Source organism: Aquimarina algicola, assembly GCF_006443095.1.
Lineage (GTDB): Bacteria > Bacteroidota > Bacteroidia > Flavobacteriales > Flavobacteriaceae > Aquimarina > Aquimarina algicola.
Map to the genome: position 1 here is coordinate 519043 of NZ_VFWZ01000001.1, position 57671 is coordinate 576713.

The 57671-nt window shown below is 30.8% G+C and carries 50 protein-coding genes (1 of these 50 running past the window's edge); 17 read left to right on the forward strand and 33 right to left on the reverse strand.

Annotated elements, in window-relative coordinates:
• Nucleotides 1-69: 69 nt before the first annotated feature.
• A complete protein-coding gene (gene recQ, locus FHK87_RS02395) occupies nucleotides 70-2193 on the forward strand; it encodes a DNA helicase RecQ (protein ID WP_140589329.1) in 2124 nt (707 codons plus the stop codon).
• Here the strand turns inward: recQ and FHK87_RS02400 are convergent.
• On the reverse strand, nucleotides 2190-2831 hold the full coding sequence (locus FHK87_RS02400) for an MOSC domain-containing protein (RefSeq protein WP_226294018.1): 642 nt from the start codon (nucleotides 2829-2831) through the stop codon (nucleotides 2190-2192). The two genes, recQ and FHK87_RS02400, sit on opposite strands and share 4 nt — an antisense overlap.
• A gap of 17 nt (nucleotides 2832-2848) precedes the next feature.
• Nucleotides 2849-3634, reverse strand: coding sequence for a tRNA pseudouridine synthase A (locus tag FHK87_RS02405; protein WP_140589331.1), 786 nt, complete (start codon nucleotides 3632-3634; stop codon nucleotides 2849-2851).
• 149 nt (nucleotides 3635-3783) lie between these two features.
• On the opposite strand from FHK87_RS02405, the gene FHK87_RS02410 reads away from it, so the two are divergent.
• Nucleotides 3784-4161 (forward strand): LysM peptidoglycan-binding domain-containing protein, encoded by a 378-nt coding sequence (locus FHK87_RS02410; protein WP_140589334.1) that lies wholly within the window; start codon nucleotides 3784-3786, stop codon nucleotides 4159-4161.
• A gap of 286 nt (nucleotides 4162-4447) precedes the next feature.
• Nucleotides 4448-4807, forward strand: a complete 360-nt coding sequence (locus FHK87_RS02415) for a hypothetical protein (RefSeq protein WP_140589336.1) — start codon at nucleotides 4448-4450, stop codon at nucleotides 4805-4807.
• On the opposite strand, the gene cmk is transcribed toward FHK87_RS02415, so the two are convergent.
• Entirely contained in the window at nucleotides 4797-5501 is a 705-nt protein-coding gene (cmk, locus tag FHK87_RS02420; protein ID WP_140589338.1) for a (d)CMP kinase, read from the reverse strand. The two genes, FHK87_RS02415 and cmk, sit on opposite strands and share 11 nt — an antisense overlap.
• A 285-nt stretch (nucleotides 5502-5786) precedes the next feature.
• Here cmk and mreB point away from each other — a divergent pair, with 285 nt between their 5' ends.
• Nucleotides 5787-6824: a rod shape-determining protein gene (gene mreB / locus FHK87_RS02425; RefSeq protein WP_140589341.1), complete on the forward strand. Its 1038-nt coding sequence runs from the start codon at nucleotides 5787-5789 to the stop codon at nucleotides 6822-6824.
• A gap of 93 nt (nucleotides 6825-6917) precedes the next feature.
• Here the strand turns inward: mreB and lon are convergent, their stop codons facing one another.
• Nucleotides 6918-9368: an endopeptidase La gene (lon, locus tag FHK87_RS02430; RefSeq protein ID WP_140589343.1), complete on the reverse strand. Its 2451-nt coding sequence runs from the start codon at nucleotides 9366-9368 to the stop codon at nucleotides 6918-6920.
• Between the two features lie 219 nt (nucleotides 9369-9587).
• Between lon and FHK87_RS02435 the strand changes: the two genes are divergently transcribed.
• The 5 genes from FHK87_RS02435 to FHK87_RS02455 all read left to right on the forward strand — a co-directional run bounded on the left by FHK87_RS02435 (nucleotide 9588) and on the right by FHK87_RS02455 (nucleotide 13404).
• A complete protein-coding gene (locus FHK87_RS02435) occupies nucleotides 9588-10136 on the forward strand; it encodes an RNA polymerase sigma factor (RefSeq protein ID WP_140589345.1) in 549 nt (182 codons plus the stop codon).
• Entirely contained in the window at nucleotides 10133-10696 is a 564-nt protein-coding gene (locus tag FHK87_RS02440; RefSeq protein ID WP_140589348.1) for a hypothetical protein, read from the forward strand. The genes FHK87_RS02435 and FHK87_RS02440 overlap by 4 nt, the downstream gene beginning before the upstream one ends.
• Nucleotides 10677-11765, forward strand: a complete 1089-nt coding sequence (locus FHK87_RS02445) for a hypothetical protein (protein WP_140589350.1) — start codon at nucleotides 10677-10679, stop codon at nucleotides 11763-11765. The genes FHK87_RS02440 and FHK87_RS02445 overlap by 20 nt, the downstream gene beginning before the upstream one ends.
• A gap of 25 nt (nucleotides 11766-11790) precedes the next feature.
• Entirely contained in the window at nucleotides 11791-12516 is a 726-nt protein-coding gene (locus FHK87_RS02450) for a head GIN domain-containing protein (RefSeq protein WP_140589352.1), read from the forward strand.
• Nucleotides 12517-12666: 150 nt separating this feature from the next.
• On the forward strand, nucleotides 12667-13404 hold the full coding sequence (locus tag FHK87_RS02455; RefSeq protein ID WP_140589354.1) for a tyrosine-protein phosphatase: 738 nt from the start codon (nucleotides 12667-12669) through the stop codon (nucleotides 13402-13404).
• On the opposite strand, the gene FHK87_RS02460 is transcribed toward FHK87_RS02455, so the two are convergent.
• From FHK87_RS02460 to FHK87_RS02475, 4 genes are all read right to left on the reverse strand, one after another.
• On the reverse strand, nucleotides 13401-15755 hold the full coding sequence (locus FHK87_RS02460; RefSeq protein ID WP_140589356.1) for a GumC family protein: 2355 nt from the start codon (nucleotides 15753-15755) through the stop codon (nucleotides 13401-13403). The two genes, FHK87_RS02455 and FHK87_RS02460, sit on opposite strands and share 4 nt — an antisense overlap.
• Before the next feature lie 8 nt (nucleotides 15756-15763).
• The gene (locus FHK87_RS02465; protein ID WP_140589358.1) at nucleotides 15764-16552 is read right to left on the reverse strand and encodes a polysaccharide biosynthesis/export family protein; all 789 of its coding nucleotides are present in this window, start codon (nucleotides 16550-16552) and stop codon (nucleotides 15764-15766) included.
• Between the two features lie 95 nt (nucleotides 16553-16647).
• The gene (locus FHK87_RS02470; RefSeq protein WP_140589360.1) at nucleotides 16648-18576 is read right to left on the reverse strand and encodes a polysaccharide biosynthesis protein; all 1929 of its coding nucleotides are present in this window, start codon (nucleotides 18574-18576) and stop codon (nucleotides 16648-16650) included.
• Nucleotides 18573-19706: a DegT/DnrJ/EryC1/StrS family aminotransferase gene (locus FHK87_RS02475; RefSeq protein WP_140589362.1), complete on the reverse strand. Its 1134-nt coding sequence runs from the start codon at nucleotides 19704-19706 to the stop codon at nucleotides 18573-18575. Before FHK87_RS02475 ends, FHK87_RS02470 begins: the two co-directional genes overlap by 4 nt.
• An 874-nt stretch (nucleotides 19707-20580) precedes the next feature.
• On the opposite strand from FHK87_RS02475, the gene FHK87_RS02480 reads away from it, so the two are divergent.
• Both FHK87_RS02480 and FHK87_RS02485 read left to right on the forward strand, forming a co-directional pair.
• The gene (locus tag FHK87_RS02480) at nucleotides 20581-21858 is read left to right on the forward strand and encodes an MBOAT family O-acyltransferase (RefSeq protein WP_317133533.1); all 1278 of its coding nucleotides are present in this window, start codon (nucleotides 20581-20583) and stop codon (nucleotides 21856-21858) included.
• Nucleotides 21859-21897: 39 nt separating this feature from the next.
• Nucleotides 21898-22866: a hypothetical protein gene (locus FHK87_RS02485; RefSeq protein WP_140589367.1), complete on the forward strand. Its 969-nt coding sequence runs from the start codon at nucleotides 21898-21900 to the stop codon at nucleotides 22864-22866.
• Nucleotides 22867-22882: 16 nt separating this feature from the next.
• Here FHK87_RS02485 and FHK87_RS02490 read toward each other — a convergent pair whose 3' ends face one another.
• On the reverse strand, nucleotides 22883-23797 hold the full coding sequence (locus FHK87_RS02490) for a GNAT family N-acetyltransferase (protein WP_140589369.1): 915 nt from the start codon (nucleotides 23795-23797) through the stop codon (nucleotides 22883-22885).
• A gap of 141 nt (nucleotides 23798-23938) precedes the next feature.
• Here FHK87_RS02490 and FHK87_RS02495 point away from each other — a divergent pair, with 141 nt between their 5' ends.
• Together FHK87_RS02495 and FHK87_RS02500 are read left to right on the forward strand one after the other, a co-directional pair.
• Entirely contained in the window at nucleotides 23939-24484 is a 546-nt protein-coding gene (locus FHK87_RS02495; RefSeq protein ID WP_140589371.1) for a pyridoxamine 5'-phosphate oxidase family protein, read from the forward strand.
• A gap of 103 nt (nucleotides 24485-24587) precedes the next feature.
• Entirely contained in the window at nucleotides 24588-25904 is a 1317-nt protein-coding gene (locus FHK87_RS02500) for an ATP-dependent 6-phosphofructokinase (protein WP_140589373.1), read from the forward strand.
• Here FHK87_RS02500 and FHK87_RS02505 read toward each other — a convergent pair.
• From FHK87_RS02505 to FHK87_RS02545, 9 genes are all read right to left on the reverse strand, one after another.
• Nucleotides 25901-27082 carry a GNAT family N-acetyltransferase gene (locus FHK87_RS02505; protein ID WP_140589375.1) on the reverse strand — a complete coding sequence of 394 codons (1182 nt, stop codon included), beginning with the start codon at nucleotides 27080-27082 and terminating at the stop codon, nucleotides 25901-25903. The two genes, FHK87_RS02500 and FHK87_RS02505, sit on opposite strands and share 4 nt — an antisense overlap.
• Complete coding sequence (locus FHK87_RS02510; protein WP_140589377.1) at nucleotides 27079-28167, reverse strand: GNAT family N-acetyltransferase; 1089 nt, start codon at nucleotides 28165-28167, stop codon at nucleotides 27079-27081. Before FHK87_RS02510 ends, FHK87_RS02505 begins: the two co-directional genes overlap by 4 nt.
• A 34-nt stretch (nucleotides 28168-28201) precedes the next feature.
• The gene (locus FHK87_RS02515) at nucleotides 28202-30442 is read right to left on the reverse strand and encodes a NeuD/PglB/VioB family sugar acetyltransferase (RefSeq protein WP_140589379.1); all 2241 of its coding nucleotides are present in this window, start codon (nucleotides 30440-30442) and stop codon (nucleotides 28202-28204) included.
• 76 nt (nucleotides 30443-30518) lie between these two features.
• Nucleotides 30519-31124 carry a sugar transferase gene (locus FHK87_RS02520; RefSeq protein ID WP_140589381.1) on the reverse strand — a complete coding sequence of 202 codons (606 nt, stop codon included), beginning with the start codon at nucleotides 31122-31124 and terminating at the stop codon, nucleotides 30519-30521.
• 48 nt (nucleotides 31125-31172) lie between these two features.
• Nucleotides 31173-31412: an acyl carrier protein gene (locus FHK87_RS02525; RefSeq protein WP_140589383.1), complete on the reverse strand. Its 240-nt coding sequence runs from the start codon at nucleotides 31410-31412 to the stop codon at nucleotides 31173-31175.
• A complete protein-coding gene (locus FHK87_RS02530) occupies nucleotides 31409-32914 on the reverse strand; it encodes an AMP-binding protein (RefSeq protein ID WP_140589386.1) in 1506 nt (501 codons plus the stop codon). The genes FHK87_RS02525 and FHK87_RS02530 overlap by 4 nt, the downstream gene beginning before the upstream one ends.
• An 82-nt stretch (nucleotides 32915-32996) precedes the next feature.
• Complete coding sequence (locus tag FHK87_RS02535; RefSeq protein WP_140589388.1) at nucleotides 32997-34094, reverse strand: hypothetical protein; 1098 nt, start codon at nucleotides 34092-34094, stop codon at nucleotides 32997-32999.
• 14 nt (nucleotides 34095-34108) lie between these two features.
• On the reverse strand, nucleotides 34109-34714 hold the full coding sequence (locus tag FHK87_RS02540) for a sugar transferase (protein WP_140589390.1): 606 nt from the start codon (nucleotides 34712-34714) through the stop codon (nucleotides 34109-34111).
• Nucleotides 34715-35067: 353 nt separating this feature from the next.
• Entirely contained in the window at nucleotides 35068-36213 is a 1146-nt protein-coding gene (locus FHK87_RS02545; RefSeq protein WP_140589392.1) for a glycosyltransferase family 4 protein, read from the reverse strand.
• 488 nt (nucleotides 36214-36701) lie between these two features.
• Here FHK87_RS02545 and FHK87_RS02550 point away from each other — a divergent pair, with 488 nt between their 5' ends.
• The gene (locus FHK87_RS02550) at nucleotides 36702-38807 is read left to right on the forward strand and encodes a right-handed parallel beta-helix repeat-containing protein (protein WP_140589394.1); all 2106 of its coding nucleotides are present in this window, start codon (nucleotides 36702-36704) and stop codon (nucleotides 38805-38807) included.
• Between the two features lie 204 nt (nucleotides 38808-39011).
• Here the strand turns inward: FHK87_RS02550 and FHK87_RS02555 are convergent, their stop codons facing one another.
• Nucleotides 39012-39293: a hypothetical protein gene (locus tag FHK87_RS02555; protein WP_140589396.1), complete on the reverse strand. Its 282-nt coding sequence runs from the start codon at nucleotides 39291-39293 to the stop codon at nucleotides 39012-39014.
• Nucleotides 39294-39632: 339 nt separating this feature from the next.
• Between FHK87_RS02555 and FHK87_RS02560 the strand changes: the two genes are divergently transcribed.
• The 3 genes from FHK87_RS02560 to FHK87_RS02570 all read left to right on the forward strand — a co-directional run bounded on the left by FHK87_RS02560 (nucleotide 39633) and on the right by FHK87_RS02570 (nucleotide 42423).
• Complete coding sequence (locus tag FHK87_RS02560) at nucleotides 39633-40214, forward strand: hypothetical protein (RefSeq protein WP_140589398.1); 582 nt, start codon at nucleotides 39633-39635, stop codon at nucleotides 40212-40214.
• 35 nt (nucleotides 40215-40249) lie between these two features.
• Nucleotides 40250-41512, forward strand: coding sequence for a hypothetical protein (locus tag FHK87_RS02565; protein ID WP_140589400.1), 1263 nt, complete (start codon nucleotides 40250-40252; stop codon nucleotides 41510-41512).
• A 188-nt stretch (nucleotides 41513-41700) separates the two neighbouring features.
• The gene (locus FHK87_RS02570) at nucleotides 41701-42423 is read left to right on the forward strand and encodes an XAC2610-related protein (protein ID WP_140589402.1); all 723 of its coding nucleotides are present in this window, start codon (nucleotides 41701-41703) and stop codon (nucleotides 42421-42423) included.
• Between the two features lie 240 nt (nucleotides 42424-42663).
• On the opposite strand, the gene FHK87_RS02575 is transcribed toward FHK87_RS02570, so the two are convergent.
• The 14 genes from FHK87_RS02575 to FHK87_RS02640 form a co-directional block, all read right to left on the reverse strand.
• The gene (locus tag FHK87_RS02575) at nucleotides 42664-43698 is read right to left on the reverse strand and encodes a hypothetical protein (protein ID WP_140589404.1); all 1035 of its coding nucleotides are present in this window, start codon (nucleotides 43696-43698) and stop codon (nucleotides 42664-42666) included.
• A 135-nt stretch (nucleotides 43699-43833) separates the two neighbouring features.
• Nucleotides 43834-44769, reverse strand: a complete 936-nt coding sequence (locus FHK87_RS02580) for an SGNH/GDSL hydrolase family protein (RefSeq protein WP_140589406.1) — start codon at nucleotides 44767-44769, stop codon at nucleotides 43834-43836.
• Nucleotides 44770-44772: 3 nt separating this feature from the next.
• Nucleotides 44773-46185: an MBOAT family O-acyltransferase gene (locus FHK87_RS02585; RefSeq protein ID WP_140589408.1), complete on the reverse strand. Its 1413-nt coding sequence runs from the start codon at nucleotides 46183-46185 to the stop codon at nucleotides 44773-44775.
• A gap of 31 nt (nucleotides 46186-46216) precedes the next feature.
• A complete protein-coding gene (locus FHK87_RS02590) occupies nucleotides 46217-47620 on the reverse strand; it encodes a phenylacetate--CoA ligase family protein (protein WP_140589410.1) in 1404 nt (467 codons plus the stop codon).
• 4 nt (nucleotides 47621-47624) lie between these two features.
• Nucleotides 47625-48767 (reverse strand): glycosyltransferase family 1 protein, encoded by a 1143-nt coding sequence (locus FHK87_RS02595; RefSeq protein WP_140589412.1) that lies wholly within the window; start codon nucleotides 48765-48767, stop codon nucleotides 47625-47627.
• On the reverse strand, nucleotides 48767-49657 hold the full coding sequence (locus FHK87_RS02600) for a glycosyltransferase family 2 protein (RefSeq protein ID WP_140589414.1): 891 nt from the start codon (nucleotides 49655-49657) through the stop codon (nucleotides 48767-48769). Before FHK87_RS02600 ends, FHK87_RS02595 begins: the two co-directional genes overlap by 1 nt.
• A 20-nt stretch (nucleotides 49658-49677) precedes the next feature.
• The gene (locus FHK87_RS02605) at nucleotides 49678-50775 is read right to left on the reverse strand and encodes an EpsG family protein (protein WP_140589416.1); all 1098 of its coding nucleotides are present in this window, start codon (nucleotides 50773-50775) and stop codon (nucleotides 49678-49680) included.
• A gap of 37 nt (nucleotides 50776-50812) precedes the next feature.
• Nucleotides 50813-51736 (reverse strand): hypothetical protein, encoded by a 924-nt coding sequence (locus FHK87_RS02610; RefSeq protein WP_140589418.1) that lies wholly within the window; start codon nucleotides 51734-51736, stop codon nucleotides 50813-50815.
• 5 nt (nucleotides 51737-51741) lie between these two features.
• Nucleotides 51742-53187 (reverse strand): MBOAT family O-acyltransferase, encoded by a 1446-nt coding sequence (locus tag FHK87_RS02615; RefSeq protein WP_140589420.1) that lies wholly within the window; start codon nucleotides 53185-53187, stop codon nucleotides 51742-51744.
• Between the two features lie 10 nt (nucleotides 53188-53197).
• Nucleotides 53198-53437 (reverse strand): acyl carrier protein, encoded by a 240-nt coding sequence (locus tag FHK87_RS02620; protein WP_140589423.1) that lies wholly within the window; start codon nucleotides 53435-53437, stop codon nucleotides 53198-53200.
• 18 nt (nucleotides 53438-53455) lie between these two features.
• Entirely contained in the window at nucleotides 53456-54940 is a 1485-nt protein-coding gene (locus FHK87_RS02625; protein WP_140589425.1) for an amino acid adenylation domain-containing protein, read from the reverse strand.
• Nucleotides 54941-54979: 39 nt separating this feature from the next.
• Complete coding sequence (locus tag FHK87_RS02630) at nucleotides 54980-55552, reverse strand: serine O-acetyltransferase (protein ID WP_140589427.1); 573 nt, start codon at nucleotides 55550-55552, stop codon at nucleotides 54980-54982.
• Between the two features lie 19 nt (nucleotides 55553-55571).
• Complete coding sequence (locus FHK87_RS02635; protein ID WP_140589429.1) at nucleotides 55572-56690, reverse strand: glycosyltransferase family 4 protein; 1119 nt, start codon at nucleotides 56688-56690, stop codon at nucleotides 55572-55574.
• Nucleotides 56687-57671 carry the 3' portion of a glycosyltransferase family 4 protein gene (locus FHK87_RS02640; protein WP_140589432.1) on the reverse strand. The gene runs 134 nt beyond the window's last position, so the window shows 985 of its 1119 coding nt (coding positions 135-1119); its start codon lies off the right edge, out of view; it ends in the stop codon at nucleotides 56687-56689. The genes FHK87_RS02635 and FHK87_RS02640 overlap by 4 nt, the downstream gene beginning before the upstream one ends.

The following is a 57671-nucleotide window of genomic DNA, read 5'->3' on the forward strand; positions in this document are numbered from 1 at the left end:
TTATTAACAAATAGTAAAAAATCAAGGAGATTATTACGAATTTCGGGGTATTTTTGTTTTTTTGTACTCATGCCAGATCTACAGCAACTCACAACTACCTTAAAGGAATATTTTGGTTACGACAGTTTTCGACCATTACAATCAGAAATCATCGCCTCTATCTTTGATGGTAATGACAATCTTGTAATTATGCCTACAGGAGGAGGAAAATCAATTTGTTATCAACTTCCTGCTTTATTACTACCTGGCATAACTTTAGTAATATCTCCGCTAATAGCTTTGATGAAAGATCAAGTAGATGGCTTATTAGCAAATGGTATTTCTGCTGCTTTTGTAAATAGCAGCCAAACCACTGAAGAACAGCAATCTATTTATCAGAAGCTTCTTGACAAAGAAATTAAATTATTATATATAGCACCCGAGAGTTTATCTTTTTTAGACGCTATTTTTGCTCAAATTGAATTAAGTCTTATCGCAATCGATGAAGCTCACTGTATTTCTGCATGGGGACATGATTTTAGGCCAGCATATACACAATTAGGGTATTTAAAAAATAGATTCCCAAAAATACCATTAATAGCATTAACAGCAACAGCAGACAAAGCGACTAGACAAGATATATGTGATCAACTTAATATCCCTAATGCCACTCACCATATTGCTTCTTTTGATCGCAAAAATTTAAGTCTTGAAGTTCGACCAGGAAATAAGAGAATCGAGCAAATCTTTAGTTTTCTTTCAGATAAAACCAATGACAGTGGTATCATTTATTGCTTAAGTCGTAAAACTACAGAAACATTAGCAGAAAAATTAAGAGAACAAGGTTTTACTGCAGAAGCTTATCATGCCGGGATCAATCATGATCAAAGAGCAAAAGTACAAGAAGATTTTATTAATGATACAATACAAATTGTTTGTGCTACTATTGCTTTCGGTATGGGGATTGACAAATCCAACGTACGCTGGGTCATCCATTATAATCTTCCTAAAAATATTGAAGGATATTACCAAGAGATTGGGAGAGCAGGCAGAGATGGATTACCCTCTTCTACTCTACTCTTTCATAGTTATGCAGATATCGTACAGTTACAAAAATTTGCTGATATGTCCGGTAACAAAGAAGTACAGTTGGCAAAATTAGATCGAATGAAACAATACGCCGACTCATTGAGTTGCCGTCGTAAAATATTACTTAGTTACTTTGGTGAATTGATTGAGCAAGATTGTGGTAATTGTGACGTTTGTAAAAATCCTCCAGAATTTATAGACGGTACAATCATTGCTCAAAAAGCGCTCTCCTGTGTAACTCGAATTAAAGAAGAAGAACCTATAGGAACCGTTATAGATGTATTACGAGGAGCACAAAACACTACCGTATATGACAAAGGATACCAAAACCTCAAAACCTATGGAATTGCAAATGATATAGCTTGGAGAGATTGGCAACAATATATTATACAATTAACCAATCAAGGATATCTCGAAATTGCTTTTCATCAAAATAATAAATTAAAACTCACTCCTATTGCCAAAAAAGTATTGTTTGAAGGAGAAAAAGTAAGTCTAGCCCACCTCAAAGCATTCGAAAAAACAAAAGAATCTATTATAAAGCCTATTGATAAAGGCACAGCTCCGGATCTTTTTGAAAGACTAAGACAATTACGATTACAACTCGCAAAAGAAGAAGGCATACCGGCGTATCAGATTTTTAATGATGCTACACTAAAAGAAATGGAAAAATTCAGACCAATGAGTGATGATGAATTTATACAAATTAATGGTGTAGGACGACAGAAAATGCAAAACTATGGTTATCAATTTATCAAAGCTATCATAGAATTTTCTAACGAGAAATCAAAAACCGCTAAAAAGAAAAAAGCTAAGAAAGGTAATACTCATAAAGAGACACTATCCCTATATCAAAAAGGATTATCTATAGAAGAAATTGCGATACAACGAAAATTAGCATCATCTACGATATTTTCACATATCGTAAAACTATATAATGAAGGTGAATCTATAGATCTGACTCATTTCATAGATAAAAAAGATATACTTGCTATCAAAAATGCACAAAAAGAACTCAATCATCCCGAAGGATTAAAACCATACTTCGAACATTTTGAAGGAGCAATAGATTATAATACTATCAAATTAGGGTTACTCATGATAAAAGAAGATAAAAATATTTAAGCCCATTTTTTAAAATATTTTTTATCACTCTCAGAAACCAAAGCGTCTTCTAAAGCACGATCAAGAAGCTCTTGATGCTCTTCTCGGTTATAATGAAACATCAATGTGTTTAATTCAGCTATTGTTATCCCAGATTTATGTTCTTCTGTTACAACTAACATATCACCTGCTCGTACTTCTCCGGGCTTCAAAATCCTAACATAAACTCCAGAAAACAAAGAATCTATAAATGATTTAATAATACCTTGATCTTCAAATCGTACTCCCAACTTGTAACAAGGTTGGCGTGGACGAGAAATCTGAACTGTTGCAGTTCCTAGAGTATATATAGAACCTATTTTAATTTGATGCTCATCAAATTCAGATACAGTAAGATTTTCACCAAACATTCCGTAGTTCCAGTCCAAATCAGGGTATTTTTCTTTCCAATATTCATAGTGATCAAGAGCATAAAGATAACAAGCTTTATCTACACCCCCATGATATCGTCTATCGATAACATGATCATCTTTTACATCCTCTTTATCCAGAAAAATAGGTTGATTTACAGGATACTTATAAATTCCTGTTTGTACTTCTTTACCTTTGAATAATATTGTCTTGGGTTCTGCTATATTTGTTGATATTACTTTCATCATAAAAGATATTTAAAAAATCATGTAAATGTTACTGTATTCAAAATCAAACCGGATCCCGGAACGATATGTTCTAATACAATTTCTTCGGCATTAGGATCTAGTGTTTTCTCTATAAAATCAAAGTCAATTTTTCCTTTTCCCAGATCAATCAATGCTCCCATCATTAATCGAATTTGATTTCGTTTAAAACCTTCTCCTTTTACAGCCAAAAGATAACTTTCTTTTGGGAAAAAATTAGCGGTATAGACATCATTTTTTCTGATCTCACAATAAGTAATTTCTCCTTCTAATTTAGTATGTTCTGATGGACGGTGGCAATATGATCTAAAATTATGTTTTCCAACAAACAATTTGGCGGCTTTTTTCATCAATTCAATATCAAGAACATCTTTAATATTGTACATAAAAGGAGCGCAAAATGGATGAAATTTTTCACCATAAGAGAATAAATAAATATACTCTTTAATTTTTGGTGATTGAATAATATTAAAATTTTTATCGGTTTCTTTGATGGTCAATGCTCTAATATCTTGTGGTAAGTTTTCATTAAAAACAACAAAAAAATCATCTAGCTCCAATGAAGTATCATCTACAAAAAGCTCTATAAAAGTTTGATTAGCGGATACTTTTGCATCTGTCCTACCCGTTGCCAGTACTTTAAAATTTTTATGCTTTAAAACATATGCTACAGTACGCTCTACCATGCGTTGTAAAGTATTTACCGTAGGTTGCTTCTGCCATCCATGATATCGAAAACCCAGATACTGTAGTTCTATAATGTAATAATAACGTTTGTTAAACATTAATAATAGAGTTTAGATTGCCGAATATAGACAAATCATACATTTTATCGATAAATCATTATTTTTTTAATAATATCATAAAAGAGAAAGATACTATTATTTGGTATATTTGAGTAAATCAATTAATAATTTAAAAAATCAGCTTAGTTATGGTTAAATCAAAATATCAACCTGTTTTAGACTTAGGACAAGAATTAAACATTCAAAATGGTGATGTTTCTGAAGAAAACGGAACTCTTAAGATCAAAGGAACTGCCCAAACGCAATATGAAAAAAATGTTTTATGGGATAAAATAAAAGAAATAGGCGGTGAATCTCCTTCTGATATCGTTGCGGATATTGATGTTGCAGATACCTCTATATATCACAAGCATACTGTAAAAAGTGGTGAGTCATTAAGTAAAATAGCAAAACATTACTATGGTGATCCAATGAAATATAAAGCAATATTTGAGGCTAATACCAATATTCTTAAAAACCCTGATGTTATCCATCCTGATCAAGAACTTGTTATTCCTAATATATAATACGCTTTTTAAACACATATATAAATCAAATACTTTGAAGCAAATCTGAGAGTATTTGATTCTCGATTATCGAATAAAAACAACATAAAAATCTTATGTTGTTTTTATTTATTATTCATATTTTACTGTTTAGTAGAGTTTTAATATGAATGAATCAGTATAAAACGATTACATAATTGTATTTCGTCGAAAAAAAGAGTGAGATCAACTAAAACATAACAAATCCCATATTTTTATTATGCTTTTAACGTAATTTTGTAGAACAAACAATTCTAAAACGTTAACTATGAGAGCATATTTTTACTTTATTTTTCTTCTAGGTTATGTTTCTTTGAATGCGCAATCTGCATCAAGAACTCATGTTATTTATGAATCTAAAGATCAAATTGTTATAAATAACGGAGAATCATACCAAATCGTTGATCAAAAACCATTTTTTGAAGTTCACGACGCAACAATCAGACAGTATAAGAATTTTAAAAATTATACTTTAAGATTAAATCGTGTAGTGATCGTTAAAAATCAGAAAAATGATTTGCAAAAACAATTAGTTGAGTGGCAACAAGACAACTTCAAATATTATGAGTTGAGAGATATAGCTACAAGCGATTCTGAAAAAAAGAAATCAACAACTGCTAATTTTTAAGTTTTTTAATCGTATCAGTAGCTAATTCTAGAAGCTGATCAAATTGTTCTTGCAAAGTAAGATTAGAGTTATCAATCTTTATGGCATCCTCTGCTTGTCGCAGTGGAGAGTCTTTTCTTGTACTATCAATATGATCTCGATTGACCACATTTTTTAGTACGTCCTCATAAGAGACATCTTCCCCCTTCTCTTTGAGTTCCAAATATCTTCTTTCTGCCCTGTCCTTTGCGGTTGCAGTCATAAATACTTTGAGTTCGGCATCAGGAAATACAATTGTTCCGATATCTCTACCATCCATTACGATTCCTCTGTTTATCCCCATTTGCTTTTGCTGTTCTACTAATTTTTTACGAACACTAGAAAATGCTGCAACTTTACTTACATACCTTGATACAGTCAGAGATCTTATATCTCGCTCTACATTCTTATCATTTAAGAATGTTTCAGCAATTCCCGTTTCTGAGTTTAAAACAAACTTAATGTTAATTTCTGGTAACTTTTCTTCTAATGCCTCTTTGTCAAAGTGAGATTCATTAATTAAACCGTTTTGCATTGCAAACAAAGAAACAGCTCTATACATAGCTCCTGTATCTACATAAATATACTCTAATGCTTTTGCCAGTTGTTTTGCAACAGTACTTTTACCTGTAGAAGAATACCCATCTATAGCGATTATGATTTTCTTTTCTTTCAATCTAAATTATTTTTAGTGTTCAAAATTTTTCAAAAATAAAGTAATCTATCGGTAAATCGTTTTTTTACAGAAGAAATATATTGTATTAATCAAACTTTAATTGAGATGAGCAACATATAAGAATTATGTCACGAACCGTTACTTAATTATATTTTACTTGTATATAGCTTACAAAAACACAATAATTACTTGCTATTAAAGTTATTCATTATTTAAACGTTTCTGTATGAGATAAAATATCTTTTACTTTTTATCCTAAATCATACATGACCAAAATACATTAATATGGGCTTTTTTGATTTTTTAAATGAAAAAATTGCTGTAGACCTTGGTACATCAAATACTCTTATTACTTACAAAGGAAAAATAGCAATTAATAACCCATCTATAATTGCTTTGAATCAAATTACCGGAAAAGTTATTGCTGTAGGTAAAGAAGCTGGTATGATGAGAGGAAAAATTAATAGAAACATAAAAACTGTATCCCCTTTTAGTAACGGAGTTATTTCTAATTTTGATGCTGCAGAAAAGATGCTCAAAACATTTATAAAAAAACTATCTCCAATAAGTGCAAAGGCTTTTTCTTCATCATACAACATGATCATTTCTATTCCATGTGGAAGTACAGAAGTAGAAATTCGTGCTGTACGTGAATCTGCAAAACGACTTAATGCAAAAAATGTTTTTTTGATTTATGAACCTATTGCTGCCGCTATCGGTGGAGGGCTTGATATCATGCAACCAAAAGGCAATATGATCGTAGACATCGGTGGAGGTACAACAGAAATTGCTGTAATATCAATGGGTAGAATCATCAAAGGACAATCTGTAAAAATTGCAGGAAATATTTTTAATGATGATATCAGACAATATATAAGAATGTCTCATAATTTACATATTGGTGAGGCAATGGCAGAAAAAGTAAAAATACAAGTTGGTTCTGCAATAGATAATCTCGAGTCTCCTCCCGAAAACATAAATATTGAAGGTAGGGATTTATTAACAGGTAAACCGAAACAAACCTTTTTATCCTATAAAGAAATAGGAAGAAGTCTTGATAAATCAATATCACAGATAGAAAATGCCATTATGGATACACTCTCTGAAATTCCTCCTGAAATATCAGCAGACATATATAATACAGGGATTTATCTTACAGGTGGGGGCTCTATGCTAAGGGGTTTGGATATAAGGCTATCAAAGTTTACAGAATTACCCGTACATCTTGGCGATCAACCTTTGCAAACTGTGATCAAAGGCAGTGATATTGTGCTAAAAAAACTTGATATTTATAAAGATACCCTTGTAAAAGACAGAAACTAAAAAATTAATAAACAATAAAAAACAGCTATTGAAAAATTCAGTTTTCCAATAGCTGTAAAGTATTAAATATTTTTTTGAAATATATTTCCAGGCTTATAACTGCTTTGCATTTTTGACCTTGGTCTTTGTTACTGCAAGTTTAAGCACATCTTCCATATCTTTTACGTAATGAAATTTTAGTCCTTTCAAATATTCATCTTTAATTTCTTCGATATCTCTTCTATTATCTTCGCATAATAAAATTTCTTTTATATGCGCTCTTTTGGCAGCTAATATTTTTTCTTTTATTCCACCTACTGGTAATACTTTTCCTCTTAGGGTAATTTCACCTGTCATCGCGATACTTTTCTTAACTTTACGTTGTGTAAATAAAGAAACCAAAGAGGTTAACATCGTTATACCTGCACTAGGACCATCTTTGGGCGTTGCTCCTTCAGGTACATGAATATGTACATTATACTTATCAAAAATTTCAGGATTGATTCCTAAATCATCTGCATTTGCTTTTATATATTCCATAGCAATGGTAGCAGACTCTTTCATTACTTTTCCTAAATTACCGGTAATGGTTAAGTTCCCTTTTCCTTTAGAAAGAATAGACTCGATAAATAAAATATCTCCTCCAACACTTGTCCAGGCTAGCCCAGTTACTACCCCTGCAACATCGTTGTTTTCATATTTATCACGTTCCAATCTTGGTATCCCCAATATTTCTACAACATCTTCATTAGTAACTTTGATATTATACTCTTCTTCCATTGCAATATTTTTGGCAGCATATCGAACCATTTTTGCAATTTGCTTTTCAAGGCCTCTTACTCCTGACTCTCTGGTATATCCCTCAATAATTTTTTCGAACTGCGCTTTTCCTATTTTGATGTGAGACTTGTCTAAACCGTGCTCTTTTAATTGTTTTGGTAAAAGATGTTGCTTTGCAATCTCTACCTTCTCTTCTATTGTGTATCCGGTTACATTAATAATTTCCATACGATCTCTGAGAGCAGGCTGTATGGTTGCCAGACTATTAGAAGTTGCAATAAACATTACTTTTGACAAATCAAATCCTAACTCTAAGAAATTATCATAAAATTCTGAGTTTTGTTCCGGGTCTAAAACCTCTAATAAAGCAGAAGAAGGGTCTCCTTGATGCCCAGAAGATAGTTTATCAATTTCATCCAATACAAACACCGGATTGCTTGTACCTGCTTTTTTAAGGCTTTGTATGATTCTACCCGGCATTGCCCCTATGTATGTTTTTCTATGTCCTCGTATCTCTGCCTCATCTCTTAATCCTCCCAAAGATATTCTTACATATTCTCTACCTAAAGCTTCTGCGACAGATTTTCCTAAAGAAGTTTTACCAACTCCCGGAGGTCCATATAGACAAAGAATTGGGGATTTCATATCATTACGCAGTTTTAAAACTGCCAGATACTCAATAATACGACGCTTTACTTCATCAAGTCCATAATGATCTCGATCTAGTATTTTTTTGGCTCTTTTAAGATCGAATTTATCAGTACTAAACTCATTCCATGGTAAATCAAGAAATAAATCAAGATAATTTCGTTGTATAGAATATTCTGCCACTTGTGGATTCATACGTTGCATCTTGCCAAGTTCTTTTTCAAAATGCTTTTTGGTCTTATCATCCCATTTTTTCTTTTTACTACGCGATCGCATCTCTTCTATTTCATCCTCATGCGAAACACCACCTAATTCTTCCTGAATGGTTTTCATTTGTTGATGCAAAAAATATTCGCGTTGTTGCTGGCTCATATCATGTTGAACCTTACTTTGAATTACATTTTTAAGCTCCAGTTTTTGAAACTCAACATTCATATATTTCAAAGTAGCAAGTGCTCTCTTTTTTAAGTTATTAATCTCTAATAATTTCTGTTTTTCTTCTACTGGTAAATTTAAATTAGAAGACACAAAATTGATTAAGAAAGAATTACTCTCAATATTTTTGATAGCAAATGAAGCTTCAGAAGGAATATTAGGACTTTCTTTAATGATTTCTAAAGCAAGATCTTTTATAGAATCTATGATTGCACCAAACTCTTCATTATCTTTTTCTGGTCTCGCTTCTGGTACCTCTTTAACTTTAGCTTTAAAATAGGGGGTTTCTTCTACTATTTCATCTATCTTAAATCGTTTTTTTCCTTGTAAAATTACGGTAGTATTACCATCAGGCATTTTTAGAACTCTCAAAATACGAGCTACTACTCCTACCTTATTTATATCTTTTAGTTTAGGATTTTCTACTTCTTCTTCTTTTTGAGCAACAACACCAATAGTTTTGTTACCATTATTTGCTTCATTAAGAAGTTTTATAGATTTATCTCGTCCTGCTGTAATAGGAATTACAACACCAGGAAATAATACCGTATTACGCAAAGGTAATATGGGTAATAAGTCCGGTAAATTTTCTTTATCGATTTCTTCTTCATCTTCGGGAGTAAGTAAAGGTATTAACTCTGCATCTTCATCGATTCCTTGAAATGACAAACTGTCAAGTGTGGTAAATTTGGTTTTAGCCATATCTATGTATAAAAGTCATTTTGTCATTTTTGACAAAATGATATTTTTTTAAATAATTATTTTTATTATTCGAAAGCCTTATTTTATCTAGGGAAATAGAAGACTCTTATTAAAAATTCTATCTACTATTTCCAATTGTTATGCCATAAGCATTAAAAAAAAATAAAAAACTGTAACAAAAAGAAAATGTGTACATCTTTTATATAAAATCAATCATTTTTGTCACTAACACAACTAAATACTGATCAACTAATATCAAAATGTCGCGAGCATGATCAAAATGCGCAGCTCGAAGCTTATAATCGTTATAACAAAGCGATGTATAACACGGCATTACGAATAATTAAAGACACTGCAGAAGCTGAAGACATAATGCAAGAGTCTTTTTTAACAGCATTTACAAAATTATCAATGTTAGAAGATAATAATTTGTTTGGTGCTTGGCTAAAAAAAATTGTTATAAATGCAAGTTTGACTGCATCACGTAAGAAAAATATGCATCGGGAAGTTTCTCTGGAAACAATAGAATACTCAATAACTGATGATAATGGTATTGCAACTGAGGATTTTGGCGATACAAAAGTTCAGAATGTGTTAAATACAATAGCACAATTAAAAAACAGTTACAGTACTGCACTATCATTGCATTTTATTGAAGGGTATGATTATGAAGAAATTTGCCAAATCATGGATATATCTTATGCTAATTGTCGTACACTCATCTCCCGTGCTAAGGAGAGCTTGCGAAAAAAAATAAAAATGGTATGAAAAATGACGAAATAGAAAAAATGTTTGAACGGCTTGAGGGTACTTATGATATCTACGAACCTTCTGCTGATCACAAGAATAAGTTTTTGGATAAACTACAGCAACAGCATAAAGTTATTCCTTTACATCCTAAAAAGAAGAAAAATAAATTTAAATATTTGGCTATAGCAGCTTCTTTTACTTTGATTATTGGTATCAGTGCTTTTACATTTTTAATGACACCGGCAGAAACAATTGATTTGGCAAATGTATCGCCACAAATGGAAGAAACGCAGAGCTTCTTTACTTCAGCTATCGAGGCTCAGTTAGAAGAAATTAATACTATTTCTTCTCCCGAAACCAAAGAACTTGTATCTGATGCCATGAATCAATTACAAAAACTTGAAACAGATTATGAGGCTTTAAAAAAAGATTTGTATGAAAGTGGAAATGATAAACGCGTTATAAGTGCAATGATCAAAAATTTTCAGAAAAGAGCAAATTTACTTGAAGAAGTCCTCCAAAAAATCAACGAAATTAACAAACTTAAATTATTAGAAAATGAAAATATTATATTATAAAATACTATTACTTTTCTTTATTCCTGCCATCACATTGGCAAACGGAGAGATCAAAGGAAAATATACCAAAGAAAAAAGCTTAAAAAAAGAATTCTCTGTAAGTCCTGATGCGCTTCTCAAAATTAGGAATGACTATGGTAATCTAGACATTACTTCATGGAACGAGAATAAAATATCTATGGTAATTAGTATCAAAGTAAGCGGAAATAATGAAGAAAGAGTAATCAAAAAACTGAAATCTATCGATGTAGAATTCGATGCATCATCAAAATTAGTTAGTGCTAAAACTATTTTTAATAAAGATGGTGGTTCCTGGTGGGATAAAATTACCAGCGGGTGGAATAACAACCTGAACATGAAAATAAATTATACTGTTAAAGTTCCTGTGACAAATAGTGTAGAACTTGATAATGATTACGGCAGTATTACTTTAGACAAACTTGAAGGAAATTCAAAAATCAATTGTGACTATGGTCAAATTATACTCGGCGAATTATTAGGTAGCAATAATTATATTAATATTGATTACACAAATAATAGTACAATTTCTTACATCAAAAATGGTAAGATAGATGCGGATTATTCTGATTTTGAAGTTGGAAAAGCAGAAACAATTAATCTCTCTGCAGATTATACAGAATCAAAGTTTAAATCCGTAAAAAATCTTGAATTCAATTGTGATTATGGTGGTGTACGTATAGAAAACGGAGGCAGAATCATTGGTGAATCTGATTACTTAACAACCAAAATAGGTAGTATCGCTGAAGAACTAAAAATTAATTCTGATTATGGTTCTATAACTGTAGGTGCAATAAAACCTTCTTTCAAAAGTGCTGTTATAGATATAGATTATACTAGTGTATCTTTAAAATATGATGATGGGACAGCATTTGATTTTAGGATAAAAGCCTCATATGGTGGGATTAAACTTGATGACGATCTGACCGTTCGAAAAAAATATGTAAAAAACTCTCAAAAAGAATATGAAGGCCATAGCATAGAACCAAACAGTGGAAAAAACATAGTTATTGATGCTAGTTACGGAAGTGTCAAACTATTCAAAAACTAATTATTTCGCATAAAATCATATCAAAATGAAAAAAATAATATTTACAATCAGCTTAACAATTTTCAGTGTAGCATTTCTACAAGCACAATGGGGTACAAAAATAAGAGGAAATGGAGAAGTTGTTTCTAAAGAACGAACTACACAAGAGTATGATGAAATCAAAGTAAAAGGAAACCTTGATGTTTCTCTTGTTGCTGGTAAAGAAGGAAAGATCAAAATTGAAGGTGAAAGTAATCTTATCGATTATATCATTACAAAAGTTGAAGGAGATGAGCTTAAAATATATGTAAAAAGAGGATACTATTTAAAACCATCAAACAATACAAAATTTTTGATTATTGTACCTTTTACAGATATAACACAAGTAACTTTATCAGGATCAGGAGATATCACGGGCAATGCTCCTATCAATGCACAAGAGTTCAAAACAGGACTTTCTGGCTCGGGTGATATTAGATTAACCATTAACGCAGAAACAGTATATGCACAAATCTCTGGTAGTGGAGATTTAGATCTAAAAGGAGAATCAAATAAGTTTACATGTAGCTTATCCGGTTCTGGCGATATTGAAGCTTATGACTTAAAAGCTAAATATGCAAAAGCAACTATATCTGGATCAGGTGATATTCAGTTGACTGCTACATCAGAAATAAAAGCTTTTATCTCTGGATCGGGTGATATAAGCTATAAAGGAAACCCTGAAAAAGAAGACAAAAAAGTGTCTGGTTCAGGAGATATTTCAAAAGGATAGTATTAAAAAATGATATCTTATAGGCTGTTTAGTGGGATTAATCTCACTAAACAGCTTTTTTTATATACAATAAAAACTTATATTTTTGTAAATCGAACGATTATAATGTGATATTGAGCCCCCTTAAGGTCACCAAAAAACCTAGAAATATTGTTATTTTTTTCAAAAAGAAATGTTCCTTTTAAGGAAATTATACCTGATGGTTATATAGATATACATTCTCACCTTATTCCTGGTATTGATGATGGTGTAAAAACAGTCTATCAATCTGCATACATTTTAGAACAATTTGAAAAGCTTGGTATTAAGAAGGTAATTACAACACCTCATGTTATAAAAGATGTATGGCCTAATTCTTCTTTAACTATAACTAATGGTCTAAAAGAGTTAAAAAACGTACTCAAGCCTTTAGAAATCAACAAAATTAATATCCAGGCAAGTGCTGAATATATGTTGGATACTTTGTTTTTTGAAAGAGTTATAAACAAAGATATTTTACCCTTGCATAAAAACTTTATCCTTGTAGAAATGTCTACATTTAGCCCACCTATTAACCTTAATGAAATGCTTTTTGAAATCAAGTTAGCTGGCTATACACCTATATTAGCTCATCCGGAACGATATTCTTATTATCAAAATGATATTAAAAAATTTGAAGAGCTAAAAAACTCCGGATTTCGTTTTCAATTAAATCTATTGTCGTTATCCGGATATTATGGTGATAAAGTAAAGACTTTAGCTAAAAAGCTATTAGATTTAGGCTATATAGATTTTACAGGCTCTGACATCCATAATTATCATCAACTAGAAGTGCTTAAGAAGGGTATCGAACATAAAACTGCTAAAAAGGTAGCATTGATCATGCAAAACAATATAGCTTTTGCTTAGCTTTTTTTACCATATCCATAACCGTATCCGTATCCACTACCACTTTTTGTATCAGAAGCATTAAGTAATACTGCAATATTTGGTAAGCGCTTTTCTCGATAGAAATTTTCCGGTACTTGTAATATTGTTTTTTCTGTATAATTTTCTCGCACTATGTATATACACAAATCTGCATATTTGGATAATAAAAGAGTATCAGTTACAAGACTCACAGGAGCCGTATCAACAACAATATAGTCATACTTTGTCTTCAAAAATTCAAAAAGCTCTTCTACTCGTTCTTGCATCAGAAGCTCTGCGGGATTTGGAGGAATCGATCCTGAAGGAATAATATCAAACGGATCTTCTCCTTTATCGGTATAAATAATATCTTCTGGTTCGAGATCTCTATTCATAATAAAGTTGGTAAGTCCTTTGGTATCTATCCCGTTGGATAATTCAAAAAACTTATGGAATTTAGGATCTCTTAAATCTGTTCCAAGATATGCCACTTTTTTACCAGAGATAGATAATGTCTTGGCTAAATTTGAAGATATAAATGTTTTTCCTTCACCTGCAATAGTAGAAGTAACAAAAACAACTCTCGATTCATCTTTTTTCATTCCTGCCATTAGAAAATCCAGATTGGTTCTCAAAATTCTGAATGCTTCTGCAACACCAGATCTTTCAGTTTGGGATACAACAATCTTATTTTTCACTTTTACCTTAGGAATAACTCCTATAATTGGCATTGTAAGTGCTTTCTCAAGGTCTTCTCTAGAATTTATTTTTAGGTTTAATAAATCAGAAGTATAAATAATCATAAATGGGATTATAAAACCTAGAAAAAAGGCGCCTGCAAAAATCACTCTTCTATTAGGAGAAACAGGATATGAACCTAATGTCGATGCTTTATCTATAACTCTAGTATTTGAAAGTGTAATATGGCTTGTTATTTCTGCTTCTTCTCTTTTTTGCAATAAATAAAGATACAATTGTTCTTTTATCGTTTGCTCTCTTTCAATTTCTCTTAAATCTTTTTGTCGTATTGGAGCGCTATATAGTTTTCCGCTAAAATACTGATCCTGAGTTCTTAAACTCTTTAATCTAATTCTAATAGAACTTTTCAAACTATTAAGGCTACCTATAAGTACTTGCCTTAAACCATCAATTTGTTGATCGATATTTACAACTACCGGGTTTTGAGTACTCGATGTTTTCAGTAATCGTTGTCTTTGTAGAATTAAAGTATTATATCTTGTGACTGTAGTTGTTATATTTGAATCATCAAATCCTAAATTTGCAGGCACAAGATCATATTTACCATCTTGGCTCAATACGAACCTTCGCATTGATTCAATAAGGTTTATTTGAGTATTCAGTTGAGCTGTCTCTTGTACGTTTCTAGAATCTAAATCAGAAAATTGCTGTGCCTGAGTTGCTACATCACTAGCCAATCCAAACTTTGATTTATATCCGGCGGCTTCGTCATCTACATCAGATAAATCACTAGAAATCAAATTAAGCCTTTCATTAATAAAATCTGCTGTTCTCGCTGAAGTTTGCTTTTTACTTTCTATGGTAAATTTGTTGTATTCTTCAACCAAACTATTAATTATATCTTTTGCTTTTTCTTTTACCGGATCGTTAAGTGATATTCTAACAATAGAAGAACTCTTTGAAGCTGAGATACCTAATCGATTTCTATAATTTTCTGCTACAAATTTGACAGGAGTTACCGTAATTTTAATAATTTTCCCAATGTTGGCATCAATATCTTCAACATTTGGAGTGATGACAATATCACCTAAATTACTACTAACTGTTTTTCCAAAAGAATGTGTCTCTAATACTTCTTTTTTACTGTTTAAGAAAGAAAAAGACGTCTCTGAATCTATTTTGACATGAAAAGTATTTGATTTTGTATGTACAATCGAATCATCTGCAAGAAAATTGATCTCAATTAATGATTTTGGATAATTTTCTACCTCCAAAATTCTACCTTCACTAAAATATCTAACATTGAGCTTTAACTTATTGACTACATTAGTCAAAAGAGTTCTCGATTTAAGAATTTGAATTTCGTTTTCTATTTTGCTCTGTGTGTCATCTAATAATCCTAAATCTTTGAAAGCAGAAAGTTCTGATTCACTAATATTATCATCTTGAGAGATCATAATTGTAGATGAGACATTATACTGTGGTATTGTGTATCGAACCTTTAGGTAAGCTAACGACATAAATACTATAATGCTTAGAGCAAACCAGTACCATTTTTTAAGATATCTAACTAATAACTCTCTAAGATTAAAACTAAACTTAGATGAACTATCAAATACGTTTTCTGTTGTAGGTGTAGAATTTGTAACCATCTCAATATCTATCTTAGTAGTAGAGAGGTCACAGAAAACGCAACTCCTACCAGACTAAGTATAATTCCTAAAGCATTACTATTTGTTTTTGAAGTTCTCACCTGAGATTCATTTGGTTCTATATACAAAACATCATTTTGTGCAAGATAATAAACTGGAGAATCAAAAATAGATTTTGACGTTAAATCTAGACGATGATATGTATTTACTCCCTCATTTTCTCTAATAACCATTACATTTTTTCGTTTTCCTTTTATCGTCATGTCTCCTGCTAATCCAAGAGCTTCTATAATTGTAATTCTTTCATTGGGGATTGTATAAGCACCTGGGGATCTTACTTCTCCTAAAACTGTTATCTTAAAGTTTTTAAGTCTTACACTTACTATAGGATCATTAATATAGACTTTTAATTTTTCTTTAAGCATTTCTTTTACTTGAATCCTATTAAGTCCTTCTATTTTAAGTTGTCCCAATACCGGAAAATCAATATTACCTTCTTCATCTATTAAATAGGTCGGCTCTACGCCACCAGAATTAGTATTTCCTCCACCACCTTCTGCTCCAATAGCACTTAATGAACTTCCTTGCATTAAATTAAAAGGTCTTGCAGCATCCATATCACTTGCAGAAACTAATATACTAACAATATCATCTACCTTAAAAACGGGTGTAAAAGAATTTGATGATTCAATTTTCTCTAAGTTTTCAGAATTTTGAAAGTAAACTACATCTCCAGGTGCTTTACAGGAAAATACTAAAACATACATTAAGAGCAATAGCAAAAATTTACATCGCATAATTTTAAATTTTGAAAACAAAGTGTTGCAATAACCACAAAAATATAATTTTATTTAATCAAGCAACTAAATTTTATCAATAATACTTTAACTTTTTAAACTAGTACTTTTTCTATTTCTTTCTCATTTTTCATATTGATTTTATCAATACTTTCAAAAGTTGAATTATTTGAAATAAATTCTGGTACTATTTCTTTTAATTTCCCAACGATTTGATGATCTTGATTCAAAAGGTTCATGATACAAAGATCGTCTATTTTGTCTCTTACCAATGAACAATCACTATCATCAAATTTACTTATCATTATTTTTTTGTGATATGTAGGTAATGTATTTTCTGTATCAGCGAGGAGTTCTTCATATAATTTCTCTCCTGGTCTTAATCCTGTTATTTCTATATCTATATCATTTGGATAACTCAATCCAGAAAGACGTATCATTTTTTTGGCAAGATCAAAAATCTTAACTGATTCACCCATATCAAAAATGAAGATTTCTCCTCCATTCCCCATTGTTCCGGCCTCGATAACTAATTGAGAAGCTTCTGGAATAGTCATAAAAAAACGTGTTACATCTTTATGAGTGACAGTCAATGGTCCACCTTTTTGAATTTGCTTTTTGAAAAGAGGAATTACAGAACCATTAGAACCTAATACATTTCCGAAACGAGTAGTGATGTATTTTGTTTTACTAGTTCCTTGTAAACACTTGATATACATCTCAGCAACTCTTTTGGTTGCTCCCATTACGTTTGTAGGGTTAACAGCTTTATCTGTTGAAACAAATACAAATTTATCAACCCCGAACTCTGAAGATAAATCTGCTAATTTTCGAGTACCAAGAACATTAATTTTGATAGCCTCGCTAGGGTTTGCTTCCATTAGTGGCACATGCTTATATGCCGCAGCATGAAAAACCATATTAGGCCTGTACTTATCAAAAATAGTTTCGATACGCTGATGATCTCTTATATCTGCAACTATGGGTGTAAAATTAGTAATCCCTTTACTTAACAATTCTTGTTGTAAATCATATAGTGGGGATTCTGCCTGATCGATTAAAACCAAGTGTTTGTAACTATAATAAGAAGCTTGTCTTACAATCTCACTACCTATCGATCCGGCAGCACCTGTAATCATAATTATTTTATCATGGAGCTCTCTCTTTATATTTTGATTTTCCATATTAATTGGAGCTCTCTCCAGTAAATCTTCTATCTGTATCTCCTTTATTTGTGACACATTTAATTTACCATCGATCCAATCGTTTACAGCAGGGATGATTTTTACCTTTACAGGAAGCTTAAGTAAATTATCTGAAATCTCTGATAATCTTTTCTTATCAATATGTGGTATTGAAACTACAATTTCGTTCACATTATTTCTATCAATAAATTTTTGTGATATAGCATTAGAACTATACACTTTAATACCATTGATTGTTTTTCCTATTTTTTGTGGGTTATCATCAATAAAACCAACAACGGTCAAAGAACGAGTAGAATCATTTGTTATCGCTGCTTGTGTTATCAATCCAGAGTCTCCTGCTCCATAAATTAAAATTCTAGATACTTCACCGATTTTAGACTTAACATAGTAATAACAGTATTTGAATATCAAACGGCTTGTTGTTAACACTATGATATTAAGCATGTAATGAATACATATAATAGATACAGGAATATTCATTTGCTCATAAACCAGTAAAGACCTACTCAACATCATCAGAAAAGATGTTAACGCTATTAAGACTGTTACTGATATGAATAAATTATAAGCATCTCTAATCCCCGTATGGCGTACCACTCCTTTATAAGAACCAATAAGTAAAAAACTCAGTGTAGATAAAACAGCCATAATTGGTAGTTGATAGAACATATGGGTTGTATCAAAATCCAATGTTATCCCAAACCTTATGACATAAGCCAAAAAGAAGTTAAAAATTACAATAAACACATCGATGGCCAATACTAACCATTTTGACGCATGTTTATGTGAATTGTTTAAAAGGTAGTTTTTTATCATCCCAAGACATTTTTAATTACTGATACTGTTCTAAATAAATCATCTTTTTCAAGATTTGATCCACTAGGCAGGCAAAGCCCCCTATTAAATAAGTCGTCAGAAATTCCATTGAGGTAAGCAGTACAATCTGCAAACACAGGTTGTTGATGCATGGGTTTCCATAACGGTCTTGATTCTATATTATCATTTGCTAGTGCTGATCGTATTTCTTCTCTTAGTTCATAAGAACTTGTTTCTATACATGTTAACCATCTATTACTATGGTAGCCTGCTGGTTCTTCTAAAAACTTTATATCTGCATATTTGCTTAATTGGCTTTTATAGAAATCGTAATTACCACGTCTATTAGAAACATGTTGATCCAAAACTTCCATTTGGCCTCTACCAATACCAGCAGTAATGTTGCTCATCCTATAATTATAACCAATTTCAGAATGTTCATAATGTGCTGCATTATCTCGGGCTTGTGTTGCTAAAAAAATAGCTTTTTGTTTATCTTCTTTCTTTTTCGAAATTAATGCTCCACCACCTGATGTAGTTATAATTTTATTTCCGTTAAAAGATAAAATCGCTATATCTCCAAAAGTTCCACATTTAACCCCTTGAAAAGTGCTTCCAAGAGCTTCTGCGCTATCTTCTAATATGGGGATTCTATATTGTAATGCTATTGCATGGATTGCATCGACATCATATGGCATACCATACAAATGAACTGCAATTATAGCTTTTGGTTTTTTACCTTTAGAAATACGATCTTTAATTGCTATCTCTAATTGCTCCGGGCAGATATTCCAGGTTTTGGCTTCGCTATCAATAAAAACAGGTTTGGCGCCAAGATAAGTAATTGGATTTGCAGATGCTGCAAATGTCATACTTTGGCATAATACTTCATCTCCGTTGGTTACTCCTAATAATTTTAATCCTAAATGTAGTGCTGCAGTACCTGAACTTAAAGCAGCAACATGAACATTATTTTGAAGATAAGTTTGGATATCATTTTCAAAACCATCAACATTAGGACCAAGAGGTGCTACCCAATTAGTATCAAAAGCTTCTTGCACATAATATTGTTCCTTTCCACCCATATGCGGAGAAGAAAGCCATATTCGTTTTGCATCAATTATATTCATTTTCTATAATTAAATAGTGAACAATAACTCATACCACAACTAAAAGTGTAATAAAAACACTTCCAATCGAAGATATTAATGACAATCTAAAAAACGCAGGAAGAAGGGGGTTTAACTTCCAATTACTGAATTAAATTATTATAATTTTTCCAGTGCTAAAATAACTTAGTTAAATCAATTTTTGATTAAAAAATTCAGTTTTTAGACAGAATACCCAAAAAGACGTCAAAAAACTAAAATCAGTCTCAAAAAGCTATATTTAAAAATACTATTGTAAGATTTTTTTTATTTTATTAACCAATTAATACTAGTATTAATACACAAAATAACATTTTTAATCTTTAACAATAATTAAAATACTCTTAATTTAACATAATTAAATCATAAATTAAATTTGTTTTTAGAGGATATTCTTAAAAATTCAAAATAAATTCATTCCTAAAAATATCCTGTACAAGGATACTATATATAAATCGTTTTGAGCGAGGTCAATAACTATTTAACAAAGGGGTATTTTCCCCTTTTTTGCAAGGTGTTTGTCCTAAAAACAATTCCTTTTATCAAATAATTAAAAATAATGTCATAAATATTTGATTAATAAAATTAATTACATAAAATTTACGGTCATTTTATTAGGTTTCACATCACCTTACAAAAGTGTGATTTCCTCAACAATTTTTATAATCGATATTAATAAGAGATGTTATTTAACTCTTTAGATTTTTTTATTTTTCTTCCAGTTGTTTTTATACTATACTGGTATATTTTTCGTAAGAAAATACAATTACAGAATCTTTTTATACTTGTCGCCAGTTATTTATTTTATGGACTTTGGGATTGGCGATTTTTATTTCTAATTATAGCAAGTACTCTTGTGGATTTTTTTGTTGGACAAGCAATTCATAAAAGTACAAATCACAAAACCAGAAAAGGATGGCTATGGGTTAGCGTCTTATTTAATATAGGTCTTCTGGGATTTTTTAAATATTATAATTTTTTTATTAATTCCTGGATAGATTTCACTTCGCTTTTGGGATATGAGCAACAGAGTAGTTGGACTTTACAAATTATATTACCTGTTGGTATTTCATTCTATACTTTTCAAACTATGTCATACTCATTAGACATTTATTACAAAAGATTAGTGCCTACAAAAAATTTAATCTCTTTTGCTACATTTGTAAGCTTTTTTCCTCAGCTAGTAGCGGGGCCGATTGAAAGAGCTTCTAACTTATTATCACAAATAACCGCAAAGAGAAAATTTAATTACATTCAATGTAAAGAAGGATTAAAATTAATCCTTTGGGGATTATTCAAAAAAGTTGTGATCGCAGATGCTATAGCTCCTATTGTCGATGACATTTTTGCAAATTATAGCGAATATCCGGCTTCTACTCTTATTTTAGGGGTATCGTTATTCAGTTTTCAAGTTTATGGAGACTTTAGTGGATACTCTGATATAGCTATAGGAACTGCTAAACTATTTGGTATTGAGCTAATGTCAAATTTCAAATTTCCTAATTTTTCGAGAAATGTTGCAGAGTATTGGCAAAGATGGCATGTATCTCTCTCTACTTGGTTTAGACATTATGTTTACATTCCTTTGGGTGGAAGCAGAGTTAGCAAACTTAAATCAGTAAGAAATATTATCATCATATTTTTGGTTAGTGGTTTTTGGCATGGCGCTAATTGGACGTTTATTGTTTGGGGAGCCATCCATGCAATATTATACATCCCTGTATTTTTGATGGGTAGAAATAGAATATATATGAATACTGTTGTAGCAGAAAACAAATGGTTTCCTTCGGGGATAGAAATTTTGCAGATATTCAGTACTTTTCTTCTTGTGACTTTTTCAAGAGTTTTTTTTAGATCGCAGTCTATAACAGATGCTTTTGAGTTTTTGAAACAGATATTTACTAATTTTAGCTTTGAAAGTTACGAACATCCTTTAGGGTACCGAATGATCGATTACTTTATTTTACTTGGATTATTTGTGCTCTATGAATATCGTATTAGAAAAGATGAACGAGCACCTTTCAAATTTAAATCAAGAATTGTAAGGTTTATTGCATATACATTAGTGATTTTAGGAATGTTGTTATTTTATGACGATCATATAGATCGATCTTTTATTTATTTCCAATTTTAAAGGCGTAAAGTGACGAATACAATATAATTGTAATATAAAATGAAAAGACTCTTTTTAAAAAGCGGTTTATATATTTTTTTAATCCTTATTTCTTTAGAAATATTGGTACGTATTTTTCATTTAGGTAAGGACACTCCTACCCGATTTCTTGATGAACATGAAGTAGAAAAATGGTTACCAAATCAAAATGGTTTTTCTGTAACCGGAAATCGAAGACAAAATTTTTCAGAATATCATATCAATAGCTCAGGTTATAATTCTTATCGTGAATTTAAACCTACAAAAGACAAAATAGAAATAGCGCTTGTTGGGGATTCTTTTATAGAAGGTTTTCATCAGGATTACTACAATTCTATAGGTAAAAAGATTGAAAATGAGTTTTCTGATATTGAAGTCTATGAATATGGATATGCAGGATATGATTTTGCTGATCAATTACACTTGGTGCACTCATATAAAGATAAATTTGATTTGATTGACCATGTCGTATTAGGGATTAAATTTTCTAATGATCTCACTCGTTATCAATATCAAGTCGTTTCTGGTCGTTTGGCTCTGGAATCACCTTTAAACAGGCTCCTGAAGAAAAGTAAATTATTAGTTTACTCTAAAAGTATTGGTATCCTAGACCCTCCACAAAGGCTAGTCTATAGATTAAAAACTATGCTAAGACCTATTAAACCCACAAAAAAAATTAGTGAACAAGAGATATTGAGACTTAAAAAAGAAAAGGAAAAAAAATATCTTAATAATTTTGAAAAGCTAATTAACACCTACGGTTTTGATAAAAAACGCTTTTCTTTATTATTAGACTCTAGAATAACAAGTCCATTATTTTTATCTTATTTAGAAAAAAATCAATTCAATTATATTGATTTTGCTCCTCTTTTTGAAGCTTCGAAAAAGTCTACAACTTTAATCTATGATAGACATTGGAATAATAATGGCAGAGAGCTTATTGCAAAGACGATAAGTGAGCACCTTAAGCAGAAGATGTCAAAAAAATAGTACGAATTAATAAATATTATTCTATAATCTCATCACTCCATGCTACAGACAATATTTTCCATTCTTCATTTTCTTTTATGAACTGAATGGTTTTCATGCCTTTTGATTCAAAATGAGTGCCATTCAATTTCCCGGATTTTTGATAAAAACTAAATCTATGGGCTATCGTATTAAATACTTCAGTTTTGTGATAAATTTCTCCTTCACTAAAATCTAGTAATGCACCATCGCTAAGGATTTTTTTTCTTGATGAAATAAAATCTTTTAAGTCTAAAACTTCAGAAGTATCGTATGTATTATTTGTTAGCCTCCCATTTGAGACAAATAACTCTTGTAAAGCATCTACATTAGGCTTTTTTACTTTTATATTGGCAAAAACAGCATAAAAATTAGCTGTTATGTCATTGATTTTTTTTCTATCATTGGTATATAATGCTGGAGCAAAGACCAAAACGCTATCATCATCAGACAATTTTAATGTTTTTTCAAAGTGAAGGCCAAGCTTATTCAATAATTGTATAGAAGCTATATTATTTGGATCTGTTATTGCAATAACTTTATCAATATTCAGACTATTTTTGGCATAATTAAGCGTAGCACTTGCAATTTCAAATCCATAACCTTTTTTTGAATAATCAGGAAGCATTGCAAAGCCTATATCTATATGATCAAGAGTATTTCTGTTAACTAATCCGCACATTCCAATGGCAATGTTAGTATTTTTTAATTGTACTAACCACAATCCAAAACCATTATCTCGATAACTTGTGATAGGACCTTCTTTTAGATATTTTTCTGCATCATTTAGCGTTTTCACTCCTTTATCTCCTATATATTTTAACCATTGGGGAGTATTTACTAATTCTAAAATAAAGTCTGCATCATCAATGGTAAACTCACGAAGTAATAATCTTTCTGTTTCTAATATCATATAATTGTACGTACGATTTCAACATTAATTTAAAAAACATCTAGTTTTTAAAGGTACAATAAATCTAAAGTCAAAAATTATTCTTTTAATTTTTAAAATATTTATATTACTTATCTAAAAACAATATCGTTCAAAGTACGTATGGCAAAATTATTAAAAGAACTCACTTCTGAGCTACAGGAATTTATACAACAACAAAAAGTGTTTTTTGTCGGAACAGCAGCTAACGAAGGTAGAGTTAATATCTCTCCAAAAGGTATGGATACATTAAGAGTTACAGATTCTAATACTGTAATATGGCTTAATCTTACCGGAAGTGGAAATGAAACTGCCGCTCATCTGCTCAAAAACAATCGAATGACTATTATGTTTTGTTCTTTTGAAGGAAAACCTCTCATCCTGAGACTTTATGGTAATGCAAAAACCTTTCATCCCAGTGAGCAAAAATATCAGGAATACATTAGTTTATTCCCAGAGACACCCGGTTCACGCCAAATTATAGAAATGCATGTTGATCTCGTACAAACATCATGTGGTTATGCTGTGCCATTTATGGATTTTAAAGAAGAAAGAACACAATTGAATACATGGGCACAAAAACAGGGAGAAGAACGTCTAGATAAATATCGCAAAGAAAAAAATGTATCAAGTATTGATGGTTTCGAAACAGGACTACCCAATGAATAACAATTTAAAGACACAAATATTAAATTTTCTTTAAAGAATCTATTTTGCTTGTTTTGACAATTAGGTTTCTATAATTTGTGATTTCAACCTATTATAAAAAAATATGAACCACAAAAACTTCAAAATTCATTCCCTAGGTACTCCGACTGTACAATCTCCTTTACAACTAAGCAAAACCAAAGGTGATGGAGTTTTCAATTTTATTTCTGAAGATGACAGAGTTTTGCACGACATTTCAACTTCAAACCTAAAAGAGTATTCTAGTGATCATATAGAAGCAATGAGCATGGAAAAAGCTGGCCCTAGAGAAAAAGTTTTTTTTGAAGCTAAAGAAACTACTGCTGGTATCGTTACTTGTGGTGGTTTGTCTCCCGGGATAAATAATGTTATTCGCGGTATTGTAATGTCACTTCATTATTTTTATGGAGTGCAAAAAATATTAGGAGTTCCTTATGGATATGAAGGATTGATCCCTAAATATGGTCATGGTTTTATCAAACTCACCCCAGAACATGTAAAAAACATTCATGAATTCGGAGGTACCATTTTAGGATCATCAAGAGGAGCACAAAGTGTTCCTGATATGGTTGATACTATAGAAAAAAATAAGATAAACATGCTATTTACTATCGGTGGAGATGGGACTTTAAAAGGTGCTGATGCTATCGGAGAAGAAATACGTAAACGAAATATCAATTGTGCAGTTATCGGTATTCCTAAAACAATAGATAATGACATCAACTTAATTGATAAGTCTTTTGGATTTGAAACCGCCTTTGATATTGCAAACCCAATTATCAAAGATGCACATAACGAAGCTACCGGTGCTTATAATGGTGTTGCAATTGTAAAACTTATGGGCAGAGATAGTGGTTTTATTGCTGCATCTGCTGCACTTTCTATGCCTGTTGTAAATTTTGTACTCATCCCAGAAATGAGTTTTGAGTTAGAAGGCGAAAACGGCCTTTTAGAAGCGCTAAAAAATAGACTACTACAAAAAAAACATGCTGTGATTGTAGTTGCAGAAGGTGCAGGACAACACTTATTTAACGCTACGGAACAACAAAAAGATGCTTCTGGAAATGTCTTACACAAAGACATAGGAATACTACTTAAAAATAAAATAAACGAATATTTTAAAACCATACAACATCCAATAACGGTAAAGTACATAGATCCGAGCTACATCATCAGAAGTGCCCCTGCAAATGCAAATGATAGTGTTTTTTGTACCAGGCTTGCTCATTTTGCTGTACATGGAGCAATGGCAGGAAAAACCAGATTTGTCGTAGGAATGCTAAACGGCAAATTCGTACATATACCTATTAATGAAGTTACCAATAAAAGAAAGAAAATAGATCTTGAAGGTGACTTTTGGTATTCTGTTAGAGAAAGTACAGGTCAATTATTTAAAATTTAAACGCTATTTAAATTATCTATTTTATCAGGTACATTTTCAAAAACAACATGCTGCATTTTTGATTTTCCTATGATCAGAAATGAATGTTCTTGCTTATTTAATTGTAAAACACTGACATTTGAAACATTTTCTATTGCAGCGTATAAAAAATCGTAAACTGTTTTTCTTAAGAAAGTATATTGTTCTTTATTAAAATCAATCTGAACCCCATCAGGAACATTATTTATTGCCTCAATTGGTGATACCTCACTTTTTATTGAAAGTATCGGATTTTTTTTGCGTTTTGCTTTATAATTTTTATATCGTACATATGCTATTTTAAAAATAAACTCTTTTATCGTCGCTTTTAAAAATTCTATATTTCCTTTTATTGAAGCTAATACAGAACCTTTTGGATAAATGATTTGATGTTCAAAATTGTAGATATGATTACTCCACTCTCTTTTGTAGCTTAAATCCCCCATTCCCATCTCATACGAAACATGATCATTTGCGAGACACCAATCTAATTTTTTATAAATCTCAACACTACCTAAACTATATTTACCATAATCAATATCGTAAGAAGATATTGCACTGAATAATCTACCATGAAAATGATGATTGAGAGACACCAAAATAGGTTGATTTCTATCAAAGATGACTAACATTGACGCTTTTTTCTCATTAATTAATGAGAAATACAAATTTTTATAATATTCCCATCGCAAAAGGCTTTGACTTGTATCATTACGTTGTTTGAACCGCCTTATCAGCATTTTTTCAAGGCTATCCATAAAAAAATCATATTGTTCTTTTTCTATATTCCCATAGAATGTTTGATATGAAATCTGAAAGCATGCTTCTAGCCTTTTTATTCTTCTTCGAATCCCTTTGGCATTGCTTCTAAACCTATGTTTTACATATGCATCCGCACTGTCATGTCCATCTAATACAATAGCATATCCTTTAAAAAATTGTTCTATTTTTTTTATCGTATAACTGTCTGAACCCAAAACAGGCTGTAAATAATCTGGTACAAAGAAGACAGAGTTTACAGCGTTGTCAATTGTTCCTTTATTAAAATCAGGATTTTCGATTGTTTTTTCATTTTTAGGATCGTGTACTTTTGAAAAAAGTTTTGGAATCGAATTTTTTTCAAACAATTCGAAAAAATAATCTATTCTTACCGTTTTCATACACTTAATCTATAAAAAGGAAAAAAGTAGTCTTTTAGATTTTGCTTATGGACATCAGAATATTCAGGATTAGCTGACGAACATAATTCATCATAGACTGTTTCGTTCACAATTTTGCGACCTGTATAAAAAATAACATCTTCATCTTTTGGAAAAAGAGATTTTTTATTTTTATACAACCCATCTCCATCTTTCATTCCACCTCCCAAAACATAATGTTGAATTTTACTTTGAATTGCCCACTCTATGATTTTTACTCTCAAAAAATCATTGGGTCTGTAACTAAAATATTCTGCATTTGTTCCTCCTAGAAAAGCAAACATAGTCTCTTTATAATGAATGATAAGTTCTATAGAAACAGGTATATCCTGATAATAGGCTATGGCAATAGAAAAGTTGTTTATATTAGACAGAATAAGATTCTCAAAATATACATTAGAAAAGAAGTAAATACTGTCTGCATTATTTCTATGCATGGTTTCTACATAAATATCATTAAAAATTTTAATGATATCTTTTGTTATTTCGCTTTTATTAAAAATTTTAAAATCAAGGTCATAACTTGTTGCTTTTCTATAATTATTTCTAACTTTTGGTAGAAAAGCTGTCCATTGATCCTCAAAATTATCTAGTAGAGTTCCTCTAACATTAGAAAGTGTTTTTACTAACGCTCCAGAATATTTAACTGAGTTTTCGTTTAGACTAAATCGAATAAACTCTGTAATTACATTATTTTCAAGATACCATTTATCGACATGTACCCAAAACTCCTCTAGATCTTCTTCTAGTACTGTATCATTGAATAATGGACCACTATATCCATAAGGACTAATCACATCAAAATAAGGATGTTCTTTACCTTTTATCATTACTTTTCTGAAAACAAAAGGCATCAAAATGATAGGACTCCCGTCTTTTTCGAATAAAAAGAATTTTAAAACATCTGTATCTTTTTGAAAATGTAGCAGATGTTCTACAGAATAATACACATTATTATTCCAGAGATTGTGCAACAAATTTTTGTAATTCTCTAGATCTGATATGTCATCAAAATCTTTGGTCAGTAACTTGTAGTTTTGTTTCAATTGTAAAAATATTGGTTAAACATATAAGGTTAAATTAGTTAATAGGGGAACTTTTTTTTATTTCTTCATTAGCAAAGAAATAATCATTGATTTTTTGGGATAATTTATGGGATAACCAAATAATTCGACCACAGTGCTCTACGTGCCATACCGCTTTGTTATCAAAGATATTACCAGCTAATAATGGCCCCATAATATGAAAATTCTCTGATGACTCCAGAGATTGATTCACATCGAATCCTATTTTCGAGTCATTTGGTTTACTATATCCTTTTTCTATAATATTTTTAAGTAATTGAGGAATATTATCTTTTGTAAGGTTTGTGCTTCCAACACAATTAATTACGATGTTAATAGGGGTGTCATACATCATATTTGTTTTGGTCTGGGTGTCTAAATATTCTAAAATATACGCTCCAGAATCATTTTTTTGTAAATCGCTAAATCTTCCTGCGATATGATGAAAGCGATTTTCTTCTTTTAGTAATTCAACAATTTTAGAATAGTGGAATCCAGCACAACGTTGTCTTCTGCCTATTTCATTACCATATGTACAAGCAAATTTTTTCAGCTCTTTTTCATCTAATTTACTAAGTAAAGATCCAAAAGCTTTTGAAATAATCTCTACAGTAGAAGCTGCCCCCAAATGAATTTTGTCAGCTTGATCCAAATCTTTGAAAGTAGCCTCTGCAATCATTTCTGAGGTTATATCAGTCTGATTTATTAAGGCTTGTAAGTGATATGGAACAAATTCTTTTTTACGCTTAACGTCTATAACTGCATCTGGCAGTAACCCTTGTGTAGAAATAAAAGTAAATTGGTCTACGTGAGACGTTATTTCCTCTATGTCATTAAGTTTATATAGCATTTCAAGGCCACTTGCGTTAGCACCTACGATAAGAACATTGCTTTTTACTTTTTTTTGTCTCTTTACAAAATCTTGTATTTGTCCTAATACTGTTTTTAAATCAGGTGTATAAGGATTATTTACAAAAAGTAAATTATTTTCTTCTATCAATGCATGTTTTTTCCATAGATGATTTACAGGCAATGAACCTATAGAAAGTACAACCTTCTCTGATCGTATTGAAACATTATCTTTGAAAGATAATTCATATTGATCTTCGATTTTTTGTACATCTTCTACTTCAGACTGAATATAATTGACATCGATTAATCCTTTTACTCTAGACTCTTCAAGCTTATTTTTGACTTTTTCATTGATATACCAACCAAAAAAACGACGAGGTATAAAGAGGTCTTCCCACTCATTGTTTTCAATCTTTTCGGAATGCTTAGTAATCCAATCAAGAGATAGTGCTCCTCCATCTTTTTTCAACTCATCAAGCAACCAGGTTTTATTATTACTAAGCCATACAATAAATTTACTTAGTTCTGGTTCCGGCAAAAAGTTTTTTAATGATGTGATAAGATGAACAGAAAATCCTGATCGCGAACCATAGGGTATCCCGGTATGGAATTCTTTGTACTTATCAATTACTGTAATTGTTAATTTTTTTCTTTCTCTATTATGTTCTAAAAGTTCTAATAAATGTAAGATTGTAAAAGACGAAGAAATCCCTGAACCGATAAAGGTTATATCGGATATTTTTGATGTACTCTCAGCCTGCAATCTTGGTGTGTTAATTTTAATTACTTTACCAGGATTACCAACTACTGTAGCATAATCTGGTACGTCTTTTAATACTACCGTACCTGCTCCTATAGTACACCACTTTCCTATTTTAACTTTAGGAATGACAACAGCTCCTACTCCTACATGAGATCCCTCTCCTACTTCAACATGACCGCATAAAGCAGCTTTGGGAGAAACGTGAGCAAAATCCCCTATAATATTATCATGATCGATACTAGCTGCCGTATTTATGATTACATGTTTACCAATACTTGTATTGGGTTGAATAATTGCACCGGCAAATACTACTGTTCCTTCTCCTATTTTTGCTGTAGGCGCAATAATGGCAGATTGATGAATCGCTTTTTCAAAATTACTGTTCAAAAAACCTGCAATTTCTGCACGTTCAGCATTTATACCTACCGCAATAATGACAGGATGACCTTCATGAGGAAAATCGCTTAAATTCCCCCTAGCGCCATGTGTAACATTTTTAGAAGCATAATGACGACCAGATGGTTTATCATCAAATGTTTCTGTGACCTCATAGCCATTTTCTTCTAATACCTCACGTATTACCTGAGAATGCCCTCCCGCTCCGTAGATCCTAATTTTATTGGATGTTCCTGTGATTTTCATTTTAGTTTTCCCTATGTTTTAAGATGGTTTGTTGGTTTGATTAATTATAAAAGTAATATTTTATTTGTGTTTTTGGTTATTCATTTCCTTTCCAGACAGGCATAATTGTGTTTTGATCAATATTGACTCCTTCTTTTTTGAAAACTTTTTGAATCGTAAGTAGTAGTATCTTAATATCAAGAAAAAAGCTAATGTTTTCTACATACCAAACATCATATTCAAATTTTTGGGTCCAACTAATGGTATTTCTTCCTTTTATTTGAGCCCAACCGGTAATCCCGGGTCTTACCAGATGTCTTTTGCTCTGTTCTTTGTTATATAATGGTAAATACTCCGGCAAAAGAGGCCTTGGACCTATTACACTCATATCCCCTTTTAATACATTAATAAGCTGTAGAATTTCATCAAGTGAATATTTTCTTATAAAGGCACCTATTTTTGTAATTCGAGCTACATTATGTACATCTTCTTCTTTACCGGGTTTTAGATCTCTCATTGTTTTGAACTTAATAATTTTAAAAAGTTTTCCATCTTTACCTGGTCTTAATTGTAAGAAAAAGGGTTCTCCTCTATTTACAATCATCAAAATTAAAACAAGTGTGGTTATTATAGGTAGCAATATAAACAGACCCAATAATGAAATCATAAAGTCTAAACACCTTTTTATATAAGGATTATACATCTCTTAACTTGTTTTTATTTAGGTTTTATGAGTTAATACTATTACTGATTATAATTCTGACTCGATGGTCTTTATCAAATCACCTACATTATTCATATTCATGAGATCCATAAGCTTAAATTTGATATTGAATTGTTTTTCTACTTCAGAAATAATCATCATATGTGTAATAGACTCCCAACCGTCAACGTCATTGGCAGTTGTTTCATCTTTTAATTCAAAATTTTCATGTTCTAACACACTTATAAAAGCTTCTCTTACTTTTTTTAGAATATCTTCTTTGTTCATTTTAGTTCGTTTATATCAAAATATGTTTTTAATTCTTTTCTATTTATTTTGCCGTTTATACTATGCGGAAACTCTTTTACAAATTGTACATGCATAGGAATCATATAATCGGGCATTTTTGCTTTCATATGATCAAATATGTTACTTGTATCAAAAGGATCTGACTCAATGGCTAACCCTAATTCTGCATTGCCCAAATTATTAATGATATCTAGCGCTACCATATTTACCTTTTTTTGAGCGTTTGCTTTTGCATGAAATTCAATTTCTGCAAGTTCTACTCGGTATCCTCTTATTTTTACTTGAAAATCTGCACGTCCGACATATAAAAAGTCATGATCTTCGTCTTTAAAACAAAGGTCACCTGTTTTATAATAGCGTATATCTTTACCATCTTCATTTTTAATAAAGAAACTCTTGGCATTACGCTCTTCATTTTTCCAATAACCTGGTGTTATCTGTGGTCCTGCAAGACATAATTCTCCTGTCACTCCTATCTGAACTTCAGAATTGTTTTCGTCGACAACAAGATATTTAGTGTCTTTTTGAGGAGTTCCAATAGCTATAATACCATTATGAGATTTCTGATGGTTTTCTTTATGATAAGGATAAAAACCACTATATACTGTAAATTCTGTTGGTCCATAGTAATTAAATATCTTACAATTGGGTAAACAGTCACTCCACTCTTTTGCTATATCACTATGCAAAGCTCCCCCTCCAAAACTACAATATCTTACATCCGGAGCATTAATTTCTGCAAAATAAGGTCTCAAATAATTTATTATAGAAGGAACCATAGTAAGAACAGTGAGCTTCTGTTCTTTTATAAGTTTGAACACATAGAAATATTTGATTGCACCTTTTGGTATTGTATAAATACATGCTCCCGACAAAAAAGGAAACAAATAAGTGACCACAGAAAAATCAAACGTAAGTTCAAACATTTGTAAGCATCTGTCTGAAGGTAAAAGATTAAACTCTGGTTCTGCATCTATAGCTCTTACCAAGGCTTCTATATTATTAAATGTGATTGGCACCCCTTTTGGAAGCCCCGTAGTACCAGATGTAAAAAGAATATAAGCAATATCATTACCATCAACCTTTTTATCCTTTAAATTAATACTTACATCTTTGTCTATTAATGTAGAAATTACAGAATACTCTTGATAAATAGAATCAACTGAAGAATCCAGTACATATTTGGTTTCGGTTAGTTCAAATATTTTATGGTTTCTTTCAATAGGTGATGACGGGTTAACGGGCACATAGGCTTTTCCTTCTAGCCAAAGCGCAATAATACTCGCATACGTTTGTATGTCATCATTTGTAACAAGACCAATTAGTTTTTCATCATCGTCAACAGTATTCGATATTGCATTTCGTATTCTAGAAATCTCTACTGCAAAATCTTTGTATGTATAAAAAGTATTGTTTATACATAGTGCATTGTGATCTAAATACTTAAGTATTGATTCTTGTAGCTTTTTTACAAATTTCATGTGTCTTTATAAATAGTTTTCAAAATAAATTTATAATCATGTTTTTGTTTAAGTTTAATTCTAAATATACTAAATGGGGTGTCTAATAAAAATGACCATCTCTGTTCAACAAACTAAAAGTATTCGTATCTAAGTTTGTTTCATTATGAGCTAGTCCCTTTTTGGTTACTTTATGAGTAAAAATTGTTTTATATCGTTTTGTTATCGTTTCTGATAATTTAGTGTCATCTGTAAAGATGAATTTTGCTTTTTTTCTGGTAAAATTTTCGATCAATGCATCTACACATACATCATAGTTTGAATCATCACCTACCAGAAAATATTTTACATTTAATTCATTGTAATTAACAACATAGGATATAAATCCGATAATTACTTTATCTTTTATAATTTTTACGTTATGAATATGAATATTATCACTTGTACCGGTTTGTAAAGTTTTATAAGATTGCTTGCCCAAAACCGGTAATTGTGTGTATTGTGTATTGCTTATCTGCCAATTAATGTATTCTTTGGTTTTGTGAATAAGGTCATTCTTGCATAGAGGTTCTATAAAACTCCATGTCTCATCATCTATTCTATTTACATAATCATAAATCAAAGATTTTGTAGTTTTTTTAAATTTAGATTTGTTTACCCCTCTTATTACTGTACCCGAAAATGCATCGATTTTATTCAAGAAAAACCTAAATGATTTTAAGAATTTAAACCTTCCTATTAGCATAGAAGCATCAACACTAAAAAATATAGTATGCCGTAATCTTGAAGCAATTACGGTAAATGGTTGTTTTTCATAAAATGCATTTACATTTTCTGCATAAGATTTGATTAACACTTGTTTTCCTGTAAGATTGACTGCTTCGTTATAAATATATGTCCCCAAAACAGTGTCTTTGTATTTTTTATCAACCCACCAAGAAATCATCCAATACACTTTTTGAGTCTCATCATTGGCAATATTTGCCAAATCAGGAAACATGTAAATAAAAGATACCATTTTTTGATTTTCGTAAGCTAAAACCCCACAGTAATCATCATCTGCTATTCTTGGGTTCGACAACAACCAAAATGCTTTACTTTTTGGAAGTGGATTAAGCTCATTCTGCCAATAAGTATTCTTATCAATACCCTCTTTGAGCATTTTTTTGGTTATGTGTATTATTTCTAAATCTTTACTCATTTAGCAATCAAAACTTAATTATTTCCATTAAAGTACTCTGATGTTTGTTCTTTTGACAAGTTTACATCTTCTTTTTGTAATACCTTTTGGATTGTCATCCATATAATTTTCATATCTAACAAAAAATTACAATGATCTACATACCATACATCAAACTCAAATTTTTTCTTCCATGTGATAGAATTTCTGCCGTTTACCTGAGCCCATCCTGTAATACCAGGTGTAACTTCATGTCTTCGTTTTTGGGTTTCATTATATACAGGTAAATATTCTATAATTAGTGGCCTTGGACCTATCAAAGACATCTCTCCTTTTAAAACATTAAATAATTGGGGAATTTCGTCTAAGGACGTTTTTCTCACAAAAGCTCCTATTTTGGTTATTCTATCCTTGTCAGGAAGTAAATCTCCGTTTTGATCTTTTTTGTCATTCATAGTTTTGAATTTTACAATACTAAAGATCTTTTCATTTTTTCCAGGTCGTCTTTGAATAAAAAATGGTGCTCCATTATTAGCAATTGCAAGAAATATAGTTGTCAATATAAAAACCGGAGAAAAAATAATCAATGCAGTTAATGCAAAACAAAAATCCAGAACTCTTTTTATAAAAAACTTATACACTTTATTCTATTCTTTTTATGTAATCAAACTAGTTCGTAGAAGCAATCATATAATATGGATACTTCGCCTTTATCAAATATTGTTTTCTACTAGTCATTACCAAATAATTTTTAATCATATAAATACTCAAAATGTATTTAGATAATCAGTTTGTTTTAAAAAATTTAGGGGGATTGTTTAACATTTCTTTATACATTAGGGAATTATGAATGTTAAATCATGATTACATTAAGTAACGGGGTCAAATATACAATCAATATTTCAGTTTTCAACCTGAAAAATCGCATTTTTTAACAGAAATTTACATTTAAAAACATCTCCAAAAAAATAGAATATCGACCATATTCTCAACATTACAATTGTCGGTATTCTTCTAAAATTGAATCCCATAAAAGTTGTCGCTCATACCTACTAGTAATAGATTCTCGTGCTTTAGATGCCAAACGTTCTCTAAGTGGTATATTTTCAACGAATTCTTTTAAAGCAAGAAATAGTTTTTCTGTATTTTTTGGAGGTATTATTACACCATTTGTTCCTTCTTCTATAATTTCATTACAGCCATTAATATCTGTTACTACACTAGCCAATCCCATTGCGGCTGCTTGCATCACTACATTGGGGAACCCTTCTCTATAACTTGGAAAAGCTAAAATATCTGCAATAGCCAAATAAGGTCTTACATCATTTTGCCAACCCACAGAGATGATATTTGGGTTATTCAATATTTCTGTTTCTGTTTTTTCTAATAAAGGATCTAGTTCTTTTTCATAAGTTCCTACCAATAGTAATTTTACATCGTTATGGTCTGCATGTATTTTTGTAAAAGCAGAGATTAATTCATTTATTCCTTTATCTTTTACTAGTCTTCCTACAAAAATAATTACGGTATCAGAATCACCTATTCCCAAATCAGAAGATAATTTTTTCTTTTGTTCAACAGAATATAGGTCAGAATCAAAAAAAGAAGTGTCTATCCCGTTAGAGCTTCCATTTGCAATTACTTTTAGCTTTTTCTTTCTTGTGTATTTATTTTGAATAATGATATCATTGAGTCCTTTAGAATTGGGATAAATTTTAGTAGCACATGCATATGTACATTTTTCTACAGTATCTAATAATAACCTTTTGGCACCCGATGCTTCTAATAGTGGTAAACCTGCAATTGTATGAAGTCTATGCGGCACTCCAGCCAATTTTGCTGCCAACATAGATAATGTTCCTGCCTTTGGTGTGTGACTATGTACAATAAATGGTTTTTCTTTTTTAAATATTTTGTACAAATTATAAACAGCCGCCAAATCCTTAAATGGTGTAATCTTACGGGTCATTTCTACAGGAATTACACGTACATTTTCCTGCTGACCCACTGTTTCTAATTTCCCATCTCCTTCCCCAGAAACACCAATCACTTCATAATATTGGGACATAAACTTTAATTGCCCCTGTAATAGTTTACCCAATGATATGGGGACAGTAGTAACTCGTATTATTTTCTTCATTTTATTGATTGGTTAGATCTAATTTTTCCCTTGATCAAGTATTTAGTTTCACAAATATAATTATATGTTTTAGGTTTGAAACTTTAAAAAGAAAAATCAAAAAATAAGCTAATAAAAGATGAGTTAAATTTTTGAATAAATAATCCCTAAAAAGTAAAAACACTTATAACTATTAACATTTTTTAACATTTATAAAAGGTATTCAATATTATTGAAAAAAGAATTCAATATTATTCTCATAATTACTTTAAAAACTGCTTTTTACCAGTAAATTTAATTATTATGATTCATCAGTAGAAAGAGATCAAATGATTGTTAATACACCGATAAAATACAAGTAAAACAGTTAAACAAGAACATAGTACTAGTAGATAAAAACAATTTTAAGTTTTTTTGTCAAATTTTAACATTTATTCGTCTTTTTTAACACAATTAAATCAAACACACTCCGTTTTGCTTTAATAATTAATCAAAAAAGTTGACCCCCAATGAAAAAGTTATTAAGTTATGTAGTGATCTGCATGGCATTAACTGCTATATCATGTAGTAGTGAAAATGTCGATGATCTTATTCCAGACAGCGTAGATGGAGAAAATTCAGGTGATACATCTGACGAACCGGTAATTCCCGATACACCTCCAAACGTAATTACAACCCCTTGTGCTATTGATATTACTAAAATTGCAGCTAATTCCACTGTTATTTTGGATTGTGTACTTGATTTGAAAGGTGAAACAGTAACATTACCTGCAAATGTAAAATTTGAGTTTGAAGGTGGCGATATTGTAGGAGATGGTAAATTAGTTTTTAATGGTGGTTCTATAGCCGGAGAGCTTTTAAGTTCTCAATTAGAAATTGAAGGTAATGTTGAACTGATCGATCCTGTTTTCAACTTCTTCCCTGTACGTTGGGGTATAATTGAAGGAAAAACGACGCAACCAAATGCTTTTCAAAATCATAAAGTTATTCAAAGTGTTGTAGATCTTGTAAAAGGTTTGGGTGCTACCACATTTGGTGTTAATAGAATGGACGCATATTTTGATACAGATGACATTTTTGTAAATACTGTACGTTTACCATCTAATTTTCACTTCAAGATGACTGATAATACTAAAATGCGTGTTTTTCCTGTAGATAAAAGATTCTCTACAAGAATGTTTATGATTCAAGAAGAAGAAAATGTAACTATCTCTGGTGGATTTGTAATAGGTGACCGTAATGAAAGAGGAAGTACTCCTGCTAGTTCTGGTACTATGATCAATATTACAAGTGGTAAAGATATTTTAATAGAAAATGTACATATAAGTAATTCTGCAGTATCTGGTCTCACTGTAAATAGTGCACAATTTGCTTCAGAACCTGATTATGATCCAAGTACTCGAGTAATCATACGAGGTTGTACATTTGATACCAATAGAAGAAACAATTTATCTGTAACAGATGGTTATGATATTCTTATCGAAGATTGTAAAGTCTATAGAGCAGGTATCGATACTCCTACTTCTCAAGGAAGTTCTCCAAAAGCGGGTATTGACGTTGAACCTGATCAAGGACAAAAAGTAGATAAAGTTGTCGTAAGAAATAATATAGAAGAAGAAGGTGCAGGAGCTTCATTTATTGCCTCTGGTGGTAATGACATTACTTTTATTGGTAACACAATGCAAAGACCAATGGCTTATAATATTGCTTCTAATGTAAAGATCATCAATAACACAATAACAGCTGGTGGTATTGACGCCGGAATCAAAAATGATGTTGCCAGAAGATTAAATAAAGGAAATATTATTTCTGGAAATACAATTACAAACCCAGGTGGTGTTGGTATTAAAGCATATAATCAGGATATCAAGATATTTGATAATAAAATTATGAACTGTGGTGTAGGTATCCTTCTTAATGCTCTTAAAAACGCAGAAATATATAATAACACGATCACCTCAGATAATGATGATAGTTTTGGTATTAATGCTCAGGATTATGTTGATGATGTAACAATTAGAAATAACACAATTACAGTAAAAGGTAGATCAATGTACCTAGATATTGTAAATGCTCGTGATACTCATTCGAGTTATCGATTCTCTATAGTAGAAAATACATATGATACGGGAAAATTTGGTCTTGTCGCAGGAACTTCAGGTGTTACTTTTGATAATAATACATTTAGTAACGGGATACGTTTTGACGCCTCCCAAAATGTTGTATTCAAAAATAATACGATCAAAAATAAGACTCCATTTACGATTCATATCTCTAATAGTGCTAAATCCAAAAATATCACAATTACTGGTAATGATATAGAAAACACTGATCCTGATGGGCGTGGTAATGCCATATTAGGAAGCTCTACTGCAGGAACAGCATCCCAAGAAACGAATATCCTTATCAGAGATAATGATTTTAAAGTTAGAGGTTTCAATAACGGAATTAATATGAAAGGCTTTAATAGAGTAACGGTAGAAAATAATAGAAGTAGGTCAGAAGACAGACCTTTTATATTCTTCCGTGGTAATAATTCTACTTTTGCCAATAATACTACATTAGAAGGAGTAACAACCAATGATATAGAAGGAACCAATAATACTATACGTTAGTATTATTAAATTAAGTATTCTAAGAAAATGCGATAAAGTCGTCCTCTTTTTAAGGGCGACTTTTTTAATTACATACCTCGCGTGAGCTCATATCTGAGTAATCATTAAATATATTAGAAATTTAGAGGCAAAAGTTGAAACATTCAAAACCTCAAGTATTGAGTAAAAATCCTTGATTGTATTTATTTAATAATCAATCACTTATTAGTGCACATAATCCCTATACAAAGCACCATTCCACAACAAGATACCCGTTTCTTCTTCAAAGATCTGAACGGTTACAGGAAAACTATATTTTGACTTACGTCTTGATATTTCCTTTCCTATTTGTTGTAAACATTCTTGTGTTCCTCCAATTGCAAATACCTCTACAAATTCACTCTCATAACTATAACAAGAATATGGAGGAACATCAATTTTACCAATAGAAATTTCACATCTAAAATCTGGATGAATCAGCTTGTCTAGTTGTTCTTTGAAGGTCATAATACTAGGGTTTTTAAGAGTTAAAATATAAAATAACTTGTGTCTTTGATAAATTGATTATTTATCTCGTAGTTTATATACAACCTCTAATTCATCAGCTTTATTGTTCAAATAGTGAAAAATAAATACAATTTTAAGATCTTATAGTGGGTAATCAGTAAAAAACATTAAATATTTTAAATGAATTAGTTATTTGTCTTTTTTAATATTGTAATTTGTTTTCAAACATAATTATGTGATTAGCAACTCTTCTAAATAATGCAAAAAAAACGATTCCTTATATATCTACTCCTATTTACTTCTACTCTACTCTTATCATGTATATCGCAAAAACAGGATATGGAAATTAGATATACCAGCCTTAATGATTTTGATGCTCATTATATATTTGATCTTAATAATAACATCAAAGGAATACATAGGATACACAAATATGCTTCAGAAGAAATAAAAGCTCAAAAGCATGTAATTGATTCTTTATTAAAGTCTGGATATGCTGATCATTTGCCTAAAACGTATCAAGAGCATCTTTATAACCCTTCTTTATCGCTAACTGCAACTGATATATACATGTATACACCTCCTAAATTATTAGATCGAGTCCGTGACGAAGAATTAGTTATTTGGTATGAATTTAATGAAGAGACATTTACGATAAAAGAAATTCATATTGGTAATAGTTATCAATCCTTATCACACAATATCAAAACAACAAAAACTAATAATCTATGTACATTTAATATTGATTCTGATCAACTTACACTTAATATATTATATCAAATCTTTGAAAAAATAAAGAAGTTAAAATATCAATTAGATCATGAAACGTTTACTTATCAAATAACTATCAATCCAAACAAAAAAGTATTAGAGATCACATATCACAATAAAGGTAATTCACTTTTGTTAGATTTTAAGTAGAAGAGATATAATAAGATCATTTATAATAACCAATATTGAAAAAGAAGCACTTGGATACAACAAATAGGATCAAAAATATTGCTATCAAAAGTCTAAAAAGAAGTATACAATCAGTTTTAGTTTTTTTAATCATTGGAATTTGTTATTTGAATTTCTCAATGTATTATGCTCCTAAGTTTAGAAAATCAAATGATGACTCTTATAATCTAGATGTTTATCATCAATTAATTTTTTTGAAAAAAGAACTTCGAGACGATGCAGGAGTACGCATGCAAAAACTATTTCCAGAGGGATTTATGTTCATCAACTCATTATATGGATTGGCCTGGGTAAATTTAATTCAAGATATCGATAAAGATTCTGCACTATTTAATGAAGGGATTAACGAAATAAACTGGTCAATCCAACAAATTAACTCAACATACGCAAAACAAATTTTTGACAAAGATCTACCACTAGAGTATGGTGCATTTTATAAAGGTTGGTCAAATTATGTATTAGGTAGTAAGCTAAAAATTCTATCTGAACCGGAAAGGGATTCAAGTGAAATAAATCTATTTAAGAGTAACTGTAATCAAATTATTGAAGTAACCAACCATTCAGACTCACCTTATATTGAATCATACAGAAAACTGACTTGGCCTGCAGATATTACAGTTGCAATGGCATCTGTAAGTATTCATGATCAAATCTTTGAACCTCAATTTCAAAAAGAAATTAAAAAATGGGTTAGCAAGGTAAAACAAAACTTAGATCCAAAAACAAATTTAATACCTCATGCTGTGCATTCAATAACAGGGCAAACAATTGAAAGTGCCAGAGGGTCTTCTCAAAGTTTGATGCTTAATTTTTTGATTGATATTGATCAAGAGTTTGCAAAAAAACAATTCGAAATTTACAAAACTTTATTTCTAGATTCTAGATTTGGGCTTCCGGGAATAAGAGAGTACCCAAAAGGAACTAAAAATTATAGCGATATCGATTCAGGTCCTGTACTTTTAGGTATTGGCGGATCAGCATCAATAGTAGGTCAAAGAACAATGGGAAAATTCAAAAATTGGAATACTTATCAAGGACTAAGAAATTCAATCGAGGGATTTGGCTCTGCATATACTTACAATTCGACTAAAATGTATATTTTTGGTCAATTACCTATGGCGGATGCATTTATAGCATGGAGTAATTCTTTAGAAAGAAACCAAAATCAAGTGCAACCTGAATCAAATTGGAGACTGTATTTTCAACTATTATCTTGCATTATCATTATCATATTTGGGTTTTTAATCAAGAAACTATGAGGAATAGAAAGTAAAATTGCCCTAAACATGATCTATACAACGACTAAATTTATTAAGATTAAAGAGTTATCATGGTCAATTGCAAACTAAATAAGCATAAGTATTATCATAAGATACACTTTATCATTTGCGCATGTACTGTATTATTATTGCTACACTGTACGCCACAAAAAAAGCAGTCAGAAACAATGACAACAAATACTGAAAAAACTGATACTTCGACAACAAAAAGCAAAATTAAAACAGGCAAAACAAAAATTAATAATACTGATAGCTTATTGAATAAACTTGATTCTATAAACGCTTTTAGGCTTCATATTTATACACAAAAAAAGAGACTGAATAAAACTTTTAGTGTCGATCGTTTTGAGTGTTTCTGGTCTTTTGATCCTCAAAAAAATAATGAAATTTTATTATTTGGCGTATTAGAAAATTCTGATCGAGTATGGCGACTCATGATCCTTGATGGAGAAGAATCTTTTGAAGATTTTGAAAAAAAATGGTTTAATGATCAGATAGATGCTGTATTTAAGGATGTAAATTTTAATAAAAACAAAGACTTCATCATCTACTCTAGAGAAAAATCAGGAAATGGCGGAAGGTTTTATGATGTCTATACTTTTTATAATAAAGAACGTAGGTTTTACTATTCAGAAGAATTATCCGGAGGAAATTTTCAGCTTGATAAAAAATCAAAAACTGCTTCTACATTTTGGAAATTTGGAATTAATGAAAACATTACACAAACATTTCGTTTTAGAGGAGATGGAATGATTCATTATACAGAAGTATTAAATAATAAAGTTTTCAAAAAGGATACTATAGATTATTTAGTTACAACATATAAGAAATATAAATACAAACAACTTCTCGAAACCAAAATTGACACCACCGAATTTGATGGTTGGTAGAATAAAAAGCTGTTTAATCAAAAAAGTAATCTTCGTTAGCCATCTTGGATTTCTCCTATTGGTTTTAAATCTTCCAAAGAATTATCATAACTAAATTGTGTTTTAGCAGCTTCAACTTTTACATAAAGAATAATAGAACCACTTTGATAAAGAACTTTAGCTATTTAAATATTTACTCTTTAACTATAATCAGTCACAATCATTTCAATTTCTTACTTAGAATTCAGGTTCAAAATATTTTTACAATGAAAGTTTAAATTGTTCTTCGGCAGAATAGAGTATTATAGTTTTTTTATCTGGCATCAGAAACGTTTGTATAATATCACGGCGATATAAGGGTTTGGCATTTGTTTTGAAAAGGGCTTTTTCATTTTTTAAAGTAAGCTCATAATATTGGATACCACTTTGATAAAGAAAAAAGTTTATTTTACCAGGGCCAAGGTAATTACCTCTGACAGCATGATCAAAAACATTTAAATTTGTTGTTTCTTCTAATAAAACATTTTTTAATTCATCATTATATTTTATATAATTTTCTAATAAATCAAAAGGACTCTTGGGTTCTTCGTTATCATTATTCCAAATAGGAACATCTTTAAGAATAACTTCTCTATTTTCATATTGTAACAAATAAGAGTGATCTATTGGGTTTATGTTTATTCTTTTTGCTTTTTGTAAACCTTTTAGAATAGTAGTTTTAAATTTTTTATTTATTTCTCTTTCTACAGAGTCTATTCTTTTAAATCTAATTTCAGTTATTAAACTATCTGAAAGATGCATTAGTTGTTTTTCATATTCTTTATTTAGTTCAAATATATTTTCATATTCATTACTATAATTATTTGTGAGATATTCAATATTCTTTTTTTTACCAGTCTTAATATCAATTTTAATGACTTTATAATTTACATCATATTTATCTCTATTGGTTTCGTAATGATTATGGTATAAGAAACCATTTTCGCTAATAAAATAATTATTATTATCTAAAAGTATAGAATCTGTTTTCGTTATTAAATCATCTTTATAATAATAGATATAAAGATCTCGCGGATAATGTTCACCAATCTCTGTATCTATATTAAAATAAATATCATCGATTTTATAAAATTTATCAGGATAAAAATTTATTTTTTCAAATTTAATTTTAGTGGTAGTCGTTTCAGGAAAATAAGGTAAGTCCGGATATTTATCTTCTTCTATTTCTTCACGTCCACACGAGTTTAGGTTTATTATTAAATACATCAAAAAAACAAAGCGAAAATATATATTCATAAAAAGGTATTTAATCAACACATATGTTTGCTTTAACTTTTTTCATTTAGTACAATACAACAATCCTATATATGAGTTAATATGTGATTATATTTTTAATAAATCTAACAAAATTTCTAATCGATTTAAAATTAATTATTCCCACTTATACTGGTTTTTGATTTGATCTATAATCAGTGTATTAAATTTCTTTGCTCCAGTATGATTTAAATGCGACGGATCATGAAAAAGTTCATATTGTTTTAGAAATTCTTCAGCATTAAAAAAATCGATAAACATCACATTTTTTTCTTTGGCAATCTCTTTAATTCTATTAAAAGAAACGTTATTTGATACATCTATACGATATAATTTAGGAGAAGTTACAAATACCAACTTTACACCTTTGTTTCTGGCAGTTTCAATAAAACGATATAATGCAGATTCAAAATTGGGATCAATCTCATTACTAAGAATTTTGATATCATCTTGTAGTTTTTGATCAGGTTTTGCTTCACCATTCAAAGGCCTATATCCTTTATAATCCAATTGTGGAGAGAGATAATATCGTATTGCATGTACAATTGTAGAATTGGTTTGATAAGATTTAAAAAACAACTTAACATCTACAAGTTTTGATTTTAATCCCAGTATCGGCTTTAATTCTTCTCTATGTTCTTCATAATAAGGGTGCAAATCCCCTAGCCTATCATATGCCTCCTGAGAAGTAAACAGAAAATCCTTATCGATATTCAAAATGATTAATTCAGGTTGTGTTCTCTTCAGAATCATCTGTTGTAAAACTGTATGATATAACAGTTGTTGCCCTTCTGCTCCTGCATTATAACAAGTTTTTTGTAATAACTCTTCAAAAAGGTTAGGAATATAATGTCTATGTGCATGTGAGCTTCCAAAAATCAAAACATCAGCTTCTGTTTCTTGTATAGCATGTGTTGCTCTGGCATACTTACCCGTTTCTTGACTAAAAAATATGTGCTTCGCAAAAGTTCCCAAAAGAAAATCAATAGCCAATATGAAGACTACAAATTTTATCAGCTTTATTGTCGTTTTTAAATAGTGATTCTTCTTCATACCTTAAAACTGAAAATAAATAAACTGACTTTTACCAAATACTCCAAAATATAAAATCATAAAAACTAATATGCTATACGTTGTCAGTCGTATTAGTTCATATTTCTGCTTTGCTCCTGAAAAGATTGAACTGAAATATTCTTTTTTGATCTCTACTATCAAAAGAATACTTATTGCTAATACAGAATATATCGAAGCTGTAATATCATCTCCACTACCAATATATAACCTTCCCGGATTGGTAAAAATAGTTTTGATCATCTGTCCTGCATCCGCTAGTGTATTGGCTCTAAAAAATATCCAGGCAAAATTGATCAAACAAAATGTAACTAAAATATTAAGGATTCCTTTTCTATTTTTTTTGATCAACAATATTTCTAAAATTAAATATACTCCATTGATTGCCCCCCAAACCACAAATGTCCATTTGGCACCATGCCATAAACCACTGACTAAAAATGTAATAAAAAGATTAAATAGCCATTTGGGTTTGGCAACACGATTACCTCCCAAAGGAATATATAGATAGTCTCTAAACCATGTAGATAAAGAAATATGCCATCGGGCCCAAAATTCACTCACAGAAGAAGAAAAATAAGGTCTCCTGAAGTTGGTCATTAAATCAAATCCAAATAATTTTGCTGTACCAATAGCAATTAATGAATATCCTGCAAAATCTCCATAAATCTGAAATGCAAATAATACCGTTGCAAATACAAAACTTAATCCCTGATGGCTCTCTATATTATTATACACTGCATCAACATAGATAGCCGCACGATCAGCAACGACTAGTTTTAAAAAGAATCCCCAGATCATTAATTTAATGCCTTTAGAAATGATTTGATAACTGAATTCTCTTTTAGAAAGAAACTGAGGCACTAGGTTTGTTGCTCTTTCTATGGGGCCTGCTACCAGTTGTGGAAAAAATGAGACGAAAGCCGCAAAAGCAATAAAGTTTTTGGTAGGTTTTAGTTTTCCTCTGTAAATATCTATAGAATAAGACATGGTTTGGAAAGTATAAAACGAAATCCCAACCGGTAATACAATCTCAAGCATCCAAACATTCTGCGACACATATCCTATCGAAGCCAATGCATCTACCCATGATTCTATGAAAAAATTAAAATACTTAAAAAATCCTAACAACCCTAAATTGAATAATATACTCAACCACAACAATCTTTTTTTTACAGATTTATGATTTGTCTTGTCTAAAGCAATACCAATACAATAATCTAAAAGTGTACTAGCAGCAATTAAAGATAAAAAACGCCAATCCCACCACCCGTAAAAAATATAACTCGCAATTAGCAACAAAATATTTTGTAATTGTATAGATCTACCAAGTACAATCCAATACAATATAAACACTGTTGGTAAGAAAAAAAGAAATTCAAAAGAGTTAAATAGCATAGTTATTTTACATATTTATGGGGGTATTAATTTATAGTTCTATTGTAAAGTTTCGTTTTACCGCATCAAATTTTCCGTTCGGTCCAAGTGGAATATCTTCTACAGTATTAATCTGATACTCGATTTGTTCTCCTAATCTTGTCTTTAAATTATACAACAAGGTTTCTTTCATTTCATCATTAAACTCTTGATCTGCAATTAGGTTAACAATAATATCTTTTGGACTCTCTTGAATAATCTGGCTCTTCACGATGCCCTTTAATCCCTTATAAGCTGTATCCATTCTACCAACATATCCCTTTTCTTCTGTCCACAAGATATCATCTTCTCTACCAGTCAATTTATCAATAATAGGCATTACACAACCACAATCACATATTGTTTTTTTACCTGATAATAGTACTGTATCTTCGATATTATATCGAATCAATGGTGTTTTTTGATTTGTAAAGCTTGTGACTACTAATTGTGCGACCTCTCCCGGTTTTGCCTTTTCACCTTTTGCATTGATAAATTCAAAAATGCCAGAATCCAAATTAAGATGTAAATTACCTTTGACACATTCTGTTATAAAAGGGCTTCCTTCACTAGACGCATATTGATTATACACATGGCAGTTAAAAGCTTTCTCTATCTCCAAACGTTGATAGTCATATAATGTCTCTGCGGTTACGGCTATTGCTTTTGGTGTAAACGTTAATTGAATCTGATGTTGATTAATATACCTACTGATGATATATATTGCTGATGGGTATCCGTCTAACAATACAGGCTTAAATGTATTGAGTTTTTTAATGTAATGTCCCAAATTTGCTTCAGTAAGATGATATGTAGACATTAATAATTGTTTCTCAAAATAATTATACACCCAAAAAGGTGGTTTTTGAGTTGTCGTATCAACGATCAATCTCCCAGAAAATCGTACTTGCCTAACATTACGGGTATCCAGCCCAATAACTTTATGAAACCTTCTCCACAAGGCAAAAGACCTGTTAATTGATTCGGCATCCAAATAATTCACTGTAGGAGACCCAGAAGTACCACTTGTATATCCTACAGCAACTTGTTTACGATTTTTGTTTACAATACGATCTGCATTTTCTTTACGCTCTCGTTTTTTTAAAATAGGCATCTTTTCTAAGACTCCAAATGGATCTTGTTCTATATCAGAAAGTGTAATATTTAGTGTTTTCATTTTAGCTTGATACCATTCAGAATATTGATAGGCTTCTGCTAACAAAGCAATCAATTTTCTTTTCTGATAGGCTTCTATACTTTCTAAATCTTTATCCCAAAGATCAATATACTCTTCTAAATAGTTATAAAAATCCTTCGTATACCGTTGTTTCGTATTTTGATATGCCTTGATGTTAAGTGCCAAAAACTTAACTGGATATGGCAAGTTATTATATATCTTTTCTACAAGTTTCCCCATGATCTTACACTGCTAATTGTTGCAAATAAAAGTGTTCTATGTTTTTTGTATTTGAAATAATATCATAATTGCCTTCTATAATTCTATTGATATTATCAGATTTGTTGATGTTTTCAATTTTCAAAATCTGTTCTGCCCAGAACGCTGCAGGTTTTTCTATAGACAAAAATTGAATATCATCTGTTAAATGTACTTCACTTGTAATAGTATCAGAAGCAAAGACCTTGAGCCCTGCTGATTGCGCTTCTATCAATGTTACAGGTAGCCCTTCATAAAAAGAAGGAAAAACAAAAATATCGAGCATTTGATATAATTGGGGAATATCTGTTCGTACACCGAGAAATAAAATCTGTTCAAAAATAGAAAGTTCTTTAGCTTCGGCTTCAATTTTACTTCTCAGAGGACCATCACCTATCAGTACAAGTTTGCAATCTTTGTTTTTCTTTAAAAGAGCTGCAAAAATTTTAAGTAAAAAAGAATGGTTTTTTTGACTAGAAAATCGACCTACATGCCCAATAACTAGCTTATTTTCAATCGCTAGATCTTTTTTATATGACGCAGAAATTTCTTCTGTGTAGGCAAATGTTTGTGCATCTACGGCATTATTCATCATCATAAATTTAGTATGCGCACCAAACAACCATTTTCCTGCTTTTTCGCCACAAGAAAAACGATGTGTGCTATACTTATGAATTTTCTTTTTTAATTGAAGTTTTACCGCTTTTTTTAATGTCTCCTTAATACTTTCTTTTCCTGAAAAAAAACTGCCTATAGTTACATCATCTATAGCGATATGAGCATGAGCTATCCGACAAGGAATAGAAAATTCTAGTGCTATTTTTAATGGAAAACAACTAAAAGTATTAAGATGCGAATGTATAATCTTATAATCATTATGTGTTTTGAAAAAAGCCCTTAAGTCATTGTAATAGCTTTTTGGAAAAAAAGGACTAATAGGATTCAATCTATAAATTTTACCTCCTAAACTTTCGATTTCATCATCAAAAGCACCTTTTTGTTGTCTATGTACCAAAAAATCAAACTGAACTTTTGTTTTATCGATCTTTCGATAATAATTCATAATCATAGATTCTGCCCCTCCTCGATCCATAATTGTAAATACTTGCAACACTCTAATAACTCCCATCAAAATTCACTTTTAGTTTTGTATCTAATGTATAAGTTTAGTAATACTCCAAACGGAATCGCAAAGAATGTCGTAAGTTTTTTGGGAGATTCACTCAAAAAAGACGCATTGCTTATAAAAATAGAGCTCGATACGTAGTGTATTGCATTTTTAAATTTATCCTTAAAATTTTTAGCTAGTTTCATTCTACTTTTTCTAGAAAAAGCAAATCCTCTGGGATGACGGCGGTATTGTTTCAAGATATTCATACTTGATCCATCTTCCATATATTCTACCACACAGAAAACCTCATTTACAGGATACAAACTATACTCTTGATCTATAAGCTGATACAGATAACCAAGTGGTACAAAGCGTTCTCCTTCAAAAATCGGATATGCTGGATATTTTTTAACTACCTCTGTTCTGTATACTAATTTTTTATCTCCCTTTACATGATGTACATTATATATATCATACAAAGTAGTTTGTTTTAATGTTTCCGGAATTTTGGTCCCAATCAAATTTCCTCTTGTATCTGCATCGAGCCCTACGATGCCGGCAAACTCTGGTTTATCTTTAATCAATTGCCAGGCATCCATTATTTTTTGGATCGCATCTTCTGCAACATAATCATCACTATCAATACAAACATTAAGTGTTGTATCTATAAGTCTATAGGCTGCATTATGCCCCCCATGCATGCCTTGGTTCTCTTGATAATGATATTTGATATCAATTTTATTGTCTTCAATCCAAGACGCTACCAATTCTTTGGTATTGTCTGTAGATCCATCATCAATAATGAGCCAGGTAAAATCCTGATTGTTTTGTTGAATTAAACTCTCGTAACATTTGTGTAAACAATATGCTCGATTGTAAGTTGGTGTAAATACCGTAATAGTTTTCATTTGGTTTTAAAAGTTAGTTGTTAGCCCCAATATAAATAGTACATAAAATATGTGAATGAAAAATATGCGACCATCACTTTTCCAATCATAAAATGATGATCCTTAAAAGATTCTTGTTTCAAAAAAGGATAAATAGTAACCAATGCCATCATAAACCAAGATAGATATGCAAATCTATTTGAGTAATTTGCTTTGATCACTAATATCCAAAACCCATTACAAATCAAATAGGTATTTAAAAGTTGATAGTATAGTTTGTCTTTAAATCCTTTTTTATAAATAAAATACCATCCTGAAAATATGGCAAATGCACTATGAAATAGAAAATCCCACCGAAAGCCGGTACTCGAAAAAGTTCCTTCAGCTGCTTGCGAAGTCAAATATCCGGAAAGCCTGCCATCGCCGCCAAAACCTAAACTACTGAATATTGAGATAAATATTCCGCCTAATACTAACGAAAGAGGAATGCAAGCCAGCCAACCTTTCAGAAAAACTTTTGGGTCATTATAGAAATAAGTAACTATAAATGCAAAAATAGGTAGATATAGTGTTTTGTGAAACATCGTAGCTGCCAAAAAGAATAACCCCATCACTACTTTATTTCTATGATACGATATTCCCCATAAAAATAAAGAGGTAGCTGCGCCATTACGCATACCATTTACACCATACGTCCAAAATGAAAAAGAAACAATAAACATCACAAAACAGTAGTACCAGTACTTTCCAAATAAAGATTTGGAAACCTTATACATAGGGAATATGTAGATAAAGGCGCAAATCGTAAAAAAGGTATGTGCAGATACTATTGTAGCTAATGTTTTCATAAAAACATGCCATCCATAATCGTTTACCTCGCCTATTTCTTCTCCTAGTCTGTAATTATCAAAAGTGACAATATAATTGACCATATCCCCAAAAAACCAGTGTATAGGTCTTTGTCCTAAATACAAAATAAGAGTCACTAATAGGAAATACCCAGAAAAATTAATAAACGTAAGATTTTTAGTATCATTTACACTTAATACACGCGTATGTAAAAGCGTAAACAACACCAAAAACAATGCTGAATTAATATACAAAGGATAATATAACTCTATGGGTACTAATGTATTCATGTATCCATTTTACAACTTATAGTATATTGCATAATTACTAATTATTTGTTAATTCTTCTTCAATTAATTCACATAAATCTAAAGTAAATTCTTTTCCGGATAGTTTATTCATATGATGTCCGTCATAGGTATAGTATAATTTAGAAAACTCATTAAAGTCAAAATAAGGAGTATTTGTTTTATTACTTACAGTAGTAATAATCTCATCAAACTTTGGGTAGTATTTATTTTCAAGAATCAAAAACTCATCTCCTATTGGCATTCTGACCAAATATACTGTCCCTAATTCTTTTAGTTCATTAATTAACACTTCTAGGCTATTGATTCTAAGGTCTGAGATATAATATTGGTCTCGATACTCTAAAAACAGGTCTATTTGATGTTTTTTCCAATCATCATACACTTCTTTACTCCTTGGTAAATTCCCTTCCTCTAACCAACCATTCTTATGGGTTTTAGAATTCTGTCTAAAAAGTCCTTTAAAATGAAAAAACGAATAGTTTTTATAAACGTATTCAAAGTTTGGATTGACGTCTACAAAATGCATATTATGAGGAGGCTGGTTTTGCTCTCTAAATTCTCCTTTGGTATTATCATAATCTGTAAAAGAAGTTAGCATTTCGGGAGTTATAGAAATAATAAAAAGTCCATCTTTTGATTTTTTATCTATTTTTTTTAAAATACTTTGATTGTACAATGGTCCAATAACTGCCTGAGCAATTGTGAAACTATAATTGAACATTCGCATATCAATTCCTTTCTCTTCAAAATACTGATTCATTACATCAGGTTGTATTCCTTGTAAACTTCTGGAATCCCCAATAATCATAGATGTTGCTTTGGGAGTCGTAAATTTTTCGTAAAAATAATCTGTATATCCTCCATATTGCATCAAAATAAAAGCTAAACTACATCCACATAGTGTCAAAAACAGGCTTAATTTTAATAAAAATAACTTCATAGCAATTAGAATTGAAAATAAATAAAAGTTTCAGAACTTTTTCCAAAAAATAACAATACCAAGAATAATGAAATATATAATCCCCACCTTAGCAACATATGATAATTACTGATTTCAAAATCATGCTTCTTTTCTCTATTGATCCATTCTATACCAATAAAAAATAAAATAAGTATTGATGTTGTAGCTGTAATCGTAGTTAATACTGTATGAGGAAAATCAATCAAAGTAACAGAGCATATTTTTTGCAAACAGTTTAAGGCTGTAGTCACACTGTCTGCTCTAAAAAAGATAGCCGTTAGCATTACCAACACAAAGAGTAATACCATCTTTATGATCTCTTTGACAGAAGGAAACCACTTTCCTTTTGCCATAATTTGAGAGCTGTTGATATTTCCTGAATATACAAGTGGAACAAAATAAAATCCATGTAAGAGACCATACACTACAAATGTCCAATTAGCACCATGCCAAAAGCCAACCAAAACAAACGTAGCTATTATAGATACGAGTAATCCCATTTTTTGATACCTTCTTAGCGTAAAAGAAAGCGGTGTAAATACATAATCCATCATCCATGTCGTCAATGAAATATGCCATTTTCTCCAAAAATCGCTAATATTTGTTGAAAAAAACGGAGTTGCAAAGTTGCGCATTAACTCAATTCCGAAAAGTTTAGAAACTCCTAAAGCCATATTAGAATACCCCGAAAAATCAGCATATAATTGAATGGTATAAAAAAATGCTCCTACAAGAATCGTACTTCCTGATTCATTTTCATAATTTTCAAAAATCGGATTTGCAATAACTGCGCAGTTTTCTGCAATAACCACTTTTGCAAATAATCCCCATAGGAATTGTCGTAATCCGTCTACAGCAACTTGATAAGAAAAAATTCTCTTTTTTTGAATTTGAGGAATAAAATTAGCAGCTCTTTCTATAGGTCCTGATAAAATTTTCGGAAAAAAGGCCACAAAAACAGAAAATTGAAGAAAATCGTTACTAGGCTCTATTTCTTCATTATATACATCTATGAGGTACCCTAAATTTTGAAAGGTAAAAAAACTAATTCCGAGCGGTAAAATAATATGCAAAATTCCATGGCTTTTCTGAACTCCAAATACATGTAATAGTTCAAAAAAATTATCGTAGAAAAAATTAAAATACTTAAAATATAATAGCAATCCTACATTAAATACTAATCCCAAACGCAAAAACAATAATTGCCGCGTCTCTCTTTCTGCTGTATGTATTGCTTTGCCAAGAAAAAAATTGATGACAATACTCCCTAACAATAAGCTTAAAAATCGCCAATCTACCCAAGCATAAAAAACTAAACTTGTAATGAGTAAAAAAACATTCTGATAGACCGCAGATTTACTTAATATTAACCAATAAAGCAAAAATACTGGGATAATGAATAAAGCAAAATCAAAAGAATTAAAAATCACTTCTTCAGATTTAGAGTTTACTTTGTATTAGAGTTATCAAAGATCCCATATTTTTTAATTTATTAAGATCTCTAAGTTTAAAGCGGATACCAAACTCTTCTTCAATTTTGGTTATAATCATCATATGTGATAAAGAATCCCATCCGTCTACGTCTTTGGCTGTAAGCTCATCATGAAGTTCAAAATTAGTATGTTCTAAAATCGCAGTTAAAATTTCGCTGATTTTTTCTTTAATAGTAGTTATGTTCATACGCAATATAGTATTGTATTATAAAAATTGTTCTTTTATTTTGTTTCGATCTGTTTTACCATTGGTATTTAAAGGAAAAGTATCTATAAACTTAATCTGAGTCGGAATCATATATTGAGGCAATGATTTTTTTAAACCATTTAATAATTCACTAGTATCAAACGTTTTGGACTCTATAGCTAAACCTATCTCTGTATTTTGAATTTTGTTGGTAAAGGCTATCGCTACCGCATTTATTTTCTGTAATGCTGCTCTGGCATGATATTCAATTTCTGATAATTCTACTCTATACCCTTGTATTTTTGCCTGAAAATCAACTCTTCCCAGATAAAGAATATCTCCATCTTCATCAACAGTACATAAGTCTCCTGTTTTATAAAATTTTATTTGTTCATTATTATATTCCTTAAAAAAGAAAGTCGACTTATTCTTCTTTTCATTTTTCCAATATCCAGGAGTAAGTTGTCCTCCACTAAGGCACAACTCTCCTTTTTCGCCAACAGGCACCTCATTATAGTCCTCATCTATAATGATCGTCTTTGTATTTTTCATATCTTTTCCGATAGTCAAAATACCATTGTAAGCTTTGTTTGGCTCTGTTCTTTTGTAGGTATAGTCTGTACAAAATATAGTACATTCTGTAGGGCCATACACATTAGCAATGGTAGCATTGGGAACACATCTACTCCATTCTTCTGTAATGTCCAAAGGCAATGCTTCTCCACAAAATAGGCTGAATTTCATTGCAGGACAATCAATTTCGTCAAAATATGGCCTTAGATATTGTAATATCGAAGGAACCATTAATGCAAATGTAAGTTCATAGTCCTCCATTAACTCAAAGATGTAGCTATACTTTATTTCATCTTTTGGAATTGTATATACACAAGCTCCTTTTAGTAATGGAGCTAGATAGGATAACACAGAAAGGTCAAAGGTTAACTCAAACATCTGCAAACATCTATCATTAGACGTAATAGAATACTCTAATGCCCAGAATGCATCTATAAATGCGGTTAAATTATCAAAAGTAATAGGTACTCCTTTTGGAGTTCCTGTAGTTCCTGAAGTAAAAAAAATATAAGCAAGGTCATCTGATGATACTTCTTTTGAAGCAATATCTATTGTTGAACATGATACCTTATCTGTAGTAATTGTAGAACAATTAGCAAATGTTTGGTGTTGAGACGAGTCTAATATCGTATGTATCTCTGCTTGTTCAATAATTAATTGATTTCTATTTTCGGGAAAATCAGGATGTAAAGGCACATATGCTTTGCCTTCTAACCATAAGGCAATAATTGAAGCATAAGTATAGATATCATCATTGGTTACTAGACCAATAATGTGACCTGAAGCATCGACCGATTTTTGTATTTTATACCTTATACCTGAAATAATTTTTCCAAAAACTTCATAAGTATAATAGGTATGCCTTATACAAAATGCATTATGATCTTTATGCTCTTCTATAGATTTTTGTATAGTGAGAATCAGATCCATAGTGTAATTCTAATTACATAATAAAATGTTTGTCTTTCCCTAAACTTTTTTACCGTTTCTTTTCACAATTCTTGCGGGATTACCTACTACGACACAGTTTTCTGGTACATCTTTTACGACAACCGAACCAGCACCTATGATAGCATTATCTCCAACGGTAATATCACCAATAATTATAGCTCCGGTATATACAGAAACATTATTTCCTATTAGCGGTCTTTTTCCTTCCACTTCTCCTACAGTAACCAAATGATTTACATAAAAGTTTTCTCCTATGCTTCTAGCATTCAGAATGGTACTATAAGGATGTCCTGTGAGGATTCCTCCTCCTAATTTTGTATTAATATCAATTCTAAAGTATTTTTCCCTTCTACAATAGAAATTAAGAATGTGTGCGAAAATCCCCCTAGTTCTAAAATAAAAAATAGTTCTAAAATCTGGAGAGTGAACTAAAAAATTCAACAACAAAGATACTTTTTTACCTTGTAAATTTTTAGCAACTTTCCATCTTTCTATATCTTTATCAATATCTTCTCGGTTTTTACTCATCTTGTACAAAAAAATATGAGGAATCAAAAAGAGCTTATAAAAAGTAAAAATTAGTGTTTTCATATTGATAAGAGTGTTGATATTAATTGGATAAAGCGGTAAACATATTGATCCAAATGTTCATAATATGTCTGACCTCAAATCGCAAAGCATGCTCTCGAGCATTTTTTCCCATTCTTCTTAGCTTTTCGGGTGAATCCATTGCTTCTAATAATTGATTTGAAAATGCTTTTTGATCGTATAAAGGAATCAGAAGTCCATTAGTATCATCAATAATATTTCTTGGGCCATGAGGACAATCAAAAGATATAATAGGCAATCCACATGCTTGAGCTTCTAACAATACTAAAGGAAAACACTCATTATGAGATGTCATTGCAAAAATAGATGACATTTGCATTTTACCTTTCATATCACTTGTTGGACCTTGTAAAATCAAGGTAGTTTCAAGTTTTTTTTGGTGAATTTTGTCTTGTAATTCCTTGATATAGGTCTTTTCGCCATTCCCATAAATATGTAATTGCCAATCCTTTCTCTCTTTATGTATTGTCTCCCAAATATCGATCAATATATCATATCCTTTTACCGGGGCAATCCTACCAGCAGCAATAACAACTTTTTGAGATACATCGCTAATATTTTCAGGATAAAAAGTAAGCGGATTAGGAATTACAATCGTATTTCCTGTTTTATAATATGTAGCTTCATCTGGATTTAAAACTACCAGTTTATCATATTTGCCTTCTACGTAGTCTGCGAATTTCAAAAAGTACTTTTTAAACAAGCTTCCTGGATTTCTTCTTTTTTCTAATTCAATATATTTTGAATAGTGAAATTCTTTTACTTTAGGAATTCTTTTATTGATAAAAGGAGTAAAATAAGTGTCTACACTATGGCTACAGACAACAACAACATCAGGGTTTATTTTTTTGAGCGCTGCTTTTGTCCTGCGAATATGTTTTGGTAACTTTTTCAAGTTATCTGGATGAAAATATGATTTTTTTCTATTGTAATTGATGGCTATATCCTGAAACTTGATCCTATTATCAAACTCATAACACGCTGAATTATTTTTTTGCTCAGTAGTGATAATAAAAACTTCATAATTGTCTAAAGCTGCCAAATAATTTGCTTTGATAGAAAGTACTCTCTCTATACCTCCATGTAAATACACTTGATCGATTAAGAATACTAATTTCATGTGGAAGCTTTAGAAATTAAACTTTTAAATAAATCATCCCATTCTTTTGCTATTTTTTCAGGTAGGTATTTTTCTATCGATTGCCTTGCATTCGCCCCCATTTTTGATCGCAATTCATTATCGTCAATTAATGTAGATATTGCATTTGTAAAAGCATCTGTATCACTATTGGCAACCAAAAAGCCATTTTCTTGATCAGAAATAATATCTGAAGGACCAAAAGGACAATCAAACGAAATACAAGGCACGCCATAAGCCATAGCTTCTATGAGCACCATGCCAAAGCCTTCATATCTTGATGACATTACATAAATAGACGCATTTTGATATTGATTTTCGATTGTTTTTGTGGGAGGAAAAAACGAAACGCTTTCTCCAATACCCAATTCGTCTGAGAGTTGATCGAGTCGCTGAGAAGGTTCTATTTTACCATAAATCTCTAATTGCCAATCAGGATAACTCGCATGAACGTTTTTCCATGATTTTAGTAACCGATCATATCCTTTTTGATAACATTGTTTACCAACTGCCAATACTTTTTTGTTTTGTAGCGTACTCAATGTAGTTTCTTTAGGATAAAAAGATAGTGGATTTGAGATCACTTGTATATTATTTAACTCCCAATCTTTTAGATTTCCTTTGGTCAATACTATAAATCTAGAGTATTTTTTAGCTAAATAGTTCATCAAAGCATATTTAACTTTGAGTGCTATTTTTTTTACGGCACCAATGGTTTCACTCTGATTTTCTATATTTTTAGACACATGTCTTTCGTACACTTTAGGGCAAGAACGTTTTATGACTAGTGGTAAGAAAAAAGCTTTCAATCCATCATCACAAACAGAAATAATATCAGGTTTAACATGATCTACGACCTTATTGATATTCTTACGATAAGCCCGAATATAATTAATAGGATTGCCTTGTACTGAAATATCATGATACGTTAATTTATCACTAAAGTCATAAAAAAGTGGCATT

Excerpts from the sequence above, each read along its gene's own strand:
- recQ (WP_140589329.1), top strand. The coding sequence starts at position 70 with ATGCCAGATCTACAGCAACTCACAACTACCTTAAAGGAATATTTTGGT.
- FHK87_RS02400 (WP_226294018.1), bottom strand. The coding sequence starts at position 2,831 with ATGATGAAAGTAATATCAACAAATATAGCAGAACCCAAGACAATATTA.
- FHK87_RS02405 (WP_140589331.1), bottom strand. The coding sequence starts at position 3,634 with ATGTTTAACAAACGTTATTATTACATTATAGAACTACAGTATCTGGGT.
- FHK87_RS02410 (WP_140589334.1), top strand. The coding sequence starts at position 3,784 with ATGGTTAAATCAAAATATCAACCTGTTTTAGACTTAGGACAAGAATTA.
- FHK87_RS02415 (WP_140589336.1), top strand. The coding sequence starts at position 4,448 with ATGAGAGCATATTTTTACTTTATTTTTCTTCTAGGTTATGTTTCTTTG.
- mreB (WP_140589341.1), top strand. The coding sequence starts at position 5,787 with ATGGGCTTTTTTGATTTTTTAAATGAAAAAATTGCTGTAGACCTTGGT.
- lon (WP_140589343.1), bottom strand. The coding sequence starts at position 9,368 with ATGGCTAAAACCAAATTTACCACACTTGACAGTTTGTCATTTCAAGGA.
- FHK87_RS02440 (WP_140589348.1), top strand. The coding sequence starts at position 10,133 with ATGAAAAATGACGAAATAGAAAAAATGTTTGAACGGCTTGAGGGTACT.
- FHK87_RS02445 (WP_140589350.1), top strand. The coding sequence starts at position 10,677 with ATGAAAATATTATATTATAAAATACTATTACTTTTCTTTATTCCTGCC.
- FHK87_RS02450 (WP_140589352.1), top strand. The coding sequence starts at position 11,791 with ATGAAAAAAATAATATTTACAATCAGCTTAACAATTTTCAGTGTAGCA.
- FHK87_RS02460 (WP_140589356.1), bottom strand. The coding sequence starts at position 15,755 with ATGGTTACAAATTCTACACCTACAACAGAAAACGTATTTGATAGTTCA.
- FHK87_RS02465 (WP_140589358.1), bottom strand. The coding sequence starts at position 16,552 with ATGCGATGTAAATTTTTGCTATTGCTCTTAATGTATGTTTTAGTATTT.
- FHK87_RS02470 (WP_140589360.1), bottom strand. The coding sequence starts at position 18,576 with ATGATAAAAAACTACCTTTTAAACAATTCACATAAACATGCGTCAAAA.
- FHK87_RS02475 (WP_140589362.1), bottom strand. The coding sequence starts at position 19,706 with ATGAATATAATTGATGCAAAACGAATATGGCTTTCTTCTCCGCATATG.
- FHK87_RS02485 (WP_140589367.1), top strand. The coding sequence starts at position 21,898 with ATGAAAAGACTCTTTTTAAAAAGCGGTTTATATATTTTTTTAATCCTT.
- FHK87_RS02490 (WP_140589369.1), bottom strand. The coding sequence starts at position 23,797 with ATGATATTAGAAACAGAAAGATTATTACTTCGTGAGTTTACCATTGAT.
- FHK87_RS02495 (WP_140589371.1), top strand. The coding sequence starts at position 23,939 with ATGGCAAAATTATTAAAAGAACTCACTTCTGAGCTACAGGAATTTATA.
- FHK87_RS02500 (WP_140589373.1), top strand. The coding sequence starts at position 24,588 with ATGAACCACAAAAACTTCAAAATTCATTCCCTAGGTACTCCGACTGTA.
- FHK87_RS02505 (WP_140589375.1), bottom strand. The coding sequence starts at position 27,082 with ATGAAAACGGTAAGAATAGATTATTTTTTCGAATTGTTTGAAAAAAAT.
- FHK87_RS02515 (WP_140589379.1), bottom strand. The coding sequence starts at position 30,442 with ATGAAAATCACAGGAACATCCAATAAAATTAGGATCTACGGAGCGGGA.
- FHK87_RS02520 (WP_140589381.1), bottom strand. The coding sequence starts at position 31,124 with ATGTATAATCCTTATATAAAAAGGTGTTTAGACTTTATGATTTCATTA.
- FHK87_RS02525 (WP_140589383.1), bottom strand. The coding sequence starts at position 31,412 with ATGAACAAAGAAGATATTCTAAAAAAAGTAAGAGAAGCTTTTATAAGT.
- FHK87_RS02530 (WP_140589386.1), bottom strand. The coding sequence starts at position 32,914 with ATGAAATTTGTAAAAAAGCTACAAGAATCAATACTTAAGTATTTAGAT.
- FHK87_RS02535 (WP_140589388.1), bottom strand. The coding sequence starts at position 34,094 with ATGAGTAAAGATTTAGAAATAATACACATAACCAAAAAAATGCTCAAA.
- FHK87_RS02545 (WP_140589392.1), bottom strand. The coding sequence starts at position 36,213 with ATGAAGAAAATAATACGAGTTACTACTGTCCCCATATCATTGGGTAAA.
- FHK87_RS02550 (WP_140589394.1), top strand. The coding sequence starts at position 36,702 with ATGAAAAAGTTATTAAGTTATGTAGTGATCTGCATGGCATTAACTGCT.
- FHK87_RS02555 (WP_140589396.1), bottom strand. The coding sequence starts at position 39,293 with ATGACCTTCAAAGAACAACTAGACAAGCTGATTCATCCAGATTTTAGA.
- FHK87_RS02560 (WP_140589398.1), top strand. The coding sequence starts at position 39,633 with ATGGAAATTAGATATACCAGCCTTAATGATTTTGATGCTCATTATATA.
- FHK87_RS02570 (WP_140589402.1), top strand. The coding sequence starts at position 41,701 with ATGACAACAAATACTGAAAAAACTGATACTTCGACAACAAAAAGCAAA.
- FHK87_RS02575 (WP_140589404.1), bottom strand. The coding sequence starts at position 43,698 with ATGAATATATATTTTCGCTTTGTTTTTTTGATGTATTTAATAATAAAC.
- FHK87_RS02580 (WP_140589406.1), bottom strand. The coding sequence starts at position 44,769 with ATGAAGAAGAATCACTATTTAAAAACGACAATAAAGCTGATAAAATTT.
- FHK87_RS02585 (WP_140589408.1), bottom strand. The coding sequence starts at position 46,185 with ATGCTATTTAACTCTTTTGAATTTCTTTTTTTCTTACCAACAGTGTTT.
- FHK87_RS02590 (WP_140589410.1), bottom strand. The coding sequence starts at position 47,620 with ATGGGGAAACTTGTAGAAAAGATATATAATAACTTGCCATATCCAGTT.
- FHK87_RS02595 (WP_140589412.1), bottom strand. The coding sequence starts at position 48,767 with ATGGGAGTTATTAGAGTGTTGCAAGTATTTACAATTATGGATCGAGGA.
- FHK87_RS02600 (WP_140589414.1), bottom strand. The coding sequence starts at position 49,657 with ATGAAAACTATTACGGTATTTACACCAACTTACAATCGAGCATATTGT.
- FHK87_RS02605 (WP_140589416.1), bottom strand. The coding sequence starts at position 50,775 with ATGAATACATTAGTACCCATAGAGTTATATTATCCTTTGTATATTAAT.
- FHK87_RS02610 (WP_140589418.1), bottom strand. The coding sequence starts at position 51,736 with ATGAAGTTATTTTTATTAAAATTAAGCCTGTTTTTGACACTATGTGGA.
- FHK87_RS02620 (WP_140589423.1), bottom strand. The coding sequence starts at position 53,437 with ATGAACATAACTACTATTAAAGAAAAAATCAGCGAAATTTTAACTGCG.
- FHK87_RS02625 (WP_140589425.1), bottom strand. The coding sequence starts at position 54,940 with ATGGATCTGATTCTCACTATACAAAAATCTATAGAAGAGCATAAAGAT.
- FHK87_RS02630 (WP_140589427.1), bottom strand. The coding sequence starts at position 55,552 with ATGAAAACACTAATTTTTACTTTTTATAAGCTCTTTTTGATTCCTCAT.
- FHK87_RS02635 (WP_140589429.1), bottom strand. The coding sequence starts at position 56,690 with ATGAAATTAGTATTCTTAATCGATCAAGTGTATTTACATGGAGGTATA.